The organism is Amycolatopsis sp. NPDC114503, from assembly GCF_055633655.1.
Window position 1 is genome coordinate 127,099 of sequence record NZ_JBVKDT010000004.1, and the last position, 57,671, is coordinate 184,769.

General features: G+C 67.6%; 51 protein-coding genes and 1 pseudogene (1 of these 52 running past the window's edge). 15 read left to right on the top strand and 37 right to left on the bottom strand.

The window, feature by feature from the left end; genetic code table 11:
* Window positions 1–184: 184 nt before the first annotated feature.
* The 6 genes from ACZ7OI_RS17795 to sbnA all read left to right on the top strand — a co-directional run bounded on the left by ACZ7OI_RS17795 (window position 185) and on the right by sbnA (window position 10,457).
* A complete protein-coding gene (locus tag ACZ7OI_RS17795) occupies window positions 185–772 on the top strand; it encodes a nitroreductase family protein (protein WP_470265293.1) in 588 nt (195 codons plus the stop codon).
* A 1,535-nt stretch (window positions 773–2,307) separates the two neighbouring features.
* Window positions 2,308–4,809, top strand: a complete 2,502-nt coding sequence (locus ACZ7OI_RS17800) for a Pls/PosA family non-ribosomal peptide synthetase (protein ID WP_470265294.1) — start codon at window positions 2,308–2,310, stop codon at window positions 4,807–4,809.
* Window positions 4,810–4,841: 32 nt separating this feature from the next.
* Window positions 4,842–7,325 (top strand): non-ribosomal peptide synthetase, encoded by a 2,484-nt coding sequence (locus tag ACZ7OI_RS17805; protein WP_470265295.1) that lies wholly within the window; start codon window positions 4,842–4,844, stop codon window positions 7,323–7,325.
* 35 nt (window positions 7,326–7,360) lie between these two features.
* Entirely contained in the window at window positions 7,361–8,374 is a 1,014-nt protein-coding gene (locus ACZ7OI_RS17810) for a TauD/TfdA family dioxygenase (protein WP_470265296.1), read from the top strand.
* A complete protein-coding gene (gene sbnB, locus ACZ7OI_RS17815) occupies window positions 8,371–9,438 on the top strand; it encodes a 2,3-diaminopropionate biosynthesis protein SbnB (protein ID WP_470265297.1) in 1,068 nt (355 codons plus the stop codon). Before ACZ7OI_RS17810 ends, sbnB begins: the two co-directional genes overlap by 4 nt.
* Before the next feature lie 44 nt (window positions 9,439–9,482).
* Entirely contained in the window at window positions 9,483–10,457 is a 975-nt protein-coding gene (gene sbnA, locus ACZ7OI_RS17820) for a 2,3-diaminopropionate biosynthesis protein SbnA (RefSeq protein WP_470265298.1), read from the top strand.
* A 51-nt stretch (window positions 10,458–10,508) separates the two neighbouring features.
* Here sbnA and ACZ7OI_RS17825 read toward each other — a convergent pair whose 3' ends face one another.
* The 7 genes from ACZ7OI_RS17825 to ACZ7OI_RS17855 form a co-directional block, all read right to left on the bottom strand.
* Window positions 10,509–11,681, bottom strand: coding sequence for a L,D-transpeptidase (locus ACZ7OI_RS17825; RefSeq protein WP_470265299.1), 1,173 nt, complete (start codon window positions 11,679–11,681; stop codon window positions 10,509–10,511).
* A gap of 435 nt (window positions 11,682–12,116) precedes the next feature.
* On the bottom strand, window positions 12,117–12,455 hold the full coding sequence (locus ACZ7OI_RS17830; protein WP_470265300.1) for a hypothetical protein: 339 nt from the start codon (window positions 12,453–12,455) through the stop codon (window positions 12,117–12,119).
* Entirely contained in the window at window positions 12,452–12,799 is a 348-nt protein-coding gene (locus tag ACZ7OI_RS17835) for a BlaI/MecI/CopY family transcriptional regulator (RefSeq protein WP_470265301.1), read from the bottom strand. The genes ACZ7OI_RS17830 and ACZ7OI_RS17835 overlap by 4 nt, the downstream gene beginning before the upstream one ends.
* 86 nt (window positions 12,800–12,885) lie before the next feature.
* The gene (locus ACZ7OI_RS17840) at window positions 12,886–13,833 is read right to left on the bottom strand and encodes a cation diffusion facilitator family transporter (RefSeq protein ID WP_470265302.1); all 948 of its coding nucleotides are present in this window, start codon (window positions 13,831–13,833) and stop codon (window positions 12,886–12,888) included.
* A gap of 73 nt (window positions 13,834–13,906) precedes the next feature.
* A complete protein-coding gene (locus ACZ7OI_RS17845; RefSeq protein ID WP_470265303.1) occupies window positions 13,907–14,398 on the bottom strand; it encodes a M23 family metallopeptidase in 492 nt (163 codons plus the stop codon).
* A gap of 39 nt (window positions 14,399–14,437) precedes the next feature.
* A complete protein-coding gene (locus ACZ7OI_RS17850) occupies window positions 14,438–15,178 on the bottom strand; it encodes an SDR family NAD(P)-dependent oxidoreductase (RefSeq protein ID WP_470265304.1) in 741 nt (246 codons plus the stop codon).
* A gap of 26 nt (window positions 15,179–15,204) precedes the next feature.
* Window positions 15,205–15,948, bottom strand: a complete 744-nt coding sequence (locus tag ACZ7OI_RS17855) for an SDR family NAD(P)-dependent oxidoreductase (protein WP_470265305.1) — start codon at window positions 15,946–15,948, stop codon at window positions 15,205–15,207.
* Between the two features lie 78 nt (window positions 15,949–16,026).
* Here ACZ7OI_RS17855 and ACZ7OI_RS17860 point away from each other — a divergent pair, with 78 nt between their 5' ends.
* Window positions 16,027–16,839, top strand: a complete 813-nt coding sequence (locus ACZ7OI_RS17860; protein ID WP_470265306.1) for a helix-turn-helix transcriptional regulator — start codon at window positions 16,027–16,029, stop codon at window positions 16,837–16,839.
* A gap of 1 nt (window position 16,840) precedes the next feature.
* Here the strand turns inward: ACZ7OI_RS17860 and ACZ7OI_RS17865 are convergent, their stop codons facing one another.
* From ACZ7OI_RS17865 to ACZ7OI_RS17895, 7 genes and pseudogenes are all read right to left on the bottom strand, one after another.
* Window positions 16,841–17,170 (bottom strand): hypothetical protein, encoded by a 330-nt coding sequence (locus tag ACZ7OI_RS17865; RefSeq protein ID WP_470265307.1) that lies wholly within the window; start codon window positions 17,168–17,170, stop codon window positions 16,841–16,843.
* 822 nt (window positions 17,171–17,992) lie between these two features.
* Window positions 17,993–18,397, bottom strand: a complete 405-nt coding sequence (locus tag ACZ7OI_RS17870; RefSeq protein ID WP_470265308.1) for an enediyne antibiotic chromoprotein — start codon at window positions 18,395–18,397, stop codon at window positions 17,993–17,995.
* Between the two features lie 278 nt (window positions 18,398–18,675).
* Complete coding sequence (locus ACZ7OI_RS17875; protein ID WP_470265309.1) at window positions 18,676–19,716, bottom strand: winged helix-turn-helix transcriptional regulator; 1,041 nt, start codon at window positions 19,714–19,716, stop codon at window positions 18,676–18,678.
* Between the two features lie 707 nt (window positions 19,717–20,423).
* The gene (locus ACZ7OI_RS17880; protein WP_470265310.1) at window positions 20,424–20,684 is read right to left on the bottom strand and encodes a hypothetical protein; all 261 of its coding nucleotides are present in this window, start codon (window positions 20,682–20,684) and stop codon (window positions 20,424–20,426) included.
* A gap of 1,355 nt (window positions 20,685–22,039) precedes the next feature.
* Window positions 22,040–22,921: pseudogene (locus ACZ7OI_RS17885) on the bottom strand (IS5 family transposase).
* A 504-nt stretch (window positions 22,922–23,425) separates the two neighbouring features.
* A complete protein-coding gene (locus tag ACZ7OI_RS17890) occupies window positions 23,426–24,076 on the bottom strand; it encodes a response regulator transcription factor (RefSeq protein ID WP_470265973.1) in 651 nt (216 codons plus the stop codon).
* Window positions 24,077–24,081: 5 nt separating this feature from the next.
* Window positions 24,082–25,320: a sensor histidine kinase gene (locus ACZ7OI_RS17895; RefSeq protein WP_470265311.1), complete on the bottom strand. Its 1,239-nt coding sequence runs from the start codon at window positions 25,318–25,320 to the stop codon at window positions 24,082–24,084.
* A 125-nt stretch (window positions 25,321–25,445) separates the two neighbouring features.
* Between ACZ7OI_RS17895 and ACZ7OI_RS17900 the strand changes: the two genes are divergently transcribed.
* Window positions 25,446–26,207, top strand: coding sequence for an ABC transporter ATP-binding protein (locus ACZ7OI_RS17900; protein ID WP_470265312.1), 762 nt, complete (start codon window positions 25,446–25,448; stop codon window positions 26,205–26,207).
* Window position 26,208: 1 nt separating this feature from the next.
* Window positions 26,209–28,098 (top strand): FtsX-like permease family protein, encoded by a 1,890-nt coding sequence (locus tag ACZ7OI_RS17905; protein WP_470265313.1) that lies wholly within the window; start codon window positions 26,209–26,211, stop codon window positions 28,096–28,098.
* Here ACZ7OI_RS17905 and ACZ7OI_RS17910 read toward each other — a convergent pair.
* The 9 genes from ACZ7OI_RS17910 to ACZ7OI_RS17950 form a co-directional block, all read right to left on the bottom strand.
* Window positions 28,084–29,205: an aminotransferase class I/II-fold pyridoxal phosphate-dependent enzyme gene (locus ACZ7OI_RS17910; protein WP_470265314.1), complete on the bottom strand. Its 1,122-nt coding sequence runs from the start codon at window positions 29,203–29,205 to the stop codon at window positions 28,084–28,086. The two genes, ACZ7OI_RS17905 and ACZ7OI_RS17910, sit on opposite strands and share 15 nt — an antisense overlap.
* Window positions 29,206–29,243: 38 nt before the next feature.
* Window positions 29,244–29,822, bottom strand: a complete 579-nt coding sequence (locus ACZ7OI_RS17915; protein WP_470265315.1) for a hypothetical protein — start codon at window positions 29,820–29,822, stop codon at window positions 29,244–29,246.
* Window positions 29,823–29,925: 103 nt separating this feature from the next.
* Window positions 29,926–30,588, bottom strand: a complete 663-nt coding sequence (locus tag ACZ7OI_RS17920; protein WP_470265316.1) for a response regulator — start codon at window positions 30,586–30,588, stop codon at window positions 29,926–29,928.
* The gene (locus ACZ7OI_RS17925) at window positions 30,585–31,733 is read right to left on the bottom strand and encodes a sensor histidine kinase (protein ID WP_470265317.1); all 1,149 of its coding nucleotides are present in this window, start codon (window positions 31,731–31,733) and stop codon (window positions 30,585–30,587) included. Before ACZ7OI_RS17925 ends, ACZ7OI_RS17920 begins: the two co-directional genes overlap by 4 nt.
* A gap of 27 nt (window positions 31,734–31,760) precedes the next feature.
* The gene (locus tag ACZ7OI_RS17930; protein ID WP_470265318.1) at window positions 31,761–32,423 is read right to left on the bottom strand and encodes a class I SAM-dependent methyltransferase; all 663 of its coding nucleotides are present in this window, start codon (window positions 32,421–32,423) and stop codon (window positions 31,761–31,763) included.
* Window positions 32,424–32,468: 45 nt separating this feature from the next.
* Entirely contained in the window at window positions 32,469–33,611 is a 1,143-nt protein-coding gene (locus ACZ7OI_RS17935) for an aminotransferase class I/II-fold pyridoxal phosphate-dependent enzyme (protein WP_470265319.1), read from the bottom strand.
* 37 nt (window positions 33,612–33,648) lie between these two features.
* Window positions 33,649–35,502, bottom strand: coding sequence for an asparagine synthase (glutamine-hydrolyzing) (gene asnB, locus ACZ7OI_RS17940; protein ID WP_470265320.1), 1,854 nt, complete (start codon window positions 35,500–35,502; stop codon window positions 33,649–33,651).
* A gap of 169 nt (window positions 35,503–35,671) precedes the next feature.
* A complete protein-coding gene (locus tag ACZ7OI_RS17945; protein ID WP_470265321.1) occupies window positions 35,672–36,145 on the bottom strand; it encodes a hypothetical protein in 474 nt (157 codons plus the stop codon).
* A 32-nt stretch (window positions 36,146–36,177) separates the two neighbouring features.
* The gene (locus tag ACZ7OI_RS17950) at window positions 36,178–36,966 is read right to left on the bottom strand and encodes an AfsR/SARP family transcriptional regulator (protein WP_470265322.1); all 789 of its coding nucleotides are present in this window, start codon (window positions 36,964–36,966) and stop codon (window positions 36,178–36,180) included.
* A 1,003-nt stretch (window positions 36,967–37,969) separates the two neighbouring features.
* Between ACZ7OI_RS17950 and ACZ7OI_RS17955 the strand changes: the two genes are divergently transcribed.
* Window positions 37,970–38,686, top strand: a complete 717-nt coding sequence (locus tag ACZ7OI_RS17955) for a LuxR C-terminal-related transcriptional regulator (protein WP_470265323.1) — start codon at window positions 37,970–37,972, stop codon at window positions 38,684–38,686.
* Between the two features lie 62 nt (window positions 38,687–38,748).
* Here the strand turns inward: ACZ7OI_RS17955 and ACZ7OI_RS17960 are convergent, their stop codons facing one another.
* From ACZ7OI_RS17960 to ACZ7OI_RS18015, 12 genes are read right to left on the bottom strand one after another with little or no spacing between them, the layout of a single operon-like run.
* A complete protein-coding gene (locus ACZ7OI_RS17960) occupies window positions 38,749–39,057 on the bottom strand; it encodes an antibiotic biosynthesis monooxygenase family protein (RefSeq protein ID WP_470265324.1) in 309 nt (102 codons plus the stop codon).
* The gene (locus tag ACZ7OI_RS17965) at window positions 39,054–39,365 is read right to left on the bottom strand and encodes an antibiotic biosynthesis monooxygenase family protein (protein WP_470265325.1); all 312 of its coding nucleotides are present in this window, start codon (window positions 39,363–39,365) and stop codon (window positions 39,054–39,056) included. Before ACZ7OI_RS17965 ends, ACZ7OI_RS17960 begins: the two co-directional genes overlap by 4 nt.
* A gap of 10 nt (window positions 39,366–39,375) precedes the next feature.
* Window positions 39,376–40,113 carry an SDR family NAD(P)-dependent oxidoreductase gene (locus ACZ7OI_RS17970; RefSeq protein ID WP_470265326.1) on the bottom strand — a complete coding sequence of 246 codons (738 nt, stop codon included), beginning with the start codon at window positions 40,111–40,113 and terminating at the stop codon, window positions 39,376–39,378.
* A gap of 37 nt (window positions 40,114–40,150) precedes the next feature.
* On the bottom strand, window positions 40,151–40,612 hold the full coding sequence (locus tag ACZ7OI_RS17975; protein ID WP_470265327.1) for an anthrone oxygenase family protein: 462 nt from the start codon (window positions 40,610–40,612) through the stop codon (window positions 40,151–40,153).
* A gap of 5 nt (window positions 40,613–40,617) precedes the next feature.
* Window positions 40,618–41,088, bottom strand: a complete 471-nt coding sequence (locus ACZ7OI_RS17980) for an SRPBCC family protein (RefSeq protein ID WP_470265328.1) — start codon at window positions 41,086–41,088, stop codon at window positions 40,618–40,620.
* 1 nt (window position 41,089) lies between these two features.
* Window positions 41,090–41,347: a phosphopantetheine-binding protein gene (locus ACZ7OI_RS17985; RefSeq protein WP_470265329.1), complete on the bottom strand. Its 258-nt coding sequence runs from the start codon at window positions 41,345–41,347 to the stop codon at window positions 41,090–41,092.
* 15 nt (window positions 41,348–41,362) lie between these two features.
* Entirely contained in the window at window positions 41,363–42,571 is a 1,209-nt protein-coding gene (locus ACZ7OI_RS17990) for a ketosynthase chain-length factor (protein ID WP_470265330.1), read from the bottom strand.
* Window positions 42,568–43,836, bottom strand: a complete 1,269-nt coding sequence (locus ACZ7OI_RS17995) for a beta-ketoacyl-[acyl-carrier-protein] synthase family protein (RefSeq protein ID WP_470265331.1) — start codon at window positions 43,834–43,836, stop codon at window positions 42,568–42,570. Before ACZ7OI_RS17995 ends, ACZ7OI_RS17990 begins: the two co-directional genes overlap by 4 nt.
* A complete protein-coding gene (locus tag ACZ7OI_RS18000) occupies window positions 43,833–44,264 on the bottom strand; it encodes a cupin domain-containing protein (protein ID WP_470265332.1) in 432 nt (143 codons plus the stop codon). Before ACZ7OI_RS18000 ends, ACZ7OI_RS17995 begins: the two co-directional genes overlap by 4 nt.
* A 17-nt stretch (window positions 44,265–44,281) precedes the next feature.
* Window positions 44,282–44,602, bottom strand: coding sequence for a TcmI family type II polyketide cyclase (locus tag ACZ7OI_RS18005; RefSeq protein WP_470265333.1), 321 nt, complete (start codon window positions 44,600–44,602; stop codon window positions 44,282–44,284).
* Window positions 44,603–44,646: 44 nt separating this feature from the next.
* On the bottom strand, window positions 44,647–45,678 hold the full coding sequence (locus tag ACZ7OI_RS18010; protein ID WP_470265334.1) for a methyltransferase: 1,032 nt from the start codon (window positions 45,676–45,678) through the stop codon (window positions 44,647–44,649).
* Window positions 45,679–45,706: 28 nt separating this feature from the next.
* Window positions 45,707–47,158, bottom strand: a complete 1,452-nt coding sequence (locus ACZ7OI_RS18015) for a peptide MFS transporter (protein ID WP_470265335.1) — start codon at window positions 47,156–47,158, stop codon at window positions 45,707–45,709.
* A 374-nt stretch (window positions 47,159–47,532) separates the two neighbouring features.
* Here ACZ7OI_RS18015 and ACZ7OI_RS18020 point away from each other — a divergent pair, with 374 nt between their 5' ends.
* Both ACZ7OI_RS18020 and ACZ7OI_RS18025 read left to right on the top strand, forming a co-directional pair.
* Window positions 47,533–48,591 carry a cytochrome P450 gene (locus tag ACZ7OI_RS18020; RefSeq protein WP_470265336.1) on the top strand — a complete coding sequence of 353 codons (1,059 nt, stop codon included), beginning with the start codon at window positions 47,533–47,535 and terminating at the stop codon, window positions 48,589–48,591.
* Between the two features lie 10 nt (window positions 48,592–48,601).
* The gene (locus tag ACZ7OI_RS18025; protein WP_470265337.1) at window positions 48,602–49,411 is read left to right on the top strand and encodes an acetoacetate decarboxylase family protein; all 810 of its coding nucleotides are present in this window, start codon (window positions 48,602–48,604) and stop codon (window positions 49,409–49,411) included.
* Window positions 49,412–50,098: 687 nt separating this feature from the next.
* Here the strand turns inward: ACZ7OI_RS18025 and ACZ7OI_RS18030 are convergent.
* Together ACZ7OI_RS18030 and ACZ7OI_RS18035 are read right to left on the bottom strand one after the other, a co-directional pair.
* Window positions 50,099–50,284: a hypothetical protein gene (locus ACZ7OI_RS18030; RefSeq protein WP_470265338.1), complete on the bottom strand. Its 186-nt coding sequence runs from the start codon at window positions 50,282–50,284 to the stop codon at window positions 50,099–50,101.
* Between the two features lie 228 nt (window positions 50,285–50,512).
* On the bottom strand, window positions 50,513–51,190 hold the full coding sequence (locus ACZ7OI_RS18035; protein ID WP_470265339.1) for a LysM peptidoglycan-binding domain-containing protein: 678 nt from the start codon (window positions 51,188–51,190) through the stop codon (window positions 50,513–50,515).
* A gap of 1,131 nt (window positions 51,191–52,321) precedes the next feature.
* Between ACZ7OI_RS18035 and ACZ7OI_RS18040 the strand changes: the two genes are divergently transcribed.
* From ACZ7OI_RS18040 to ACZ7OI_RS18050, 3 genes are all read left to right on the top strand, one after another.
* Entirely contained in the window at window positions 52,322–52,615 is a 294-nt protein-coding gene (locus tag ACZ7OI_RS18040; RefSeq protein WP_470265340.1) for a hypothetical protein, read from the top strand.
* The gene (locus tag ACZ7OI_RS18045; protein ID WP_470265341.1) at window positions 52,612–53,985 is read left to right on the top strand and encodes an aspartate aminotransferase family protein; all 1,374 of its coding nucleotides are present in this window, start codon (window positions 52,612–52,614) and stop codon (window positions 53,983–53,985) included. The genes ACZ7OI_RS18040 and ACZ7OI_RS18045 overlap by 4 nt, the downstream gene beginning before the upstream one ends.
* A 1,331-nt stretch (window positions 53,986–55,316) precedes the next feature.
* Window positions 55,317–57,671, top strand: the 5' portion of a protein-coding gene (locus ACZ7OI_RS18050) for a hypothetical protein (RefSeq protein WP_470265342.1). It continues 423 nt past the right edge of the window; only the first 2,355 of its 2,778 coding nucleotides appear in the window; the start codon lies at window positions 55,317–55,319; its stop codon lies off the right edge, out of view.

Consider the following 57,671-nt stretch of genomic DNA (forward strand, 5'->3'; position numbering starts at 1 on the left):
GGGGGTACCACTCCCCCCCCCCCTCCGGGCCGGGCCTTCCCCCCCCCCCCCACGCCGACTTAAAGGCGATCCCGCCCGCGACGGCGAAGCCGGCGCCATCAAACACAGTCCTGCCGCACCACCAACCCAAACCCGAGAGAAACCCGCTACAGTAACCCCCCCAAACTTCCTCCAGGGGGCAGCGATGGAGTTTCAGGAAGTCGTGCGGCGCAGGCGGATGGTGCGCAAGTTCACCGACGAGCCGGTGTCCGAGGACAGCCTCCGGCGAATCATGCGCAACGCGCTGCGCGGACCCTCCGCCGGGTTCTCGCAGGGACAGGCATTCCTGGTCCTGCAGGGCGACGACGTGCGGCGGTTCGCCGGCATCCTCGAGTCCTGGACGCTGGACGAGAGCCTCAAGGCCGCGCCGGTGATCGTGATCCCGTTTTCGGTGAAGGACGTCTACCTCGACCGTTACGCCCAGCCGGACAAGGGCTGGACCGACCGCAGCGAGGACCACTGGCCGGTGCCGTTCTGGTATATCGACACCGGCATGGCCGTCCTGCTGATCCTGCAGACCGTGGTGGACGAGGGGCTCGGCGCGGTGTACTTCGGCATCGGCGCGGAGGATTTCGCCAAGGTGCGCACCGAATTCGGCGTGCCCGAGAGCCACGAACCGGTCGGCGCGATCGCCATCGGCCACGACGCCGACGCCAAGATTTCCGCAGGCGCCTCCCCGGCCTCTCGCAGGCGGAAGCCGGAAAGCGAGACGGTCCACTTCGGACAGTGGTAGCGCGGCGCGCGGCATCCGCCGGTTCCTCGAGCCACACCAAGCCGGGTTCGTCGACCGAGCCGCAGTCGCCGGTCAGACAAGCTCGCTGGGGCGCGAGTTCCCGGACGGCAGCGATGCGTTCCGACGCGTAACGGCAGCCAAGGGCCAGGCCGTCGCCGGTGAGCGCGATTTCTCCGCGCTCACCGGCCGGTACCGTTCTGGTGCCGTCCCACACCGCGACGCTGGTGCCCGCGACCGCGCGGCCCAGCGGGATGCTGCGTCCACGACAGCGGCGAACAGTTCCAGGCCGAAGACAGTCCCGACGTCACCACGGCACAGAGAGTGACAGCAGCCGGACCCAGCGGACGCATCCGCCCGCCGCGACCAGCCGAGTGGCTGCCCGGTGCGGCGAGGCCACCGCCGTCGAGTCCGAAGTCCAGAACACTGTCGCCGGATCGGCCGGTCGCAAGGCGCGAGTCCGTCGCCGGGCTCCCGGAGGCGTTCTACCGGCACGTGGCCGATCGATGCCGCGGCCAGGGCGCGTCGCCGGTGACGGCTGTCCGGACACCAAGGCGGCGAGCCGGGTTTCGGAGGCGTGCACGTCCAAACGGTAATCGTTTTCGTAAATGCAACATCAAACATTGCCGCATCACCCGAATCCCAGGGCGGACGGGACAGCCAACTCCCCCTTTCCTCCTGGCGCGATCCAGGAAATCCGGACAACACGAAAATGTTTCAATACAGCCGGAAACCCAGAAGAAGCGACATAATCACCACTACCGGACCGACGCCTCGCCCCACCTGCCGCCGGACGCGGAAATACCGCTCTCGGCCGTTTCCTCCCGGGAAGCGCCCCGCGGGCCTTCCGGCAGGCACCGCCCCAGCCGAAGCACCTGCGACGAATCCCCGGCAGAGCAGTCCGACACCCCCCGAACAGCGCAACGAAATCATCCGTTTGCCGCGCACATCACCTCGATGGCACAAACCCACGACGCGAGACGACAATTCCCTCGAAAGTGCCATCAATCCCGCGAAGCAGCACTTGCATATTCCGGTCCGGCGCGGAATGTCACCGAATTCGAGGACCAAGGAAACTTGACGGGCGCCCTCAGCGAGCACGACGAGCCCCGCCCGCCGCGCCGGACCCCCTCCGCACAGCGACTTCGCGCCACTCGTCGTGCCACGGATTTCACCCCAGCGGAGCAGTCCCACCTCCACCAACCGGGGAATTCCGCCCCCGAAAGCGGGGAAATCCTGGTAACATCGCCCGTGCGGAGGATCGGTTTGCGGTAAATGCACGACGACGATCAGGCTTCCCCGGAACCCTTCGCCGGACCGTCCCGGATCCGTCGACAACCGCCACTGGCTGTTGAAAAATAAAGGGTATTCACGGCATAGGTCCCCTTTGCCAGATTAATGGTTCTTTACGTGGTCTAGACCTCAATCCCGGCTCGTGCCGCATTTGTCAACCGGGACTCGCATCGAACAGGTCACGAAATTGTCAACTCCGACGTCCGTAGGTTACGTCGGCGTTACATCCACCGATCATTAGGCATATGGATCTCACCGAGTACCCGACCGCCCGCCCCGGTCCGGCACCCGACACCGAAGAAGCATTTGCTCAGGTGATGGCCGATGTCACCGGGCAGGAAAAAGTGTCGGTCGACAGCAACTTCTTCGCCGATCTCGGGGCCAACTCGCTCGTGATGGCACAGTTCTGCGCGCGAGTGCGCAAGCGTGCCGATCTTCCCGCCGTCTCCATCAAGGACATTTACCGGAATCCGACCATCGCCAGTCTCGTCTCCGCTTTGGCCGAAACCGAAGAGATCCCGGCCGAGGCGCCGGCGCCTGCTCCCGCCGAGCCGCCGAAGAGGGCGAGCCGGCTCGAATACTTCGGCTGCGGGACGCTGCAGCTGCTGATCTTCTTCGCCTATTCCTATCTCGTGGCCCAGGTGCTCGGCGTCGGCACCGGCTGGATTCTGGCCGGCACCGGCGTGCTCGACTACTACCTGCGCTCGGTGGCCTTCGGGGCCGTGGTGCTGGCGGTGCTGTGCACCCTTCCGATCGCGCTCAAATGGATCCTCGTCGGCCGCTGGAAGGCGGGAGAGATCCGCACGTGGAGCCTCGGCTACGTCCGGTTCTGGGTGGTCAAGACGCTCGTCCAGCGGAACCCGCTGGTCCCGCTGTTCGTCGGCTCCCCGCTCTACTCGCTGTACCTGCGCGCGCTGGGCGCGAAGATCGGCAAGGGAGTCACGATCTTCTCGCGCTTCGTCCCGGTGTGCACCGATCTGCTCGCCATCGGGGAAGGCACGGTGATCTGCAAGGACACCTACTTCACCACCTACCGCGCACACGACGGCGTGATCCGGACCGGCCCGGTCGCGATCGGCGCGCACTCCTACGTCGGCGAGATGTCCGTCATCGACATCGAAACCCGGCTCGGCGCCAACGCCCAGCTCGGGCACGCCTCGTCCCTGCACGCCGGGCAGACGGTCCCGGACGGGCAGAGCTGGCACGGAGTCCCCGCCGTCCCCGCCGACGTGCACTACCGGCGCGTCGAACCGCGGGCCTGCGGCAGCGTCCGGCGGGCGCTGTTCGCCGTGCGCCAGGCCCTGACCGCGTTCCTCCTGCTGGCCCCGGCCGTCCTCGGCCTGGTCGGCTTCGTGCTGAACACGCTGCCGAACCTCAGCCCGGCGATGGGGCTCGGCACGGCCGTCCTGGACTTCAGCAACCCGAAGTTCTACTGGAAGGCCCTCGTCGTCTCCTTCATCCTGTACTTCGGCCTGCGGCTGACCGGCTTCCTGATCGTCACGTTCGTGCCGCGGCTGCTGAACCTCGCGCTCAAACCCGGCGAGGTCTACCCCCTCTACACTTTCCGCTACACCGCGCACCGCGCCATCCGCGTGCTCACCAACCTGCGGTTCTTCAAAACGCTTTTCGGCGACAGCTCCGCGATCGTGCACTACCTGCGCGCGGTGGGCTGCAAGGTGTCCAAGAAAGAACAGACCGGGTCCAACTTCGGCCTCGACGAGAAATACGAGAACCCGTACCTCTTCTCCTCCGGCTCGGGCACGATGGTCGCCGACGGCCTGTCGGTGATCAACGCCGAGTACACCAACACCTCGTTCCGGCTGTCGCGGGTGCACGTCGGGGCGCAGAACTTCCTCGGCAACCACGTCGCCTACCCCGCCGGAGCGAAGACCGGCGACAACTGCCTGCTGGCCACCAAGGTCCTGGTGCCGCTCGACGGCCCGGTGCGCGAGGGCGTCGGCCTGCTCGGCTCCCCCAGCTTCGAAATCCCGCGCTCGGTGGAGCGCGACAGCCAGTTCGACCACCCGAAAACCCCGGAGGAATTCCGGCGCAGGCTGGCCGCCAAGACCCGGCACAACGCCGGGGGCATGCTGCTGTACGCCCTGTCCCACTGGCTGTTCTTCTACGGGCTGCTGCTGCTCACCTGGGCCTCGGACGTCTACTACGACCTGATCGGCCCGCCGCTGTTCGCGATCGACACGGCCGCGATGCTCCTCTACGGCATGCTCTATTTCATCGCCGTGGAACGGATCACGGTGTTCGTCCGGCCGATGCGTCCGGTGTCGTGCTCGATCTACGACCGGCGGTTCTGGCGGCAGGAACGGTTCTGGAAGGCGGCCGCGGCGGGCGCGATCTTCCGCGCGCTCGACGGGACCCCGTTCAAGCGCGTGATGTGGCGGCTGCTGGGCGTCAAGGTCGGCAAGCGGCTGTTCGACGACGGCGCGATGATCATCGAGAAGACGCTGGTGCGCATGGGAGACGACGTCACCCTCAACATCGGGTCCGTCGTCCAGTGCCATTCGCAGGAGGACGGCGGTTACAAGATGGACCGCATCTCCATCGGCAGCGGCTGCGTCGTCGGCACCGGCGCGCTGGTGCATTACGGCGTGACGATGGGCGACGGCTCGACGCTCGCCCCCCATTCCTTCCTCATGAAGGGCACTGAGGTCCCGGACCGCGCGCACTGGGGCGGGAACCCCGCGCACGAGATCCGGGCCCGCCGCCGTCAGCTGGCGGGGAAATCGTGACGGAGCAACGACAACCACGGGAAGGACGACCCATGAGAACCGGACTGGGAGCGGGCCGCGAGCACTGGCGCGAGGTACTCACCGCCGGCGGCCGCACCAGCGTCCCGCGCTGGACGCTGGACCCCGGCTCCGCGATCGGCGACCACGAGACGCCGATCCCCCGGGGGATCGCGGCCGGGCTGCGGCTGCTGGCCGAACAATTGCGCGTGCCGCTGAGTTCGGTGCTGCTCGCCGCGCACGCCAAGGTGCTCGCCGCGCTGTCGGGCGAGCCGCAGGTGTGCACCGGCTACGTCGCCGGGCCCGGCGGGGCGCCGCTGCCCTGCCGGCTGAGCACCGAACCCGGCACCTGGCGCGAGCTGATCGAGCACACCGCGGAGATCGACGCGCAGACGTGTGCGCTGCGGGACTTCCCGGTCGACGAACTGCGCGCCGAACTCGGCATCGCCGCGCCGCCGTTCGAAACGGTCTTCGACCCGACCGGCACCGCGGGGGACCTCGCCGGGGACACCGTGCTGCAGCTGGACGTCTCGCCGGATCTGGAGACGCTGCGGCTGCGCTTCCGCACCGAGGTGCTGGATTCCGAAAGCGCCGAACGCATTCTCGGCTATCACCTGAGCGCGCTCGCGCTGATCCGCACCGATGTCAGGGCGTCGCACCGCGAAACGACCCTGCTGTCGTCCGCGGAACTCAAGCTGCAGCTGGAAGGCCTCGCCGGGCCGCACGTCGAGGTCCCGGATCTGCGCTGCCACGAGCTGTTCCAGCGCAGCGTCGCCAGCCGCCCGGACGCGATCGCGGCGGTGCACGGCGACCGGAAGTGGACGTACCGGGAGCTCAACGGGCGCGCCAACCGCCTGGCGAGGGCGCTGGTGGCACGCGGGCTGCGCCGCGAGGGCGTCGTCGCGGTGGTGACCGAACGCAATCTGGACTGGATGGCCGCCGTGCTCGCGGTGTTCAAGGCGGGCGGCGTCTACCTGCCCATCGAGCCGCATTTCCCCACCGACCGCATCGCGACCACACTGCGCCGGGCCGACTGCGAGCTGGTGCTGACCGAACAGGGCAGCACGACCACGCTGCGCAAGGCCGTCGAATCCCTGCCCGGCGTGCGGACCGTGTTCGTGGACGCCGCGTACGAGGAGGACCACTCCGAAGAAGACCTCGGCATCGCCGTCGATTCCGGACAGCTCGCCTACATCTACTTCACCTCGGGCTCAACAGGCGAGCCGAAGGGCGCGATGTGCGAGCACGCCGGGATGGTCAACCATCTCTACGCCAAGATCAACGACCTGGGCATCACCGAGGACTCGGTGGTGGCGCAGGTCGCGCCGCAGTGCTTCGACATCTCGCTGTGGCAGCTGGTCTCCGCGCTGCTGGTCGGCGGGCGGACGCTGCTGATCGAACAGGACGTGATCCTGGACGCCGACCGGTTCGTCGACCGGCTCGGCAGCGGCGGTGTTTCGGTGCTGCAGATCGTGCCCTCCTACCTCGAGGTCGTCCTGTCCGCGGTGGACAAGAACCCGGTCGCGCTGCCCGACCTGCGCTGCGTGTCGGTGACCGGCGAGGCGCTCAAGACCGAACTGGCGCAGCGCTGGTTCGCGACGATGCCGGACATCAAGCTCGTCAACGCTTACGGCCTCACCGAAACCTCGGACGACACCAACCACGAGGTGATGGACCGCGCGCCGGTGCGGGAGCGCGTGCCGCTCGGGCCGCCGGTGCAGAACGTGCGCGTGTACATCGTCGACGAGAAGCTCGACCCGGTCCCGCTCGGCGCGCCCGGCGAGATCGTGTTCTCCGGGGTGTGCGTCGGCCGCGGCTACATCAACGATCCGGAACGCACCGCGCGGGCGTTCACCACCGACCCGCACCGGCCCGACGCCCGGCTCTACCGCAGCGGCGACCACGGCCGCTGGCTGCCCGAGGGCAAGGTGGAATTCCTCGGCAGGCGCGATTCGCAGGTCAAAATCCGCGGTTTCCGGATCGAGATCGGCGAAATCGAGAACACGCTGCTGCGGGTGCCCGGCGTGCGCGACGGCGCGGTGGTCGTGGCCGAACGCGGGCAGAGCAAGCGGCTGGTCGCGTTCTACTCCAGCGGCGAGCAGCTCGACCTCGAACTGCTGCGGGAACAGCTCGGCGCGGCGCTGCCCGAGTACATGCTGCCCTCGGCTTTCCACTGGCGGGAGCAGTTGCCGTTGACCGCCAACGGAAAGATCGACAAGAAGAACCTCGCCGCGCTCGCCGTCGAACTCGACGCGGCGGAAGAGGACTACGACGAGCCGGTCACCGAAACCGAACGGCGGCTCGCCGGAGCCTGGGCGCAGGTGCTCGGCGTCCGGTCCGGTCAGATCGGCCGCCGGGACAGCTTCTTCGGCCGGGGCGGCACGTCGCTGTCCGCGGTGAAACTGGCGATCGCGCTCGACCGCGCGGTCTCGATCAAGGACGTCGCCAAGCACCCGGTGCTCGCCGACCTGGCCGCGCTGATCGACAGCCGGTCCGGCTCCTCGTCCTGCCCCTCCTGACCCGATCCCACGGCGGAAATCGAAAGGATTCCACGATGTCGTTGTCCAAGTTCCTGCCCAAGACGTCCCCGCCCGAGCCGGTTTTCTGTCCCGGGCTGCCCGCGGTGCTGCGGGCCGAGGCAGGCGGCAACCCGGCCGGCTGGGCGAGCACGCACCGGGAGACGGTGCGAAGACTCGTCGCCGAATACGGCGCGGTGCTCGTCCGCGGTCTCGGGCTCGCCGAACAGACCGCGGTCGCGGCCGTGTTCGGGAGGCTGACCGACCTGCTGATGACCGAGCGGGAGGCCTTCGCGCCGCGCGCGGCCTACCCCGGCGGGGTGCACTCCTCGACGGAATGGCCGCCGAACCAGCCGATGTGCATGCACCACGAACTCAGCTACACCCTGGAATTCCCGGGCCTGATGCTCTTCGCCTGCGTCAGCCCGCCGTCCTCGGGCGGCGTCACCGGGGTCAGCGATTCCACCGCCGTGCTGGCCTCGCTGCCCGCGGACCTGCGCGCGCGGTTCGAGCGCGACGGCTGGCTGCTCACCCGCAGCTTCAACGACGAGATCGGGGCGTCGGTCGCCGAAGCCTTCGGCACCGAGGACCGCTCCGCGATCGAGGACTACTGCCGCGCCAACCGGATCGAGTTCGAATGGCAGCCCGACGGCGGGCTGCGCACCCGGCAGCGCCGCAACGCAATCGTCGGGCATCCGGTCACCGGGCAGCCCTGCTGGTTCAACCAGATCGCCTTCCTCAACGAGTGGACGATGGCGCCCGAGGTGCACGAGTACCTGGTCGACATCTACGGAGCGGACGGGCTTCCGTTCAACACCCGCTTCGGCAACGGCGACCCGATCGGCGAGGACGTCGTGCACCTGCTCAACGAGGTGTACGAGGAGCACACCGTCCGCGAACCGTGGCAGGCGGGTGATCTCCTCCTGGTCGACAACGTCCGCACCGCGCACAGCCGGGACGCCTACGAGGGCCCGCGCGAGGTGCTCGTCGGGCTCGCCGACCCGGTACGACTTTCCGACTGCTCGCTCGCTGCCGAGGGGAAAACCCAGTGACCACGCAATCCTTCACCGCCGGATCCGCGTCCGCGGGGCCGGTCGCCGTGCCGCCCTTCGCGGTGATCTCCGGCGCCCAGGTCCAGCAGGCGCTGGCCGGGCGCGAACGGGAGGTCGTCGACCTCGTCGAGACCGCCTACCGGGTGCACGGCTCCGGCGATTCGGTCAACCCGCCCTCGTATTTCCTGCGCTTCCCGGACCGTCCGGCCGACCGGATCATCGCCCTTCCCGCCTCGCTCGGCGGGAAGACGAACGTCGCGGGCCTGAAGTGGATTTCCAGCTTTCCGGGCAACGTCGCCGCCGGGATCCCGAGGGCGTCGGCGGTGCTGATCCTGAACGACCTCGCGACCGGTTATCCTTTCGCCTGCTTGGAAAGCTCCATCATCAGCGCCACCAGGACGGCCGCCTCCGCCGCGCTCGCCGCGGACTGGCTCAGCCGGACGCGGGAACGTCCCCGGCGGGTCGGGTTCTTCGGCGTCGGCCTGATCGCCCGCTACATCCACACCTTCCTCGCCGGGACCGGCTGGGAGTTCGACGAAATCAACGTGCACGACCTGCACGCCGACAGCGCCGCCGGTTTCCGCGGCTACCTGGAGCAGTCCGGGTTCGCCGGCGACATCAGCGTGCACGACACGGCCGAAGGCCTGATCCGCGACAGCGATCTGGTGATCTTCGCGACCATCGCCGGCGAACCGCACGTGCACGATCCCTCGTGGTTCTCGCACAATCCGTTGGTACTGCACGTTTCCTTGCGCGATCTGGCCCCGGAAGTCCTGCTGGCGTCGGCGAACATCGTCGACGACGTGGACCACTGCCTGAAGGCCAACACTTCGCCGCATCTGGTCGAACAGCGCACCGGAAGCCGGGATTTCCTGCTCGGCACCCTGGACGACGTGCTGTCCGGCCGGATCAGCCCGCCCGCCGGCCAGCCGCTGATCTTCTCCCCGTTCGGGCTCGGCGTCCTCGACCTCGCCGTCGGGGCCTTCGTCCACGAGAGAGTGTCCGACGCCGGCGGACTGCACGTCATCGAGGACTTCTTCCACGACCTGCGCCGGTATGGCTGAGCGCCGTCCGCCCCTGAGCTTTTGTTTCTGACGAGGAGAAAACTGTGCCAGTCATCACCGTTCCCGAAGCCTTCAACGAGGAGGCGCTGTACGTCGACCTCCGCTGGAGTTTCGGCTATTCGCTGTTCCTCAAGTGCGAGGGCTTCAATTTCGCCGGCTCCATCAAGCTGAAGGCCGCCACCGAAATGGTCGACGCCGCCGAACGCGACGGCCTGCTGCGGCCGGGCTCGATCATCGTCGAGTCCTCTTCGGGCAACCTCGGCGTCGCGCTGAGCATGATCGCGGCGAGCCGGGGGTACAAGTTCCTGTGCGTCACCGATTCCCGCTGCAACCTCGCGACCCGCCGCGCCATCGAGGCGCTCGGCAACGAGGTGCACATCATCACCGAACCCAGCCCCGAGGGCGGTTTCCTCGGGGCGCGCATCGACCACGTGCGCATGCTGTGCGCGTCGGACGAGCGCTACGTGTGGCTCAACCAGTACACCAACCCGGACAACTGGGGAGCGCATTTCCACCGCACCGGGCCGGAGATCGCCGCCGCGTTCCCCGCCCTCGACGTGCTGTTCGTCGGCGCGGGCACCACGGGCACCCTGATGGGCTGCGCGCGGTTCTTCCGGCAGTGGCACCGTCCGGTGCGGATCGTCGCGATCGACAGCGTCGGCTCGGTGACCTTCGGCGGCCCGGCGGGCAGGCGGATGCTGCCGGGACTGGGCACCAGCGTGCGCCCGGCGATCCTCGACGAGTCCTATGTGGACGACGTGGTCCTCGTCGAGGAGCCGGATTCGGTCCGGGCGTGCCACCGGCTGGCGCGCAACGGATTCCTGTTCGGCGGCTCGACCGGGACGGTCGTCAGCGGGGCCACCAGCTGGCTGTCCGAACACGACGCGCACCACCTGACCGCGGTGGCCGTCGCCCCCGACCTCGGCGAGCGCTACCTCGACACGATCTACCAGACCAACTGGCTGCAGGGCATCTACGGAGAGGACGTGCTTTCGCCGCAGCCCCGCCAATCCGTCTGATCCGCGCGGGCGGCGCACCGGCATCCTCCGGTGCGCCGCGCCCCGGCGGGATCAGACCTTCTTCTGCCATTCCTCCCAGCTGAAGCGCCAGTCGGTCCAGCCGTCGCCGGGTTTGAGGTCCACTCCGGTGTCGGAGACCGTCACGACGTCCCCGCGATGGGAGTTCTCGTAGAACCACTTCGCGTTCTCGACGCTGACGTTGAGACAGCCGTGCGAAGTGTTGGAGTGTCCTTGCTGCCGGACCGACCACGGCGCGGAGTGCAGGAACTGGCCGGAGTTGGTGAGCCGCAGCGCGTATTTGACCGTGGTGCGGTAGCCGCCCGGCGCGTCGGTGGGCACGCCGTACGTGCTGGAGTCCATTGTGTACGGAGACTGCACGGTCATGATCAGCATGGTGCCCGAAACGCTGCGCGCCGACGGCTTGCCGAGACTGACCGGCGAGGTCAGGACGAGCTGGCCGTCCTTGTACGTCCGCATCTGCTTTTCGTTGTCCGACACCTTCGAGATGATCGACGGGCCGGTCTTGAACGTGATCTTGCGGTCGGCCTTGCCGAACACCCCGTTGCCGAGCGCGCGGCCGGCGATCTTGATGTCGAGGACGATCGTGGAATACGCGGGCCAGTATTCCTTGGTCCGGTAGTGCACCTCGTCGTCGCCGAACCAGCGCCACGCCCCGGTGGCGGGCTTGTCGGACGTGACGGTGAGCAACTTCTCCGCGGCGGCCTTGTCCGAGACCGGCGCGGAGAACTTGATCGTGATCGGCATGCCGACGCCGGTGGTCTCGCCGTCGAGCGGGATCACCGACGGATACGCCTGCGCTTTGGCGGTCGCCGTGGTGAAGGTGCTGGTGCGGGTCACCGGATTGCCGTCCGCGCCGACGGAACGGGCGGTCAGCGTGTATTTCGTGCCGTATTCCAGCGGCTTGCTGCTGTTCCAGCGCTGCTTCGCCGGGTCCATCTCGCCCGGAACCGCCGCGCCGTCCGCGGCGGCGACGGTGACGTCGCTGAGCGTGGACCCTCCGGCTACCGCGGTGACGGGCTCACCGGGAGCGACGTCGGTGGCGCCGTCCTTCGGCCCGAGGTCAAGGGTCGCGGGCACCGGGGCGGCGGTGCTCTTCTTGTCGTCGCCGGGGCCACGACCCGGATCCGGCGCGGCCGTGCACCCCGCCGTCAGCACGAGTCCGGCGAGGATCCCCGCGATGATCTGCGTTTTTCGCCCCAGCACCTGATCTGCCCCCGTTCGCGATTACTAACGGACATAGTAGTCATAGCGGTCAGGCGTGGAGCAGAGCGGGAGTCGCCGTCCCAGCTCCGGCGAGACCGTGCTCACCGAGAGTAACGCCGCAGTCGCGAGGGCGAGAATGCTGGTCAGCGCACTCCCATGACCGCGGGCGAGGTGCTCGAGCCGGAGTGCCGTAGCCGCCGAACACACCGGATGCATCCGGTTCCAACGCCGCGCTGACGATCGCCGGTCCATGCCGGCCGCGGCGTCCGCGCTCAATTCCACCGCGAGTTCCGGCTCGGAAAGATCCTTTGCGAGACCTTCGGAAAGCACGACGAGATCAGGCTTTCCGGTGATTCTGCAGGCGAGCTTCTCCTCCGACGGCAGCCACCACACTCCCGCCCTGGCCCGGTACACCGTCGACAATGCCGCGAAATGTCACCGAAGCTGATGCCGGTACCGGCGGATCGATGCCAGCGCAAACGCTCCCGCCGCGAACAGCGCGCCGGACACGCCGAGCACCTCGTCCAGATGCAGAACTTCGTGGCGGCGCAAGGTGTCGAGCCGCAGCCACGCGACAAACCGCCGCGCCGACTCGTGCCCTGGTCCGAACGCCGCCGCACCGGCTCCAGCGGCGATCATACTGCCCAGCAACAGGATCCACACGACAAACCGCATCGGTGCGCGCATCCGCGCCCGCAACATCCGGCGCAGCAGTGCCGGTCCGCAGAATCCCACCATCGCCGCAGCCACGACGAGCGCCGCGGAGACGATCACGAGCGCTTCCGCAACCCGCGCCGCAACGCCTCCCGCTCGCCCTCGGACGCCGACTGCGCGAAATGCAGCAGCACCCCTTCGGGATCGCCGACGTCGGCAAGCAGATTCCGCATCGCCCGAGCCGCGGCTTCCTCGCGCGAGAGTGCCGGCGTATAGCAGTAAGCGCGACTGCGCTTTTCGCGTTCCGCCCAGCCCTTGCCGTGCAAATGATCGAGCACGGTGAGGACAGTCGTGTAAGCCAGGTCCCGGTTCAGCTCCTCCAGCACTTCGCGGACCGTGCGCGCTTCGCCCGCGCGCCACAAGACGTCCATCGCCGCCGATTCCAGCTCGCCGAGTCCCTGCACGCCACGCATCCTAGGGCTCGCTCGTCCCGCGTCGTCGGCGGTTGTTTCCGCGAGTGGGTTGCATGCGGTTCCTTGCGTTCGCGAGTTCAGCTCCGCCCGGTGAACCGGTAAGTCGGCCCGTGCGACCCTTCGCAGTGCTCGGCACGGGCCTCATCGACGTGATCCACCTGCAGCGTCGTGTGGTCCAGCCGATGCCGGGACCGCATGATCTCCTCGATCCCCGCCCGCACCGCGTGGCAATCCGCCGCGGGCCGCACCAGCACGTGCGCGGACAGCGCGGGCTCGCCCGAAGTGATCTGCCAGATGTGCAAATCGTGCACCTGCACCACATCCGGCACCGACGCCACCTGCTCGCCCACCACCTCCGGATCGATTCCGGCGGGCGCCGCCTCCAAGAAAATCCGGCCGGACTCCCGGACCAGCCCCCACCCCGCCTTCGCCATCAGCGCGGCGACCACCAGCGCCGCGATCGCGTCGGCACGAGCGAACCCGGTCAGCCACACCACGGCACCGGCCACCGCGGTCGCGATAAACGCGTACAGGTCGTTGAGGATGTGCTGGAACGCGCCCTCGACGTTCAGGCTCGACCGGTTCGCCCGGCTGATGCACCAGCTCGCCGCGACGTTGACGACGATCCCGGCCAGCGCCGTCACGAGCACCAGCGCGCCCTGGACTTCCGGCGGATCGATCAGCCGGGTCGCCGCCTCGTAGAGGAACCACGCGGTCAGCAGCAGCAGGGTGATCCCGTTGGCCTGCGCGGACAGGATTTCCGCGCGCTTGAGCCCGTAGGTGAACCCGCCCTTCGCCGGACGAGCCGCCAGCCGGATCGCGACCAGCGCGAGCACGATCGACGCGGCGTCGGTCAGCATGTGGCCCGCGTCGGTGATCAGCGCGAGCGACCCGGCGATCAGGCCGACGACCAGCTCGACTGCCATGAACCCGACGATCAGCACCAGCGCCCGCACCAGCCACTTGCGGTCCGCGCCCGCCGCCACCCCGTGCCCGTGGCCGTGCCCCGTCTTGTGCTCGCTCACACCGCACCGCCCCTGACATATAGTGAAACGTGCATGTATTGTCGCGCACGCCCCGTCGGACGTCCACCGAGGGTCACCCGCCCGGTTCGATCCGCACGCCGAGGCCCCGCAGCCAGCGCAGCGGATCGGTCTTGCGCTCCCCCGCCGCCTGGACCTCGAAGTGCAGATGCGGACCCGCCGACTGCCCGCGATCGCCCACCTCGGCGATCACCTGCCCGGCCGAAACCGAGTAACGGTTGATGTGCCCGTACACCGTGACGGTCCTGTCCTCATGCCGGACGCGCACCCACAGCCCGAACCCGCTCGCCGGACCAGCCTCGACAACCGTCCCGGCGAGCGGAGTCCGGACCGGAGTGCCGATGGCGTTCGCGACGTCCAAGCCGTAGTGGGTCGTTCCCCTGCGACCGCCGTAGTTCGAGGTGATCGTGCCGGTCACCGGCGCGTACGCACGGGGCTGCTCGGCTTTCTCGCGCTCTCGCCCTTCTCGCTCGCCACGCGTCCTGGCCGCGAACCCGGCCAGGACGAGACCCGCGCCCAGCCCTCCGCGAGCCTTCCTGCGAGCCATGGCGCTCTCGATCTACTATGGAATATAGTAGATGAGGCTTCAGTACGCCGTGAGCCCGCCGTCCACGACCAGTTCGGTTCCGGTGACGAACGAGGATTCGTCGCTGGCCAGGAAAAGCATCGCGCACGCGACCTCGGCCGGGCTGCCCGCGCGGCGCATCGGCGTGCGGACGATGTCGGGCTGCTGATCGCCCTGGTCGTCGAGCAGGTCCTGGATCATCGGGGTGGCGATGACGCCCGGATGCACCGAATTGACCCGGACCCCGCGCGTCGCGTACTCGACGGCGGCGGTCTTGGTCAGCAGCCGCACCGCCCCTTTGGACGCCTGGTACGCGGCAGCCGCGCCGCTGCCGACCAGGCCCAGCACCGAAGAAGTGTTGACGACCGACCCGTTGCCGGAGGCGCGCAGCAGCGGCATCGCGGTCTTCATCCCGAGCCAGGTCCCGGTCTGGTTGACCGCGATCACCCGGTCCCAGGCATCCGGCGCTGTTTCCTCGATCCCGGGCCAGTCCACGATCCCCGCGATATTGACCAGGACGTCAAGGCGGCCGAAGCGCTCTTGAGTCCGCTCGACAGTCTCGCGCCAGTTCTCCGGCGAGGACACGTCCAGCACCTCGGCCAGCACGTCCGTCTCCAGCCGCGCCGCGAGCTTCTCCAGGGCCGCCCGGTCGACATCGGTGACGACCAGGCTGGCCCCCTCTCGCGCGAACAATTCCGCGGTGGCTTGTCCGATCCCGCCGGTCGCTCCGGTGAGCAACGCGACCTTGCCGCTGAGCCGCATGGTGTTTTCCTTTCGCAGGAGGGAAATCAAGCCGCGGTGTAGCCGCCGTCGGCAGCCACGACCGCGCCGGTGACAAACGCGGACCGCGGCGAGGCCAGGAACCCGATCACCTCGGCGATCTCTTCCGGCTGCGCGACCCGGCCGAGAGGATGGGCGTCGCCGAAGGACCGCAGATACGCCCGGCTGTCGGCGCGGAAGGTGTCGAGCAAATCGGTCTCGATCACGCCCGGGGCAACAACATTCGCGCGAATTCCGTGCGGAGCGCCTTCCAACGCGAGCACCTTCGTCAACTGCGCCAGCGCGCCTTTGGACGCGCTGTAGGCTGCCGCTTCGGCCAGCCCCACCGTGCAAGCGAACGAGCCGACAGTGACGATCGCTCCCCCGCCGTTGTCGCGCATCACCCGAAACGCCTCGCGCGCATGCAAAAACGCTCCGCGGGCGTTGACGGACATCACTTCGTCCCAATCGGCCGCAGTCGTCTCGGTGACCGGTTTGTTCACCGAACGACCAGCGTTGGCGACCAGAATGTCGAGCCCGCCGAACCGCTCGAGCGCCACGGCCGCCGACCGCACCGCGACGTCCTCTTCGGACACATCGCCGACCAGCACAGCCACCCCGTCGAACCGATCGGCGAGCTCCCGCACCGCAGGCCGGACGTCGGTCGCCAGCACCCGTGCTCCGTGCTCGTGCAGCCACGCGACCGTCGCCGCGCCCACCCCGCGCGCCGCACCCGTGACCAGGGCAGTCTTTCCCGCCAGTTCTTTCGTCATGCCGACCAGTCTCAGCGGCGACGGATCTCGTTGGCAGGACGTGCCACACCCACCCAGCCGCCGCCTACCCTGATGGGCATGGGCAGTACGGAACTGGGCGACTTCCTGCGGGCGCGCCGCGCACAACGCTCCCCGGAGGACGCCGACGTGCGCTACTCCGGCCGACGCAAAGTCCCGGGCCTGCGCCGCGAGGAAGTCGCCGTGCTCGCCGGAGTGAACGTCGACTACTACACCCGCCTGGAACAGGGCCGCGAAACCCGCCCGTCACCCCAGGTGCTCGACGCCCTCAGCCGCGCCTTGGACCTGGACCCCGACGCCCGCGAACACCTGTACCGCCTCGCCGGCACCGCCCCGCCCGATCTGCCGTCCCCAGCGCCCCAGACCGTGAGCCCCGAACTGCGGCAGCTCATGGACAGCCATCCGCACGCGCCCGCGTTCGTGCTCAACCGCGTCCTGGACATCCTGGCCGCGAACACCCTCGCCGACGCCCTGTTCTCCCCGTTCACCGCAGCCGACAACCTGGCGAGAATGACGTTCCTAGACCCAGCGGGACGGCAGTTTTACGCCCGCTGGGACTGGACCGCCCAGGCCACCGTGGCGAACCTGCGCACAGCAGCGGGAGACCCCGCCCTGCCGGGGTTGGCAGCGGAACTCAGCGCAGGCAGCGAACAGTTCCGGACGCTGTGGGAAACCCATCCCGTACGCGGAAAAACCCGCGAGCCCAAGCATCTCGTGCATCCGGCGGTCGGGCCGCTGACGCTGACATATCAGGCGTTCGACGTGCGCAGCGCACCCGGCCAGCAGTTGATCGTCTATCAGGCCGAGCCCGGCAGTTCCAGTGCGGACGCACTCTCGTTGTTGCGGAGTGTTCCGTTACCGGCGCGCCGATAGATCACAGAACGAGCTCCGCCTGCTTGCCAGCTAAAACGCGCTTCGCCCAGCGGAGCGCGAAGTGGCCTGCGACAGCGAGTACAACCCCGCTCGCCACGACCAGCCAGACCGGCGCGCCCGCGTTCAGCACAGCGATCACCACGAACGCATCCAGCAGAGCGACCAGGGTGAATCCGACGTGCTCCACATATGCAGGAGACAGCGGACCGACCGATCGCAGCCTCCTGGCGAGGATGCCTCGGGCCACCAACACCGCCGCCAGCAGCACGAACGCGGCGAACAGTACGCGAGCGCCCGGGATCAGCGCGGTCCACTCGGCCGCTACCGCCACATTGACAGGCAGATAACGCCAACGATGCCACAACGTCTGCAATTGAAGCTTTCAAGGCCAGCTTTATGACGTTCTCAAACCTAAACCGGAAGGTGAGCCCGACGAGCAGCCTTATCGCGATCGCGACAAACCGATTAAGTTTCTGCGAACTGGCGCTCATGCCAGGATCCGACCTTGGCCCAGAGGGGCCTCAGCTTGCTTCGACTACGAACGCTCCGATGAAGAATCCCAATTCAGAAGCGTTGCCGTCCTTCGGTGACGCTACCCGCTAGTGAACCTGCGCCGCACGGGACAAGCATCAGCGCCCTCGCCTTGCCGACACCAGACGATCCCGACAACGGCAGAAATCCTTGACTCACGACGAGCGTGAGTTTCCCGGACGCCGTACTACCCGCACCGCGGGTCCAAAATCACATTTGACTACGGCTTTCCATCGGGTCCAGTAAGAGGCGTATCGTTCAATTCGGTGTCGAGCACCACATACACGGTGATGAGCATCGCGTACACCAGCTCGCCCCGGCGGATTGCGTCCGCAACGAACGAGGCGAATTCCTTGCTACCAAATTATGCGCGTCACGACTCGACGAAACGAAGCCGAAAGCTCAGCCGACGCCAGCGCAAATCGGGCTATCGGGCAGAACGACGGAGATCATTGCAGCCAAACACTGACAGCGCGGTCAACTTCAGAACAGTCTGACGGCAGCGGACGCACGCGACACCGATGATCACGCGCACGTGGATCGCCCAACCGCCCGCCCAACGGGAGAAACGGCGCTGCCCCAGCCGATGGACTGGAGCAGCGCAGTCAAGCAGCTTCTCGGGTCAGTTGAACGAGATCGTCGCGGCCGCGTGCTCGCTTAACGAATCATTGGTGACACCGACTCCGCACACCAAAACGGAACAGTCCACCGAGCCGTACGGACTTCCGTCGATCTTCACCCCCTGAAAGGTCTTCGTCACGACCAGATTGCCGGACAGGCCACCGTTCGCGTCAGTGGTCGCGTGCTGCGATGTAGCTTGCGCGCACACGACGTCACTGCCTATATCCGCACACTCGCCGACCCGCACCTGCTCGTTGCCGGTGAACCCGGACGCCGCATAAGAGACGGTGTCGCCGCTGTTGAGACCGGTGGACGGTGTCACCGTGACAGCCTGCGGACCGGCCAGCGGCTCGGCCGCAGCAACGGACTGCCCGAGCGCGACCAGCCCGAACGAGAAAGCAAACACGGAAGCCCCAAGAGCGCATCGACGACCAGTTGAATTCATTTTTACCCCATTCCAGGAATAACTAAATAGACACTTACCATGAATTTCCACTGCACCAGATTGGCAGATCTCATCTTAGCCAGGAAATCATGCAAAGTCCACCCAGCACTACTCGGTTTCTAATCAACAAAACAGTGAGGCGAAATAATCAGAAAGAATTCATTTCCGGTCACACCCGAAACGACCGGCCCAAACGACGAAACGGGCGCGCACGCCCGCCGGGCAGCGAACTCGCTGGGTCATCCGGCCGTCCCGTCCGCCCTTTCGACCGCCAGCCGTTCCGAGAACTTCTGCCACATCTCCGCGCAGCCCTCGGCTAGCCCCAGCACCGTTTCCTTGCAGTGGTCAGGCACGTTGTCGATGATCCGCTCCCACTCCTGCTCGGTGACCGCATTGACGTCCAGCAAGCGCAGCAGCATCCGGCCCACCCCGCTCAACCGCAGGGACGGATCCCCGCGCAGGCCGCGAAGGACCAGCGCCCGCTCTTGGGCGAAGATCCGGTCCGTTGATCCGTCGCCGTCAGCCGGCCGGCGACCGCGGCCGGACTGATCGGTCGCGCGGCGCAACCGTTGCGGCACCGGATCGTCCCCGCGGCGAATCCTGGCCAGAACGTCGCGGACCGTCCCCGGGGAGAGACCCGCGGCGCGGGCGATGTCACGCAGCGAAGCGTCCGGATTCTCCGCGATCAGGCGAGCAGCCAACTCCCTGCCGCCCGCACTGTTGATCGGCCGCACACGACCGTCACGGCCAACCCTGCTGTGCGTCTGAGCGTCATGCCCGGTTGCACGCTGCCGGAGCCCGCCGACAGTGTGCGGCGACAGCCCGGCAGCGGCGGCGATCACCCGATCCGACCAGTTCGGATAGGAGGCGATGATGCGAGCCGCCGCCGCCGTCCGGTCCGCGAGCGAAAGGGGCAAACCATGACTGATGTTCTCGCGCACCCCGAGAATATAAGCCGCGGTTTCGTCCCCGTCGAAAAAAAGAACTTCAATATCCACAGCACCGCGCAACACCTGAGCCCGCAGCCGGTGCATTCCGTCAATCACCCTCATTGTGCCCTGCTGCACAATAATCGGCGGAAATTCAGCACCCGATTCAGCCAGAGTTCGAACGTGATCGTCGTTCTCACCTTTTATCCTCGGCGAGTCAGCGGGCAGAAGTTCTCTTATCGGCACTCGAACCGGTGCCCGGCGGCGAACTTCTTCCGCCACGGAAGGCACTGTTTTAACTTCGTCGTCGACCAGAATAGTTTTATGAAATACAATCGAAGACTCGGCCACACTCCCCCCTCCTCGTGCATCAACAACATAGTTATACGCACAAACGCAATACAAACTATCAACTCGTCTCGGCTTCTCGATTCCTCCACATGAGCATGCCTCGCACGTCCGAATGGCCTAACAGAAACATTCGAGCCGGTTTTTCGCCATGCAACTCCATATTCGACATGGTGATCCCTTCAAGTCAATCGGTCAAGCAGGTCGGAATCGCAGTGTCAAGACTGCCGATCTGGTACGAATTCTGCTGTTTTGCCAGCGCAAAAGATCTCGGACAGCAGCGACAGACAGGGGCGATCGGCGTTCCTGACCGGCCAACTCCTGAAGTTCCTGCAGTAAGCTGATCACGTTCCCCAGTTCGACAAAGGTGAAGGCAGTGATGCGAGCTGCGCTCGGTGAAGATCTGATGCCGCCGCAGGACGGGTTGACCCACCTGCTCAAAGCGCCTGGGCGCACCGGCGTCGTCACGGTCGGCAACGGACCCGGACCAGAGAGCCGATCCGGCCACAACCGAATATCTCCACACTAGACTTTTGGACGCCGCCCGCCATGACCGAGGACAGTGATCGCCGCCCGGCGCGCGCATCCCAGGCTGTCAGCGCACGCCCTGTCCAGTGCATCAAGCCACTGCATGTCCGAGCGCTGCTGTCTACCCGGCTGGGCACGGTTGGCTATCTGCTCAGGGGAAAGAGTTTTCGGCCTCAGCCAGTTCATCGACGCGGTGCGCCAGGCCGCCGCGGCGGCACCGCCGTGAACCCGAGGTTGTCACCGAACTGCTCGTTCACGCTCGCGGGAGGCGCAGTATCGGCATTCTCAACCCGCGCGAACTGGATATTTTGAAACTGATAGACGAAGGCCGATCCAACGGCACCATCGCCACCTGCCTGTTCGTCACCGAGAAAGCGATGGCCAAGCACATACGACAGTATCTCGTCTTCGGAAAACGCTGCTCGCAGGTCATCGAAGACCACACTCGCAGCGTTCTCGCCCGGTGGCCTACTTGAACAGTTGACCAGACAGCTGACGGACCTCCATTCGCGCAGCCAGCGAAACCGGCCGCAGCTCGGTCCAGTTCGCTCCACATAGTCTAGGCAGGCCCCGGCGCGACGACGTCCCTGCACCGACATCCAAACCTCGGGAACGTCGAGAGGATACGGCTAAAGCCTGCGCTAATTATCCTCGCTTGCCAGCATCAGATTCACTATTTCCATCCTCAAACAAATTGCTCAGTTTAATTTCCTTCAGAAAACTCGCTGGCCGGGCGCCCGACAGTCCGCGAACGGAACCGAACAATGGACCGAAAGTATGGATACGTGCACGAAGAACGGGCACGCACCTCCTGTACTCTCAAGAGCACCTCGCAAACGAGAAATAGAATGCCAGTGAGGGAATCAGACACTCGCCATATACGAGTAATTGTTCGTTCTTCTGACGCACCCAACCGCCATTGCGACCATTCTTAAATTAGCGGTGAGCTGCGGCAGACTACCTACCCGTTACCAGCAGCAATCGAACATCGTATGACGGTCGGCTCCGTAACCGTCTGCCGGACGGCGCACCCCGCGCGCAGCAATGGCTTCGTGGGCGGATTCAAGACGCAGGCACCGGCTTCCGCTCCAGGATCGTTCGTTCGAGCCACCACTTCCCACTGCGATCCAAGGGGTCATGGCCGACCTCATGGGCGACCACTACGTGAACCGCGCTCTGCGCACACCGTTCCGAGGCGATCAACCGGCGGGGTTCCCCGCGTGCTCCAGCACCGCCGCACACGCTCAGGCATCGTTGGAGTCGGTTCCCCTCCTCCCCGAGCACCGAACGCACTGCTTCCCTCAAACCGAGTTTGAACGTCATGTCAAGCTCTCGAAATATGCTTGTGGTGCTTGCCCCTGGCGGTACCTGCGATCTGGCCTCGCCCGCTTCCGAACCCCGGCCGAGGTCAGGCACCCGCTCGCTCACGCCGCAGTTGCGCAGCCAACCGGCCTCCCTGGAGGGACGCACTGCGGACCTGGACGATCATACGCCAGGCATGATGAGGGAACGTGCGAATCAGGCAGGTAACTGGCAGCGTGTGAATAACATGCGACTCGCCGCTGGAACCAAACTGGTGAGATTTCTCCAAAGCGCTCAGCAGCCGATCACCCAGCACAAGGATGGTCGGCTTTCCTCGTCGAGTCCTGCCCCCGAGGCAGCCCTCCCCCGGCCTCTCGAACCGCTGGTTCCGCCAATAGCGCAGCCACCTCCCACCTGCCCCTCCCCCACATCGGCACGGCAGTCCTGCTGGGCGCGGGCCAATGCAGCCTGAGAGGGTGTTGCGAAACCTGGGTGGTCAGTCGTTGAGGTCTTGCGCTAAGCGGCGTGCGGCCTCGGTTTCGATCGGGCCGTGGGGTTCGATGTGTTCGTCGGCGAGGCGGGCGGCCATCAGCCGGATCATGGCGAACTGGATCATGGCCTCGGCGTGGGCGGTTGTGCGTTCGTAGTCGCGGGTCAAGCGCCTGCACCTCGTCAGCCAGCCGAAGGTTCGTTCCACCACCTATCTTCGGGGCAGCACCTGGAAGCCTCGCACATCCGCGTTCCGGGGCACCGCCACGATCTCCACGTTCGCCTGTCGGCGGGCCCAGTCCACCAGCGTCGTGTCTTTGGAGTTGACGTACCCGCCGTCGACCCACACCAGCTCCAGTCGCGGGTACCGTGCCCGGAGCCCGGCCAGCATGCGCCGGGCCCCGGCCCGGTCCTGCACCGAGGCGGAGTGCACGATCACGCTCAGCAGCAGCCTGATCGTGTCGACCAGCAGGTGCCGTTTGCGGCCCCGCACGCGTTTCCCCGCGTCGTATCCGACCTGCTCCCCGCCCTCGCTGGTTTTCACCGACTGCGAGTCCAGCACCGCGGCCGAGGGCTGCGGGTCCCGGCCCTCGCGGGTGCGGACTTCGTCGCGCAGCGCGTCGTGGATCCGGGCCCAGGTGCCGTCGGCGGTCCAGTCCGCGAACACCCGGTACGCCGTGTGCCACGGCGCGAGATCATGCGGCGCCAGCCGCCACGCGCACCCGCTGACCAGCACATAACTGATCGTGTCCACGACCAGCCGACGGGAGTGGACCCGCGGCCGCCCGCCCAGGCCCGGATGCGTCCGCGGCAGCAGCGGCTCGACCACCGCCCACTGCGCATCCGTCAACGACGAGCCATAAACCGGCTTACACGAACAAACACACACCCCACCCGATGATCACCACGCCACGCCGCTACCACCACCGACACACCGAGCGAACAACCAGGTTTCACAACACCCTCTGAGGTATGCGGCGCATCGACGAACCCACTCCGTCAGAGATCGAACAGATCGCTGATCTGTGTCGCAGGCGAAGGCTCTTGTACGGAGCCATTCCGGCAGTGCGGACCACACCATGGAGAGCTTCCTCGCACAGCCGCTGTCTTTACCGGCACGCCGTCCACGACGACGAACGCCTACCCGCTCCTCCAGACCTATCCGCTTAAAGTCGCTAAACCCGCCGCCTGCCCTCACCCTAGCGCGCACTCATTCCCGGCGAACTCGCCGAGATCAACACCTGCAGGTCCCCGAGCCCGAGGACGATCAGGCAGAGCCGACGCAGGGCCAGGGCCGGCGAGCGTGCCTTGTCTGTCACGCGTCCGTTGCCGCAGGTCGAGCATGTGGACCGACTTGAGGAACCCCGCGGACCGGACCCGATCCACAGGTGCGTCAGGGTACTTGGCGCAGGTAGGTGAGGACTGCCAGGACTCGTCGGTGAGTGTCGGGGGCGACGGGCAACTCCAGCTTGGCGAAGATGTTGCCGATGTGTTTGGCCACCGCCGCTTCGGTAACAGAGAGCTGGTCGGCTATCGCGGCATTGCTCGCGCCTTGGGCCATGTGGTCCAGCACTTCGCGTTCGCGGACTGTCAGACGGGAAAGGGCGGGGCTTTCCCGGTTCCTGGCGAGCAGCTGGCGGACCACCTGAGGATCTATGACCGTTCCGCCGGCGGCGACCCTGCGGATCGCGTCGGTGAGAACTTCGATGTCGCCAAGGCGGTCCTTCAGCAAGTAACCGATTCCCGCGGAGTCGGAGCTCAGGAGTTCGGCCGCGTAGGTCTGCTCCACGTATTGGCTCAGCACGAGCACTGGCAGCGTCGGCTGGGTGGTCCTCAGCCGCAGGGCCGCGCGCAGTCCTTCGTCGGTGTTTCCCGGGGGCATCCGCACGTCGGTGATCACCAGGTCGCATTCCGTCCGGCCGAGTGCGGCAAGGAGCTCCGGGGCCGTGCCCGCCTGGACGACCACTCGGTGGCCGTGGAACTCCAGGATTCGCACCAGTCCTTCCCGCAGCAGAACCGAATCCTCGGCCACCGCGATCCGCAGCCCGGTCACGGCAGGGGCTCGCTGAGGATGCGCACGCGCACCACCGTGGGGCCGCCGGGAGGACTCGACAGCGCCACCGTTCCGCCGACCACCGCCGCGCGGTCGGCCAGCCCGGTCAGGCCGCCGTCCGCGTGCTGGTCGGCGCCGCCCCGGCCGTTGTCCCGGATCTCCACCAGCAACACGCCTTCCTGGTATCGCGCGACGACCTCGGCCCAATCCGCGCCGCTGTGTTTGACGACGTTGGTCAGGGCTTCGCTCACGGCGTAGTAGGCGGCGCTCTCCGCCAAATCCGGCAGTCTCGTACCGACCGCGGCGTCCAGCCGCACCGGCAGGGCGCACCGGTCCGCCAAGTCGCCGAGGGCCGCGTCCAGCCCCCGGTCGGAGAGGATCTTGGGATGGATGCCGCGGATCAGGTCTCCGAGTTCCGCCAACGCGAGCTTCGCCTCCGTGTGGGCGCGGTCGACCAGCACGCCGGGGCCGCTTCCGGCGTCCAGTTGGGTACGGGCCAGGCCCAGCATCATCGCGAGCGAGGTCAGCCGCTGCTGGGCGCCGTCGTGCAGGTCGCGCTCGATCCGGCGGCGCTCAGCCTCGTGCTGGTCCACCATCCGGGCACGCGAGCGCCGCACTTCCAGCAGTTCGAACTCGTCGCCGCGTGCCGGCTCCAACATCACCCGGGTGACCCTGGCTCGCGCACCTGCCGCCGCAGGCAGCACGAACACGGCGACCGCCAGTGCGATCGCTCCGAGCGGCACAATTACCCAAGCGAGGCCGCTTTGCACCATCGCGGCCCCGGAGGGCACCCATTCGGCGGGAGACAACGCCACCACCAACGGTGCCAGGATCATCGCGCCGGGCAGCACCACGCCCACCAGCACGACAAGCAGGTCGAACACCCACAGGAGGGTGGCGAGGAAGGCGGTGTAACCCAGCTCCTGCCAGGTGACCCGTTCCCGCAACCTGGCTTTCGACCGGTGCCACCAGCCGCCCGCACCCGACGAGCGGAGGGCGACCGGCACCGGCACGGGGCTGACCCACCGCAGTCTGCGCCGCTCCAGCCGGGCGACCGGAATTCCCAGCTGGCACAGCAGGAGCAATGCACCCGCCCCGATCGCCACCGGTGCCAACGCCACTCCCACGCCAGCCGTCGTCACGATGACCAGCAGGCAGCCAACGCCCACTGGCACACCGCTCAGCAAGTACACCACCGAACGCACAACGCCGGCTCTCGACCTGTCGCGCACCACCGGCCCCCCTCCCTCGGAACCACCATAGGACGGTCGGCGCAGACCGCGCCGGTATATCCAGCACTACCTCTGAACACCTGCCTGGGCCCGTGTGCCGAGGCTCGAACCAGGATTGGCTTGAGCGCATGGGATCTTCGCCATCGCCCGAGGCCGTTCGTCTGGCGCGCCTGACCAAAGTGCACGGCTCCGCCCCACACGAGGTGGTGGCACTGAATGCGATCGACCTGACATTCCGCCGAGGCACGTTCTCCGCCGTCATGGGTCCGTCCGGTTCCGGCAAGACGACGCTGTTGCAGTGCGCGGCTGGTCTGGACCGGCCCACCGACGGCGCGGTCTTCCTGGGGGACACCGAAATCAGCGCGTTGTCCGAAAGGAAGCTCACCGCGTTGCGCCGGGACCGGATCGGGTTCGTTTTCCAGAGTTTCAACCTGATGGCTGCCCTGACGGCCGTGCAGAACGTGGCGCTGCCGCTGCGCCTGGCCCGACGCAGGGTGGAAGCCGATCGGGCGAGCAGGCTGCTCGAACAGGTCGGGCTGGGCGACCGGACCGGACACCGGCCCGCCTCGTTGTCCGGTGGCCAGCAGCAGCGGGTGGCGATCGCGCGTGCGCTGGCCGGCGACCCCGAGGTGCTGTTCGCCGACGAACCAACCGGCGCCCTGGACAGCCGCAACGGCCGCCAGGTGCTCGAACTGCTGCGGAAACTCGTCGATGACGACGGGCAGACCGTGGTGATGGTGACGCACGACCCGGTGGCAGCGGCGTTCGCCGATCGGGTGACGTTCCTGGCGGACGGCCGGGTCTCCGGTCATCTGGACGATCCCACAGCTCGAGTGGTCGCCGACCTGATGACCGCGCTGGAGGAAACCGCGCCGAAAGAGGTCGGCTGACATGCTGTGGATCGCCTTGCACACCCTGCGCAGCCGGCGCGTGTCGTTCGCGGGAGCGTTCCTCACGCTGGTTTTCGGCGTGGCCATGATTTCCGCGTCCGGCACAGTGATCGCGGTGTCGGGAGGCGAGGCAGGAACAGCCGACCCGGCAGCCCGTACGGCACTGGCCGAGGCGGGCAACCTGCTGGCGCTGTTCGCCGGCATCGGCGGATTCCTGACTATTTTCATCGTGGCAAGCACCTTCTCGTTCACGGTGTCACAGCGTCGCCGTGAGTTGGCGTTGTTGCGGATGGCAGGGGCCGATCCCGGTCAGGTCCGTCGGATGGTGCTGACGGAGACGACGGTCCTCGGCACGGCGGCGGCAGCGGCGGGCGCGTTGCTCGGCATCCCGCTCACGTCTGTTCTCCGCGACGTCCTGGTGTGGAGGCAGGTGCTTCCCGCTGGCCTCGAGCTGTCGTTGACGCCGTCGCGGCTGGTCGCACCCCTGCTGGTGGCGTTCGTGCTCGGCCTGGTGGTCGCGATCCTCGGCGCGTGGCCCGCCGCGCGCCGGGCCGGAGCGATCCGCCCGGTAGAAGCCTTCCGGGAGGCGGTCGTGGACACCCGGCCGATCCCGCGCGGCCGGCAGATACTCGGCGTGCTGGCCCTTGCCGCCGGACTCGGGCTGGTGTTGCTGTTGCCGCGCGTGCCCCCGGACGGCCAGCTTCCGCTCGCCCTGTTCACCGCCCAGCCGATCGTGGTCGGCTTGGCGCTGCTCGCTCCGGCGTTCGTCCCTCGGCTCACCGGGCTCGTGGTCGCGCCTCTGGCGGCCTTCACGGGAGCCAGCGGCCTGCTGGCACGAGAAAACCTGCGCACCGCGATACGCCGGACCGCATCCTGCGCGGCTCCCGTCCTGGTCACGATCGGAATCACCGGCTCCCTGCTCGCCGGCACGGACCTGCTCGGGGCAGCGGGACGGGCGAGCGCGGCGAAGCTGTACACGTCGCAACTGCGGGCCACCGGCAACAACCTCGACACGGCTGTACCGGGTGTCCGCGCCGCGGTGCTGGTCGAGGACACGACAGTAAGCGCGCTGGTACAGCGCACAAGCAGGGAGATGACTGCCGTAGGCGTCACAGGGAAAGGCGTCTCCGACGTACTCGGACTGGGCGCGACCACCGGCGACCCGACTCAGCTCGTCGGCGCTACCGCGATGTTGGGGAGGCGGCAGGCAGCAGGTTTCGGCTTGTCGGTCGGCGACTCCGTGAGCCTTCGAATGCCTGATGGCGCAACGGTTCTGGTCAAAGTGGTGGGACTCTACGACGGTCCGCCTATGGCCACTCCCCTGCTCCTCCCGGAACAGCTCGTGGCCGCGCACCGGCCGCTCGAGGCCCGTCTTCCCGCGCTGCACGTGGCGCTGAACAATCCAGCGGACGCCGCCAGGGTGGAAAACCTGTTGGCAGCAAAGGGTTACCGGGTGACGTCGACAGCAGCATGGCTGGCGACCGCGGCGGGCTTCCGTGAGGACGGCATGCGAATCGGCGCGGAACTGCTGGCGTGGTTCGCCTTGCTGTACACGCTGTTCGCGGTCGCCAACACGGTCACCATGTCGTTCGGCGAGCGCGCGAGCGAGTTCAGCCAGATGCGGTTGCTCGGCGCTCAACGCGCGCAAGTGTTGCGGATGGTCCTGTGGGAGGGCGCGGGAATCGCGCTCACCGGTCTCGTATTGGGAGCGGCGGCGGTTGCGCTGGCGGTGGGCGGACTGTGGCAGGCGGTACGGTCGGCAGGGCTCGACATCCCGCTCGACCTGCCATGGGCTCCGCTGCTGTCGATCGCGGCGGCCTGTGTCGTGGTGCTGCTGACTGTGTCCACAATGGCCACAACGGTGGCTCTGCGCCCGTCAGACGCGCGTTGACGCCCACGCGCTGGCAAGGCGTCGAACGCCTTCGACGAGCCGGTCCGGGCTGTGGAAGCTGTAGGACAACCGGACGGCGGGTGCCTGGCCTCGGCCGAAGCGGGAACCGGGGATGACCGGAGCACCCGCCTCGGCCGCGGCTCGCACGGCGTTTGCTTCCGGGTACCCGTCAGGGAGCGTGAGCCAGAGAAAAAACCCCCCGGCGGGGCAGGCAAATCGGAATTCGGGCGGCAGGTGCTCGCGCACTGCGGAAACGAGCGCATCGCGGCGAAGGCGCAGCTGCTCTCGCAGACGTTGCACATGACCTTGGTAGGCACCGCTGGCCAGCAAGCCCGCGACTGTGACAGCCGCCAAATGATTCAGGCCTCCGCCGCTGCTGAACACCGCGCTTTCGGCCAGTCGGCTCGCCGTACTGGCGTCGGCGGCGAGCCAGCCAAGGCGCAGGCCCGGGGCAAGTGACTTGGAGAACGTCCCAAGCCGCAGGACACCCTCGTATCCGGCAAGGGCCGCGACGGAGGGCGGCGGAGCCGCGCCGAACGCAATGTCCGCATAAGCGTCGTCCTCGACGACCAGCACCCCATGGCGCTTGGCCACATCGATCAGTGCTTCGCGGCGTGTGCTGGGCAGGACAATCCCAGTGGGGTTCTGGAACGTCGGTAGCAGGTACACGAATGTCGCAGAGCATGCTCGCAGCGCTTGGTCCAGTGCCGACGGGACCATGCCCTCGGCGTCCATCCGGACTTGGCAGACTGTCATGCCGCGGCTGGCGAAGATCCGGGTCCCGTAGTCGTAGGACAGTGCGTCCGCCACGACGGTGTCACCGGCGGGCTTGGACCAACGAGCCAATAGATCCAGGGTGGTAGACGTGCCGGCCGTGATCACCAGCTGGGCCGAGTGGCACGACAGGCCGTCCGCGTCGGCGATCCGGTGGGCCAGCGCTTCCCGCAGCGGCAACGGCCCCCGGTTCTCTCCGTAGGTCAAGCCCGCTGGGCCGTACTCGTCGAACGCGGCGGCGTAGGCCGAACGCAGCAAGTCGATCGGGAGCAAATCGGGATCGAGGTGGCCGGGGCCGAGATCCACCACATCGTCCGGCTCGGCAAGCTGCACGATCCCCGGAACCCAACGCGAACCTCTCGAAGCCAAGATCATTCCTCCCGGCGGGAGGAGCCGGCGCGTCGTGCGAGGACGCGGCGGCCTCGCGCCGTGCGTCCCCAGGGTTTCACAATGGACACCACGGTGATCCCGAGCAACAGCAGGGCCATGGCGATCGCGCCGATCTTGATGGGAGCCGTCAGCCCGGAGATGTCCGCGCCGGGGTCTGCTGCCGTGAGCGCGATGACCTCCTGCACCCATTGAGACAGGAAGAACGTGGCGAACACCATGACGACGAGCGTTCCCACAAGTTTGACCAGGACCCAGTAGTGCCTGACCAGTCCCCATTTGGTGCCGAGGGAGACGACCAAGCCGGTCAGCAGGCCCAGCAGGGACAGCGGAATCAGCAGGAAACGGTCGCACATGTGCATGAGCTCGAAGGACGCGTGCCGGACAGCGGGTTCGGTGTGGGCCGAGGACACGCCGAGCACGATCATGGCGCAGGCACCGCCGAACCACCCGACGGAGCTCAGCACGTGCGCTATGAGCACGGTCTTCCGGCTGCGCGGGGACAGCCTCGCACCTGCCTTCGTCCGATCCTTTGGTCGTACGGCCTGCCGCGTGTCAGTCATCCCGGCACCCCCACCTGATCATCGGCCACAGGCTCCACGGTAGAGATCGCCAGTGGTCTCGTCGTCCGTCTGACGTCGCCTCCGCACTACGCGGATCGTGCAGTCACCGGGTTCCGACGACCCCCCACTGATAGGCGAACACCACGAGCTGCACCCGGTCGCGCGCACCGAGCTTGAGCATCGCGCGGCTCACGTGCGTGCGGACCGTCGCCGGGCTGATGGCCAGTTCCCGGCCGATGTCGTCGTTGCCGAGTCCGGCCCCGACCAGGCGCATCACCTCCAGTTCCCGAGCCGTAAGCTGCGCGAGCTCAGGATGGTCCGCCGGGACGGGGGCTGGCGCCCCGCGCAGGAACTCCTTGATCAGGTGGCTGGTCGCCGCCGGTGCCAGCAGTTCCGCGCCCGCCGCGACCAACCGGACGGCGTCGAGCAGCTTCGCCGGGTCGATGTCCTTGAGCAGGAACCCACTGGCTCCGGCCCGCAGGGCGGCGAAGACGTAGCCGTCGAGGTCGAACGTGGTCAGCACGAGCACTCGCACACCGGCCAGGTCGGGATCGGCGGTCAGTCGGCGGGTGACCTCGATCCCGTCGCACCCGGGCATCCGTACGTCCATCAACACCACGTCCGGCTTGGCGACGCACACCCGGTCGACCGCTTCCGGACCGCTGCCGGCCTCGCCGACGACCTCGATGTCGCCCGCACTGGGCAGCAGTGCCGTCAGCCCCGCGCGCACGAGCGGCTGGTCATCCACCACGACCACGCGGATCACGATCGGTCCGCCGGAACCGGCAGCCAGGCGCGTACCCGGAATCCCGCGGGCTGGACGGGCTCAGCAGTCAGCCTGCCGCCAACGGCCAGCACTCGCTCCCGCATCCCCGCGATGCCCCGGCCGGTGCCGGCCGGCGAGGGCGCGCCGGGCCCGGCGTCTGTGACCTCGACCAGCAACGAGTCGTTCTCGTAACTCAACCGCACGGACGCGGACGACGTGCCGGAGTGCTTGATCACGTTGGTCAGCGACTCCTGCACGACCCGGTACGCACAGGTCTCCACCTCATCCGGCACCGGCCGTCGTACGCCGACGACGGCCAACGACACGGCCAAGTCCTCGTGCCGGACGCGGTCCACGAGTTCGGGAAGACGGTCGAGGCGAAAGCGGTCCGTCGCGATGCCCGACGGCCGCCGCAGCGTCTCCAGCACCCGGCGCAGATCCGCCAGCGCGTCGGTGCTGCACTGGCGGATCGTGGTCAGCGCCACCCGGGTCTGTGCGGGGTTGGAGTCCAGCAGGTGCAGCGCGACCCCTGATTGCAGACTGATCAGCGACAGGCTGTGTGCCACGACGTCGTGGACCTCCCGACTGACTGCCAGTCGTTCCTCGACGACCAGCCGTTCCGCTTGTGCCCGTTGTGCCCTGACGTCCTGCCTGCGGCGCTCGTCCTGGTCGGCCCGCGCGGTCTGACGCAGCCGTACCGTGGCCGCGATCCATGCCGGGACCCCCAACCACGCCGTCCAGGCCGGCAACAGCACAACCATGTCACCCAGCCGCGACCGACTGACCTCAAACCCGACTAGTACCGCGACGGCGGCAAGCAGCCCGAGCACCGCCGTACGCACCCTGGCCGTCAGGACCAGCGCGTACGCGGCGACCGCCACCGCAAGGAAAGTCGGGCCATACGGATAGCCGAGGCGGAGATAGGCACCGCTGAGCAAAGCAGTGCCTAGCAGGACCAAGAGCGGACGCGCCCGGCGAGCGACCAGGAGGGCCACGGTGGAGGCCATCAAGACCCATGCGAGCGGGTCGAGCGGCGACCGCGGCGGAACCTGCCGCACGGCGGCCGTCACCGAACCGGCCACGACGACCACACCCAGCGACACCAGCAGCAGAACCTCGCGCAGTGGTTTCCCGAGGCACCGCATCCGCCGATTTTAGCCGGTTGCGCACACTCAGCGCTGAAAACACAGGAGATACGCGCTTCCAGTCTGTCCCGGCGTGTACTCGGTGTCGGCGTAAGCCTGATACGGATGGGTCTCCAGCACGACCCGGTCGAAGAATCTGAGATAGCGCTCAACCATCTCGCCGGCTGACGTCGTGCAGGTGGCCAGGTCCGGAACGGTACCGGCGATCGCGAACATCGGCACGAACCGGCCACCCGGTCGCAATGCCCGGACGAGCTTCGGCATGAAGTCGTCCAGCAGCTCCCGATTCTCGAACAGATCCTTCGGCAGTTCGGGGTCGAAGAACACCCCGTCGAGACTCTTCGCCGCAAGCGTGTCGACGAAGTCGAAGAAGTCGGCGTTGACGACCTCCAACGTCTGCGGCGCATCGGGGTTCTCCGCGGTGAAGAGGTCGATGACCCCTTGGTACTTCTCGACCACGAGGTGGCTGCGTACCCCCGGTCGGCCCGCGATGTGCATGGCCGATATCCCCAGGCCGAGGCCCACCTCGAGGAAGTCGGTCCCTTGCTCGGTCAGCAGGTCCGCCGAGCGGCACATCAGGTCGCGCTCCCAACCCTGCATGGCCTGGACGTCGTCGATGAGCAGCGTCACCTCGCCGGAGTCCCCTCGTACCAGGGAGACGAAGGGATCGGCCGCCTGAACTTCTTGCATGGCAACTCCAAACAGTTCGCGAAACGGGAAATCGGCGCGCGGCCGCTAACGCGAACGCGCCAGCAGGCACGCGCGGATCTGCTCGGCGGCAGCCGCCACCACCGCCCGGTCGCGGGCCAAAGCGACCCGCAGGAATGGCTCGCCCCTATCCGGGTCGGCCCAGTGGAACTGCCGACACGGCAGTACGTACACATTGCGCTCGCGCAACTCCAGCCAGAGCTGTGTGCCGTCCGCTCCGGCCACCTCGATCCGCTCGACGCTGACCCGAGCGTCAGTGTCCGGAAAGGACACTCCAGGCACATCGCGCAGCACGTCCCGCAACAGCGCACGGTTCGCCGCGATACTCCGCCACAGGTGTTCCATGCCGCCGGCCGCCGCGTCGTCGGCGAACCGCTCCACGAGCGCGTGAATGAACGGCGATACTCCCAGCAGGATGTCGGAGTACACCTGGGCCAGCGGAAGATCGACGTTCTCGCTCGACACCAGCAACCCGAGTTTCAGGTCCAAGGTCGGCCAGATCTTGCCAGTGTCCTCGATGACCGCGTAACGGCAGCCTGACGCGTCCAACACGGCGTAGTGGTCGTAGTGCGCGCGCGGATCGAATCCTCGGAACGAGGTGTCCAAAACGAGCACGACATCACGATCGGAGCACAGCCGCGCGAGGATCGCCAATCGTTCGCGCGACAGGACGTGGCCGGTCGGGTTGTTAGGCGTGGTGACGAAGACGCAGCCCGCTTCACGGGGAACGCCCTCCTCGAGGTCGCCATTGTGCAGGACATCCTCCTCCAACGGCACCAGGCTGAGATCGAAGCCGCGCAGGATGTCGGGGATGTTGTCGAACGTCGGATGAACCAGTGCGACCGTGGCAACCTTGCCCGCAAGAGACCGGGCCAGGATCTCCATGGCGACAGAGGAGGCGTAACAGCTCAGCACCCGACCCGGCCCGACCGGGTGTGAGTGCTGGCCGAAGGTGTGCAGGAATGCCCGCACCGCAGCCTGCTCGAGGTCTGCTGCAGATTCGGCAGCCGCACGGGCGAACAGTGCGGGAAAATCGTTGACGATCACCTGCTGTGCGTCACTGAGGCCCTGCCTGGCGTGGCCGTCGGCGAGGTTGAACGAGGCGGTGATGGCGAGGTGTTCCAGTTGGGTCAGGTTGGCGTTCATGGGCTTGGCGGTGTGCACCGTCATCGGTTTTCACTCCGTGGTCGATGGGCTGGAACAGGGTTCAGACGAGCTGTATCCGGTGCCGCGACAGCCAGGAGTTGGTCTGCAGCACCATTTCGGCGTCGGTTCGCGCCCTCCATCCCGACGCAAGCGAGCCTGGATCATCCGCCGCCGCGCGCACTGCGGCGACGTCGAGGAGGGGCAGGACGGGCGCCGTCGAGTCGTCGAGCAGCGTCGCCAGTTCGGCGCGCAGGTAGTCGGCATACCGGGGGTCGTGGGTGACAGGGAACGGGCTCGGACCACGTGCCAGGACCGACGCGGGCAAGAGATCGGCGACGGCCGAACGCAAGAGGCCTTTGCGCTGCCCGCCCGTGCTCTTCATCGCCCACGGAACGTTGAACAAGTACTGCATCAGGCGGTGGTCGCAGTACGGCGACCGCCACTCCATGCCTGCCGCCATGCTCACGCCGTCGTTCATCGCCGTGCCAAGTTCGTACCAAGCGGAAAGATTCACGTGGACGTACCGACGCATCCGGCGATCCTCGGCTGACTCACCAGGCAGTTCGGGTGCCGCGGCCACCGACTCCTGGTAGCGATCGGCGCAGTAACGGGGCAGGTCGAGGCGCTTGAGCAAATCTCCGTCGAAGAAACCGGTGCCGAGACCGGTGGGATGTGTGACGCGCTGGGCGAACCCCACCCATGGCAACGTGGCGCCGTCGACGACGGCGGGCACATCCACGCCCAGATACGAGCCGAACGCATCGTCCGCCCACTCGCCTGTCAGCGCCACCGGTGCCCGGTCCCGGACAGCACGACACGTCAGATACATCGTGGTGAGCCCTTCGGCCACGGGGTAGGGCAGGTCTTGTTGCGAGGCGACCATGCCCCGGCGCACCGCCGGGTCCGACAGATCCGAGGCATTGAGCAGGAAATGGTGGTGATCCGTGCCGAGCCGCTCGGCGACTTCCCGGGCGTAGGGCTCATCGACCGTTCCCCGCTGGGGGTCGACGGCACCGTCGACCTTGTCGACGGTGAAACCGACGGTGAAGGTGGCCAGCCGGTCTCCTCGTGCACGCAGGCGGCGAGCCGCCATCGCGGCTACGGCGCTTGAATCGACCCCGCCTGAAAGCAACATGCCGATCGGAACGTCGGACGCAAGCCTTCGCTCCACCGAGTCCTCCAGCAGGTCACGGACTGTCCTGACGGTGGAGTCCAGGTCCTGCTCGTGCGGTTCGGCCGTCAACGTCCAGTACCGGTGCCGATCCAGACCTCGTCGGGAAAACCGCACGAGTTCACCCGGCAGAAGCCGGCGCATGCCGTGGTAGGCGGTGATTCCCGGGGTGCCGGCGAACCCGAGCGCTTCTCTCAGGCCGTCCTCGTCCACAACCGGGTCGACGAGCGGATGGGCGAGGATCGCCTTCGGCTCGGAACCGATGAGCAATCCGGCATCCACTTCTTGGTAGTACAGGGGTTTGAGCCCCATCCTGTCCCGGACCAGGACGAGTTCCTCCCTCGAATGATCCCAGATCGCGAAGGCGAACATGCCGTCCAGGTGTGAGGGGCACTTCTCCCGCCACTGCAAGTAGGCCCGCAGTACCACTTCGGTGTCACTGCCAGTCCGGAATCGGTGGCCCAGCGCAGCGAGTTCGGCGCGTAAGCCTGCCGCGTTGTACAGCTCTCCGTTGTAAGCGACGGCAGCCTGGATCCGGCCGCCATCGCTGGCGACCATCGGCTGGGCGCCGCCGTCGGCGTCGATCACCTGGAGTCGGCGGTGACCGAGGACCGCTCGCGGCGACGCCCAAACCCCTTCGGCGTCCGGTCCGCGATGGGCGAGCGCGGCGGCCATGGCTCGCACGACTCCTCTCAACGGTGTCAGATCCCGGTGAAAGTCGACCCATCCGGCGATTCCCGCCATAGTCCCTCCCGGTTCGTCCCTGCGCACCGCCCGGCGCGGATCGCGACGCAATCATCGCGATCTGCCGTTGAAAACCCGTTGAGACACAATGGAAAGACTGTCGATCGAGTACAACGCAATAGTCCGCCCATCTGCCGAGGCGAGGTGGGCGGACCTTTGCGAAGCATCATCAGACCGCTATGCCAAACCTCGATCCCATGCCGGTGGACGTGCCCTCGAAATTCTTGTTACCGCCGAGGTCGTACCCGATGGCGACTCCGGTGCACCGCACGTCGTCGCTCGCGTAGACGCAGTCGAGGAGCACGTGGATCGAACCCTCCACCTTGCCCGAGAAGTCAGTCAGCCATTCCCGAAAGCCGACGATGAATCCTGCGGGCGACCGCCGCCAGGTGCCCAGCCCGATCAGTCCGTTGTTGCTGACGTGCACCACGATCCCGTCGCCGGTCAGGGCGTACATCGAATACTCGGGCACCGGACGGTTGCTGATCTGGATCTTGAACTCCCAGGTGCCCGCGGGGTTGCCCCTGCGTTCACCCGTGGAATCCCGGTCGGCGCTCGCGACCCCGGGGACCAGCATCCCGCTGAGCGCCGCGAGGCCGACCGCGCACGCGGGCGCACCGAGGAGAAGTTGTCTTCTGTGCATGGATTGCGTCACCACTGACTCCCGATGTTCGATCAGCCGGCAGAGGCCGGCAGTTCAAGGGGGTAAAACCCTGCTCCAGTAAGGATCTGCTCGTGGATGCGGCATACCTCAGGGGACGGGTCGAGCCCGAGTTCGTCGCGCAGGACAACTCGAAGGTCGTGAAACGCGCGCAGCGCATCGGCCCGCCGGCCCGTCGCATACAGCGAAATGATCAGCTGACCGTGCAGCCACTCGTCCAGCGGATGCTGACGGACCAGCGCCTTCAACTCCAGCAACAGTTCCCGATGCCTGCCGAGTGCACTGTCGACCTGCAGCCGGGACTTCAGGACATCCATCCGCTGCTCGCGCAGCGACTCCGCATAAGCATCCCGTTCCGGTCCGCCGGCGACGTTCGCGAGCGGACTGCCCCGCCACAATGCGAGCGCCTGCCGCAGACGCTGCGCCGCGTCCGCAGGCCGGCCGCCGCAAAACAGCGCCCTGCCCTGGTCGGCGAATCTGACGAACGCATCCACATCGGATTGATCCTGGCGGACCCGCAGCCGGTAGCCGGGCGCGGCCGTGTCGATCTTCACTCCGTCCGCCTCGGCCGACAGCCGCTGAAACTGCCTGCGCAGCTGGCAGATGTAGGTCTGGACGGTATTCACCGAGCTGCGCGGCGGACGCATACCCCACAGTTCCTCGATCATAGCGTCGATCGGCACGACCTGATTGGCCCGGATCAGCAGCAACGCCAACACTTGCCGGGCCTTGGCCGAGGTAGGCGTGCAGGTGCGGTGATCATGCAGAACTTCGAAAGAACCCAGCACCTGGAAGCGAATCATCTGACCCCCCATGTGGATTTCGCACGCGTCGACACCGTCTGCACAGGACAGTACGGAACGGGACACTCCCCAGCCATCCCCGCGGCTCGTTGCCGAACGTATCCAGTCCACGCTCCAGGCCACAAGGAATCGCGCCGAACGACGGCCCGAATCCACGAAAAGGAGTACCTGGACTACAACTTTTGACGCGGTCGCCGACAAAGACCTTGACATTTCATCGTCGCGATTCGGGTAAAGCGCAGCGAGGGCCGGAAAGTTGAACATTATTCATAATCTAGGCGACGACGCTGCGGTTTCGTGCCGCATGGGCAAGCCAGAGTACGTTTTAGGTGGCAACCGGTCGTTGCGAAGCGAGGATTTTGCCTGTGGCGGATCGGTCACAGCGACCGGTCCCCAATCGGGCTGCGGGAATTGGCGCAGCCGTTGATCACGGCATTCGAACCGCCCCTCAGAACGACGATCCCGCGCACCGGGCACCCGCAGCGTCGCCGCGACAGCGTATGTGCCGAGCAGCGGATCCGCGTGGCGGGGTTCGGCGCTGTTGTCCGGGTACCGGACCAGACTGCACACCGCCGCATCGGCCAGCGAACCGAAGCCGGCGGTGGCGGCAGGTGCGCCGTGTGCCTCCGGGATGACTCGGCGGCCAGAGCCGGAACCGCGCGATCGCGACACCGCGGCCTGCAAAGCCATCGAATCCTCAATCAAACCAGGAAAGCACCGATAGACGATCGACCGGTACGCCGCCAGGCCGCTCCCGCCGAGCCGTCCGCTGCCAACGCAAGGCCACGCATCCCCTCGGCCCACGGCCGCTTTGCTCTCCCCGCAAGATTTCAAACTCTCGCCACATGCGACATACTCTTAGTCGGCACCAATGCGGCTTTGTTGTCACTCGCCGCCCACTGCGCATACCCTTGGGGCAGAAGCGCCGGGGAGGGTGCCGAATGCAGGGGGATCAACTGACGCGCGACATCGACCGAATACCAGTCGGTCGACCACCGCACTCGTGACGAAAACGGAAGGCGGTGCGCCGTCCGGCCGGTCGATCGACCAGCCGGGAAAAAATATGCCCGTGGATCCGGTGAGGGTTCTCGTCACCGGATATCCCACACTATTCCTCGACGGACTCCGTGAAATTCTGGCGAAGGCAAGCGGCATTCAGGTGGTGGGCGAGGCAACGACGGCGGGGGCCGCGGCGGCCATGGCGAAGGTGCTGAGACCCGAGGTGGTCCTGCTCGACATCGACATGCCGGACACTCAGCCGGTGGACGCGGTGCACAGCCTGCGATCGCTCGCGCCCGACTCCCGGGTGCTGGTGTTGAGCACGCACGAGGCGTTCTGGCTCGTCCACGACATGTCCAGTCTGGACGTACGCGGTTACCTACTGAAAAGCATGAGTCACCACGAACTCGTGGCAACGGTGCTCAACTCCCGCTCCGACGACGGATACCTCACGCTGTCCATCTCGCGCTCGCGGTTCACCCAGCTCCATCAAGGAACTCCCGAACTGCTATCCAGACGGGAGAAGGACGTGCTCTCGCTCGTCTCGGAGGCGCTGAGCAACGCGCAGATCGCCGGCAGCCTCGACATCACCGAGGGCACCGTGAAACGCCACCTGCGCAATATCTTTGTCAAGCTCGGTGCCGTGTCCCGGATCGACGCGGTGAACAAGGCGATCGCGGCTTCGCTCATCTCCGCGCCGAACGGACGCCGGACGCAGTGAACGGGTGAATGTGCTCGCGAACCGGAAACTGTGAGCACATCCACCCGCCGGGCACGACGTGATCAGCTCACTCGCACCGTCTGGTAGACCTCGAACGGCCGAGGTGCAGTGTCGTCGTGGTAGTCCCGCAGCGGCGCGGTGGTCTCCGGGTGGACGGCGTCGGCCTCCCACTTCTCGAACAGTTCCACGCTCGTCCACTCGCTGAGCACCAGCAGGCACGCCGGGTCGCTGCGGGCGCGCAGCAGTTCGCTGCCGAGGAAACCTGGGGTCCCGGAAAGCACCTCGTCGATGCGCTCGCAAGCAGCCGCGATGACGTTCTCACCTCCTTCGGGAGCCCGATACCACACCAGCACCCGCACGCTGCCTCTCACCGATGTGCACCCTTGTTCATTTCGTGCACCACGCGCATCGTCCACATCTCGCCGCCTATGCGGTACGGATGCAGCTTCGTCCGGTGGGCGACATGGGCGTCGCTGCGTTCGAACTCGCGGAACGACGCCTCGTCCGTCCAGTCGCTGACGATGAAGTAGACACAGCCCTCGCCATCCGCGCGGAACAGCCACTGGCCGAGGTTGGCCGGGTGGCTGGTGATCGCCTGGCCGACCTCCGACCACGTGCGCTCGTAGTCCGCTTCGGCTCCGGGTCTGACGTTCATCCGCAGCATGACCCGGAATGTCATGGCTCCCACGTCAGGCGCCCCCGTCCACATTGATGACCTCGCCGGTGAGGTAACCGGCCGCCTGGCTCGACGCGAAGAGCACGGCGGCTGCTACTTCCGTCACGTCCCCGAGCCGCCCGAGGCTGCTGATCGACTGGTACCGCCGGTACACCTCGGGCGGGAGTTTCGCGGCCTCCTCGGTCTCGATGACGCCGGGTGCCACGACGTTCACCCGGATGCCGCGCGGCCCCAATTCCTTGCACAGCGACCGGCCGAGACCGACCAACCCGGCCTTGGCCGCGGTGTAATGCGCCCGCAGCGGGACACCGACCGCGGCGACCTTCGACCCGACGAACACGATCGACGACCCCTCCGACAGCAGCGGCAAGCTGTGCTGGGCGACGAAGAACGCCCCGGTCAGGTTGGTGTCCAGCACCCGATGCCATTCCCGCGCGGTGAGCTGGTCGAACGGCACGTGACTGATGGCACCGGCATTGTGCACCACGACGTCCAGCCCGCCCAGTTCGTCCTTGCATATCGCCGCCAGCCGCGCGACCTCCTCCTCTGCGCCTATATCCGCCTGTACGACACGATGCACGCCGCCGATTTCCTTGAACGCGATCTCCAGCGCGTCGGCGGCGTCGCGGTCCGCCCGGTAGCAGGCGACGACGCTGCCGCCCTCGCGGGCGAACGCCAGCGCGATAGCCCGGCCGATCCCCCTGGTCCCCCCGGTGAGCAGGATGCGCCTGCCCTCGAACTTTCCGGTCATGTGGTTGTCGTCCTCTCGTCAGGTCACCGGTTGTCTGTCACAGCAGGAGCCCGGCCGCGGCGGCGTTGGCTCCCATCGCAACGACGGCCAGCACGGTCCGGAAAAGGTTCCAGGCGCGCCACGAGCGCCTGGGATCGCGTTCTGCCCAATCGGATGGCAGGTCGTCCGGTCGCAGCGACATGACCCGCCTCTTGATCGGGACCGCCCTCGTGGCCGACACAGCGATAACGGCCAGCGCGCACACGGCGGCCGCACCGCACGCAACCTGTGCCGCACTCGATGCGAGCGTGAACGCCAGCACACCGTCCGCCAGTGCGGTCACTGCAACGCAGATCGGCTGGAACGGTTCAAACCTGTTGCCCCAGAAGCGGTGCGTCCACACGTACTGTTCCGGTGACAACTTCAGCAGCAGCGGCACGCCGCACACCGACGACCACAACAGCACCCCGGCGACGAGCCCGTTGGCCACCAACGCCAACGGCAGCAGGTACGGGTGCACGGGATTCACTCCTCCGCGGCGAGACGTGCCTGGTGCTCGGCCTCCACGACGTCCTTGATCCGCTGTTGCTGAATCACGGTGTTGCGGTTGAGCCGTTGGGTCATCGAAGCGTCGTCCACGGGCGAGTCCGCGCGCATCGCGAAGTCCTGAATCCAGCGCATCTCCACGCCGTTCGCGATCGGACGGTACGACCACAGGATGTCCATGTGGTCGAACCAGCCGGGTTCCAGACGGCGCGCCCGCACGGTGCGCGTCGCGGCATTGGCGGTGCGCTCCGATACCCAGCTCCACGCGTTGCCGTCGGAGTCCGGGTGCATCGTCAGCCGGAAGCGCACGGTATCTCCTTCATGCTCAAGGATTTCGGCGACGCTGTACTCGCTGAACAGCGACGGCCATGAGGGGACGTCGTTCGTCATGTCCCACACCAGGTCCAGGGGTGCGGCCACGACAACGGCGTTGTCGGTGTGTCCGGTCACATCACACCTCCGCGGAAAGCCGGGAATTGATATCGCGAACCGCTGCGCGAGGCGTGGACATGACCGTCAGGTCGTTGTCGTCGAAAGCCACGTCGTACCGACGGCTGACCCTGCCGAGCGCGTCCAGCACTACCAGCGAGTCGTAACCGAGGTCGCCAAGCGGCACGTCCCTGTTGTCCTGCCCCAGAACGACGTCCCCGGTCTCCCCCGCGCTCTCGGTCAGCACGCGATGCAGGTCGTCGTAGGTGAACTTGTCCATCATCGGTTCCTTTCTTCACTGCTCGGTGTCCTTGCGCACCGCCAGCGCGGCGTTGAAGCCGCCGAAGCCGCGCGCTACCACCACGGCGGCCCGCAGCGGCATTTCTCTCGGCCGTCGACCGACGAGGTCGATCCCGTACCCGTCGGCGAGCTTGTCCACGCCTGTGGTCGGCGGGATCACGTTGTCGCGCAACGAAAGCAGCGCGGTAGCCAGATCGAGTGCCGCACCGCCGGCGTACAGCCGCCCGGTCATGGTTTTGGGAGCGGTGACCGGAACGCCATACGGTCCGAACACCTCGGCGATGGCCGCCGCCTCGGCGCGGTCGAGGTCCGCGACCCCCGCCGCGTCGGCGAAAACCACGTCCACGTCGGCTGGTGTCAGGCCGGCGTCGTTGAGCGCGCCCTCGATCGCCGCAACGAGGCGGGACGGCCGGCCTGATCCCGGCGGCGGGTCGAAAGTCGCCGCGTAGCCAGCGATCACGCCATACCGCCGCGCACCCGGTCGAGCCGGTTCCAGCACGAACATGGCACCGCCTTCGCCGGGAACGTAACCGGAAGCGTCCGCCCCGAAAGGCGCGTAGGCCCTCTCCGCGTCTCTGCTGGTGGACAGCCGCCCGTTCGAGATCTGCGCCACGAGCCCGTACGGACACAGCGAGGCGTCGGTTCCACCGGTCACCACCAGTCGCGCGCCCGATCGGAGGACCCGGCGGGCCTGGCCGATCGCATCCAGCCCGCCTGCCTGCTCCGTGGCGATCGCGCCGCAGGCGGCCCGCATCCCGTGCCGGATGGACACCTGGCCGGTGGTGGCCGCGTAGAACCAGGCGATCGACTGGTACGCGCCGACCCCGGTCGGTCCGTTGCGCCACAACGACTGGATCTCCCGCTGGCCGAATTCCGTGCCCCCGGACGAACTGGCCGTCACCACGGCCATCTCGTACTCCGGCACCTCGGCGGGCACCACCCTCGCATCGGAGAGAGCCTGGTCCACGGCCGCCAGGCCGAGGTGCGTCCAGCGGTCGGTCTGCGGGACGAGCCGGGCAGGCACGGCCCGCTCGGTGACGAACCCGGCGACCTCGCCCGCCAGCGCGACCGGATAGCCGGACGCGTCGAACCGTTGGATAGGCGCGATCGCGCTCCGGCCCGCCAGCACCTGCGTCCAGTGCTCCTCCAACCCGGTCCCGGTCGGCGCCACCACGCCGATCCCGGTAACAGCCGCCGCGATCACCGGTGACCGCCGGGCGAAGTCACGACCATGGCCGACTGGAATCCGCCGAAGCCGCTGCCAACGCTGAGCACGCCGTCCACCCGCCGATCACGCGCGTGCAGCGGCGTGTAGTCCAGATCGCACTCCGGATCGGGCGTGTGGAGATTGGCGGTGGGCGGCACGACGTTGTGTTTGATCGCCAGCACGCATGCCGCCGCCTCGATCGAGCCGATCGCTCCCAGCGAGTGGCCGATCATGGATTTGATCGAGCTCACGGGCACCCGGTAGGCATGATCACCCAGGCTCGTCTTGAAAGCCGCCGTCTCGTGACGGTCGTTCTGGCGGGTTCCCGAGCCGTGGGCGTTGACGTAATCGACGGCGGTCGGGTCAAGGCACGCCTGGTCGAGCGCGGCCGTGATCGCCTCAGCCATCTCCCTGCCGTCCGGCTTGAGCCCGGTCATGTGGAAGGCGTTGCTGCGCGCAGCAAAGCCGGCGATCTCCGCATATACGGGAGCGCCTCGTCGGCGAGCAAGCTCGGCCTCCTCGAGCACCAGCACGGCCGCGCCTTCGCCGAGCACGAAACCGGCGCGGTCAAGGTCGAACGGTCTCGATGCGTGTTCGGCGTCGTCGTTGGCGGGCGAGGTTGCCTTGATCGCGTCGAAACAGCCGACCGTGATCGGCGAGACAGGCGCGTCCGTGCCTCCCGCGAGCACCACGTCCGCGCTGCCCTCGCGGATCAATTCCGCTCCGTGGCCGATGGAATCCAGCCCTGACGTGCACCCGTTGGAGATCAGAGCGACCGGCCCCTCGGCCCCGACCGCCCAGGCCACTTCGACCGCGAGCGAACTGGGCACCATGTAGTCGTAGAGCTGGGGAACCGCGTACTTGTGGTCGACCAGCCAGTCGCGACCGCCGTTGCTCAGCACAAGGTATTCCGCTTCCAGGCCCATGGTGCAGCCGACCGCGCTGCCGAGGCTCACGGCGGTCCGGTGCGCCGGCAGCACGTCGGAGGCCAAGCCGCTGTCCGCCAACGCTTCCCGGGCTGACACCACTGCGAACTGCGCTGCCCGGTCCATCCGCCGGATCTCCTGGCGGCTCAGCCCCTCCGCCAGCGGGTCGAAGTCGCACTCAGCCGCGATCCTCGACCGGAACCCGGTTGCGTCGAACAGCGAAATAGCTCTGGTGGCAGTCCGGCCCGCGGTGAGCTGGTCCCAGAACGACTTCACCCCGACACCGCCCGGCGCGACCACGCCGATCCCGGTCACCGCCACCCGCCGGGCGCTCATCGCGCGCCGCCCGCGAACGGGTCCGGGGCCTGTGGATCGGCCAGCTCTTCGGTGTCCACGTGGCCCAGTTCCGGGCGAGGCGCCAACGGACTCAGGTGGAACACCGCCTGTGCGGTGCTGGCCCCCCGGTTCTCGGCGCGATGCGGGACACCGATCGGAACCATCAGGGCGTCGCCCGCGTCCAGGCGTACGCAATCGTCGCCAGCCCGCAGGTGGATGGTTCCGCGGGTGACGTAAAGGAACTCTTCGGAGTACGGGTGCAGGTGCTCGGTGACCGACTCGCCGGGAGCCAGGACAAGGGCACCCATGAACCCCGACGTCGCGGCGACGGTGCGCGGGCTCAGCAGCACTCGGACATCGCCGCCTCGGCGACGGTTGCTCGGGGTCTCCGACCACGAGACACGGGCTGGTCGGTCGTCTGCGGACACTGCGTTTCCCCTATCGACTAGTGGCTCTGCCACGTGTAGAACGGCTTGGCCATGGCGTCCTTCGGCTCTTTCCAGTTCGGGTCATACGGTGTGATGAACTGGCCCAGTTCGCTGTTGAGTCCCTGGTAAAGCGAGTGGCTGCGGGCGCGGTAAAGCCGGTCGCTGATGTCGTCGTCGGCCTGCACTAGGTGGAAATACAGGTCGTGGAACGCGAACAGCACCCGACGATGCACGCCGATCAGCCGGGGCAGTTCGGAAGCGTCCGATCGGCCGAACGCCTCGGCGACGGCGGGAGCGTCGCCCGGGTCCATCCGGGCGACAATGAGCGTTTGGTGCACGGGTTCCTCCTTGAAAGAATTGCTCGGTCCGGAGGCAGTCCTGGTCAGTCCTCGAGCGGCTTTCGCGCGGTGACCAGCGAGTCGTGGTCATCGAGGGCCACCACGCGCAGCTCGGCGAAACCCGCGCCGGACAACCACTCGAAGCACTCGGCGGCGGTGTACTCGCTGCCCCCGGGGGTGGCCAGGAGCATGTTGAGGCTGACGAGCAGGCTGGACGCGCGATGCGACCGGTCGTCGTCGATCATCGGGTCGTAGATCAGCACGTGGCCGCCAGGCGGCAGCGCGCGGAACGCCGCCTCGACCAGTTGCCTCCGCTCGGCTTCCCCCCAGTCGTGCAGCACGTGGCCGAACACCAGCGCGTCGACCGCCGGCAGGTCGTCGCTGAAGAAGTTTCCGCCGTGGAACGAGATCCGATCGCCCAGACCGGCCCCGGCTATGTGTTCGTCGAACACCGGGCGGACGGGCGGCAGGTCGAACACGCCGCCGTGCAGATGCGGGTGTGCGGCGGCAATGGCCGCGGCCACAGTTCCGCGACCGCCGCCGAGGTCGACGAACGAGCGGACCTGTGACCAGTCGAACGCATCCGCGAGCTTCGCAGACAGCGGCGCGGTGAGGTAGTCCATCCCCACCATGTACGAGCGCCAGGTCGCTGTGTCATCGCGGTACTGCTCGGTGAACATGGCGCTCGTATCGCGGGTCCCGTTCTGCGGCTCGCCAGTGCGCAGCCCTTCGACCAGCCTGGCCCATCTGGTGTCGGCCATCCGCAGGAACCGACCGAGGTAAGAAGGCTTGCGCTGGTCCAGGAACTGGCTCGCCGTCGGCGTCGCCCGGTAGCGACCGTCCACACGGGACAAGGTGTCGAGCGCGACGAGAGCGTCGAGGAAGTCGGCCATACCACGGGGATGCAGGTCGAGCCGAGCGCGGATCTCCTCCGCTGTCAGAGCTTCGTCGTCGCAGAGGCCGAAGAGGCCCAGTTCGGCCGCGGCGAGAACGGTGTGGCGGGCGAAGTTCGAGATGCCCAGCCGCCAGATGTCGGCGGGTCCGGCGGCGGTCGGTTGGGACATGGTTACGGTCATGGACACTCCTCGGTCGGAAACTGACGGGTCATACCGCGAGCAAGCGCTCCAGTCGGGCGCGCAGGACGATCAGCGCCGCGGCGACGCCGATCGGCACCAGGCCGAACAGTCCGAAGTAGCCGGCCGCGCCCAGCGTGCCGAACAGTCCGGCGCTCTGCCCGCCGACAGCCGCGCCCAGTGCGGCCGAGAGCCACCACACGCCCATCATCTGGCTGCTGAAGGCAGCCGGGGCAATGGTGACTGTCAGAGCCAGGCCGATCGGCGCGAGAGCGAGTTCACCCAAGGACTGGAGCAGATAGGTGGCGACGAGCCAACCGGGCGCGACCGGCCCGTTGGCGGTGAGCACCGCGATGGCCATCACAAGATAGGCCGCGCCGGCCAGCGCCAGGCCCGCAGCGAACTTCGACGAAACCCTGGCCCTGGGACCGATCCGTGACCACAGCGCGGCCGCGATCGGAGCTCCTGCCAGTACGAAGAGCGGATGCAGGGCCTGGAACCAGCCGACGGGCACCACCGCACCGAAGGCCGTGCGGTCGGTGCGGAGTTGCACGAACATGGTGAGCACGGTGGCGGACTGGCTGGACAATGCCCAGAACACCGCCGAGCAGCCGAAGATCCAGCGGTAGCCGCGAACCCGGACCCGTTCGGCGTCGGAAGTGGACGGGTGGCGCCGGATCGCCCGGAAGGCCAGCACGGGCGCCACCAGAACAGCCAGGCCCACCAACGCGATGACGTGCTGGGGATGGAAGGTGCCGAGGAGGACGTCCAACGCGATAAGCACGCACGCTGCTGCCACGACGGCCGCCGCCCGGCGTCCGGCCAGGGTCCGGACCCGCGCCCCGGCCGGATCGGCCGGCACAGCGCCGATGTCCCCGAACCTCTTGATGCCGCACAGGAAGCAGAGAATGCCGATCAGCATTCCGGCCGCCGCCGCGCCGAATCCCAGGTGCCAGTCGATCCGCTCGCCGAGGAATCCGATGACGATCGGCGCGAGCAACGCGCTGATCTGGATGCTCATGTAAAACACCGAGAATCCGGATTCCCGTTGTCCCTGCTCGTGTTTCGGATAGCAGGAACCGAGAAGGGCTGTCATATTCGGTTTGAGCAGGCCGGTGCCGGCGGCGATCAACAGCAAGCCGAGGTAGAACGACGCGGTGGTTGGCAAGGTTAGGCACAGGTGCCCGGCAGCGATGCCCACCGCGCCCCAGAACGAGGCTCGCCGGGTGCCCAGAATCCGGTCTCCGAGCCACGACCCTGGCACCGCGGCGACGAAAGCGCCCGCGATGTACGTCGCGACGAGCGCGCCAGCGGTGCTCGCGGTCAGGCCGAGCCCGCCGTGGCCGGGTGAGTCCACCGCGAACAGGTAGAGGATCGCAACCATGCCGAAGAAGCTGAAGCGCTCCCACATGTCCAGCATGAACAGCGACACGAACCACGAGCGCCGCACAGCGGGCGGAGCGGAATCGGCCGTTCGCGTCATCGCCCCTCCAAGATCGGATTCCGGTCTGCCTCCCATCGTGCCGATCAGGGTTGAAAGCGGGCTGGAACTGAGCTGGAGGGATCAGCGTCGCCAGGTCCGTGCCGAGCCGGCGCATCACCGCCCGGGGTTTGCTCCGCAGCGCGTTGGCCACGGCACAAGCCGCCTTCAAACGCGATGCTGCACCATCGGCCACGACACAGATCCGCCACGAGAGGACTAGTGCCGTGGAAACCACACCGTCCGCATCGGACGAACTGCTCGCGTTTCCTTTTTCCGCAACGACTCCCTGGGAACCAGCGGAGGAATTCTCCCGGCTGCGGGCCGAGCGGCCGGTGGCCAGGGTACGTTTGCCGTCGGGTGATCAGGCATGGCTGGTGACTGGCTACGCAGAGAACAAACAGGTGCTGGGCGACCCGCGGTTCAGCCGGGCGACCGCGACCGCACCGGGCGCGCCCAGACTGCAGCCGGTGCCCCCCGATCCGAACTCGCTGCTATCGATGGATCCACCGGAACACGGCCGACTGCGCAGGCTCGTGTCCCGCGCGTTCTCGGCGCGTCGCATGGCCTTGCTGAGGCCGAAAATTGACAGCACCGCCGCAGACCTCGTCGACGCCCTCAAATCGGCGGGCCCGACAGCCGACCTCGTGTCCGCACTGGCCATGCCGCTTCCGATCGGCGTCATCTGCGACTTGCTCGGCGTACCGACAGGCGGACGGTCCCGCTTCCAGCGTTTGGCGGACACAGTGCTGTCGTTGACTGCGCACCCAACAGAAGAAGTCCGGGCGGCCCGGGAAGAACTCAACGACTACTTCCTGCACTTGGTCGCGGTCAAGGGCCGGGAACCGGGCGATGACCTGATCAGCGAACTGGTCTGCGCGCGGCGGGAGTCCGAGAGCCTGAGCGTCGACGAACTGGTTGCGCTGTGCCGCACCCTCCTCACGGCGGGGTTCCACACCACGGCGAACCAGATCGCCCTCGCCTCGCTGTTCCTGCTCCGCCACCCGGATCGGCTGCGCGACCTGGCGGCGTCGCCCGCGCTGGTCGAGCCGATGGTCGAGGAACTGCTCCGGCTCAACCCGTTGACCGTGGGCGGCGGACTGATCCGGATCGCGACCGCCGACATCGAAGTCGGCGAGGTCCTCGTGCACGCCGGCGAGGCAGTCCTCCCAGCAATAGGTTCGGCGAACATGGACGACCTGGTGTTCGCTGACCCCGACGAATTCCGCCCCGCTCGTCCGCAGGCGCACATCGCGTTCGGTCACGGCGCGCACTATTGCCTGGGAGCGGTGCTGGCTCGGATGGAACTGCGCGCCGCGCTCGCCGCTTTGGCCCGCTCGCTGCCGGAGATGCGGTTGGCCGTGCCGCTGGAGGAGCTGCGCTTCACCACCGGCCGTCTGTTCCGCGGCCTCGCCGAGCTGCCCGTCGCCTGGTAACGGAGGACCGATGATCAACCACAACACCCGAGCCGCGCCGCACGGCTACACTCTTCCGCTGTCGCCGTCCGGACGGGCATCCCTCGTCGCACCGCCGCCCTGGCACTTCTCGGGCGAGTTCGTCTGGATCGACTACCGCGTCGATCCGGACCGCGCGGCCGCTTTTCTCCCTCCGGACCTCGCTCTTGGCCCGGACGCCGGTGCGGCAGCGGCGGCGTTCTCCCGCTGGCAGTGGTGCACGGACGGCGAAGCCGAACTGGATGATCCAGCCCGCTGCCAGTTCAGCGAATTCATGCTCCTGCTGTCGGTCGTGCACCGCGACCGGCCCATGGCCCGCTGCCCGTACGCCTGGGTGGACCGCTCAGTGCCGCTCGTCCGCGGCTGGGTGCAGGGGATGCCCAAGCAACTGGGCTCAGTCCGGATGACCGAAACGGTCCGGGCGGGCCGGGCCGGGCCCCGTACGACCGCGGGCGCCGCTTACCGAGCCTCGTTGGCCGCGAACGACAGGCGGATCGTCAACGGCCGGGTAGTCCTGACCGGTGAAGCTTCTGCCCCGCCCGTGCTGAACACCCTGCCGCTTGCCCACACCAGGACCTTCCCCGCCTGGGCGCCGAGCGGCACCGAAGTCGACGAACTGGTGTCCAGCAGGGTCACCGACATCGAGTACTCGGCAGTGTGGGCGGGCAGTGCGGATCTGGAGTTCGCCCCGGATGTGCTCGCGGCCGACCCGGACCTGGCCGCACTCCATCCGGTCGAGGTGAGCGACGGCTACGTGTTCGCCTACGGTGAAACCCTGCTGGGAGGGAAGGCCCTCGGCTGATCGGTCGTACTGGCTAGGCGTGCGGTGCCCTAACGTTGAAGCTTCGGCGAGGAGCAGAACCGCTCCCACCGGGCCAGTTTGGCGGCTGGTGGCACAGAACCGCACCCGTTCCCCTTTTCCTAGTTCCTGGTCAAGAAGCTGTGGTCTCCAGCTCCGGTAGGGTCCCCACAGTCACCCGCATGGCCCGGATCGCTCAGCGATTGATGGCCGAGGCGCGGTCACGTTTCCCGATCACCTGCGTCGAGGATCCCTACACCGCTGTGAGAGCTACGTCTCCGACCGCCCTGTCTGAACGCTGAACGATCCATCACGGAATCCGGCGTTCTCCAGGCCGCGGCCATCCGCGCAGCAGTCACGCCTGCGCGTCATCGTAAATCCCCTGCGTTCGGACATCGCGGCACACATCTGGTCGAGGCGACCTCTGCACCGACCAGCTGGTACGGGAAACCGGGCTGACCGACCCGAAGCACTTCTTCCGTTCGTCCACCGTCAAAGAATTAGGCCCCACGTTGCCGCCAGCTCGAGAAACCGTTGTCCGCGCCCACGAGATGGGCATCAACAAACGCTACACCGACATCATCGCCACCAGCTGCAAAACCACCGAAATCCCGCGTCAACGACTCCATCCGCCGCACAAACAAGGCACGGTCGCACTCGGTTCCGCTGCGGAGGAGACGAGGTCCTCACTCACGTCACCAGCATCAACCGATACGTGACTTCGACGAGGTGTTCGGACACCAGGACGTCTCCTCGGTCAGCCCCGACCGCACCCGCGCCGAGCAGCTGCGCAACATCCGCAAGCTTCCCTCGCCCGAGAGCCTCAGCATCAACGACCGGGCGTTCGAGAATCTCCGCGAAACCGCCGACCTTCATCGCAGCGACTCGCGATCGCCGAACCGCGGATGGCGTTGCCGCCAAGGCGTGCGGCGCAGACAGGCCCGTGTTCCCACAAAGCAGACCCGTCCGCTCCGCACGCCGGCCGCCGGGGCGCGCGGCGGTGCCCGAGCGCACTTGTCGCGCGCGCGTGCACCGGCGGCCTCCGGCCGGGGTCGCGCCGCCCGGGGGAAAGCGGCGCGAGCCCGGCCGGGGCCTCGGCGAGGGTTACTTCGTGACGATCTTCTGGCCGACCAGGATCAGGTCGGCGTCCGGGATGTGCTTCTGGTTCAGCTGCTGCAGGTGCTGCCAGCCGCCGTCCACGTTCAGGTTCTTCGCGATGCCGGAGAGAGTGTCGCCGGCGGCGACGGTGTAGCTGCCGTCCGGGTTCGAGGTCGGCGCGGCGTGCTTCGGCGCGGACTTGACCTTCGCCTCGGCCTTGACCTGGACCTTCGGCTTCGCGGCCACGGCCTCGACCTCGGCGGAGCCGCCGGAGGTGTCGCCGCCGAAGTTCGCGTAGCCCGCCGGGCCCGAGCCGCCGCGGCACTGCCACGGGGCCGATCCCTGCTTCGCGTAGATCCGGTCCGCGACGATCTGCTGCTGCGCGGGCGTGGCCTTGTCGGCCGTCGGGGCGAACTGGCCGCCGCCGTTCGCGAGCCAGGTCTTCGTGACGATCTGGAACAGGCCGGCGGGGCGGCCCGCGCGCTGGCCGGCGGCGGTGTTGTTGACCGCGGTCGGGTTGCCGCTGCTCTCGCACTTGACGATGCCGGCCTGCCCCGGGAAGGCGTTGGCCGTGCCCGCACCGGCGAGGCCGATGCCGCCGAGGGTGGCGCCCGCGAGAGCCGCGGTCGCACCGGTGCGCTGGAGGACTGTCTTCGTCTTGCTGGGTTTGCTGTGCCGTCCCACGGTGGGTGGGCTCCTTCGCTGTCACACCGCACAACCGTCCTCGCGCCTGGCTCAGGCAACGAGCAGCGACGGTTCGCGGCGGCTTCGGGTCGCTGATCCTCGGGGTAGATCGCAGGTCACCGCAAAAGCTCGAGAAGATTACGAAACGGAAACGGCAGGTGTACAGAGGCAGTGGGATCGGCCACAGATCGCCTCAGCGCGTAGCAGTCAGGCGACGGTGCGTCACACCCCTAGTGCTCTACTTGGTAAATAAATAACAGCTCAACAGCAACATTTAACCATTGAATCCACTACTACCAGCGGCCTCAAACAGCGACGTTGGCAAGTTTCACACATCATCTGACGTTCGGCAGTTACCGTCGATTCAGCTGTTACGTCCGAGATAAACGCGGGGGTCGCCGCCCCCGTTCACTCCCCGCTACGACACCCGCCCGCCCGGCACGCGTCCCGCCGGACCAGGCCCGCTCCCCCGGACGCGCTCCGCCTTCCGCCCGGTCGTTATGGTCTGAACCAGTACCCACCGGTCCAGACCACTACCCTGGTCTGGACCACCACGTCCGCAGCTCGCCCGAGCCCGCCGCCGAAAACGCAGCCCGCCGCCCGTCCTCCGGCGGAAAACAGCACCCGCAACCGGACCCGGCGGCGAAAACGTCAGAAACAACCCGGCGAACTCGATATTTCTCCCACCCGACATATCCCCGAAGGCCTTCGGCAACCGTCCCGAAAACATCCCACGATGCGGTCCGCAGCCCTCGATTCACATGCCGGAAACGGAGCGTGAATATTCACGTTCCGTTTCGCGGGATCGCGAACACCGTTGCCGTTTCAGTCGTTCAGCCCAGCGCGGCGAACTCCGCGAAATCACCGTATTCACTCTCCTGGCGCATTGCCTTGCCTAATATCCGCCGTTTCTTTTCTTTCCGCAGCCGTTCCCGGCGCGCCCGCGCCCGACGCGCCGCTGCGGCGGAACCGGCTGCGCTAGGCTGTGCCCCGCGGTATTCCAGTGAGGTCAACGGAGGGAGGGCTGCGCCCAGCGCGGCCCTCCCTCGCCTCTGCCCGCGAAAAACCGTTTCCTTCCTCGCCGGCCGTTTTCGGCGGTCCGCGAATCCCTGCGAAAAAGAGGAGGAGTGCATGACGAACTCGACGCCGGACACGCCGCGCGACGTCGACCGTACGCATCCGCGGACCGGCACCGAGGAGGGCTGTCCCGAGGAAGGCGCCGCAATACCGCACAACCCGAGAGAACGGCTGCTCCGTTTATTCGAGGAGAACTTCCCGCGGCGACTCTCCGCGAGCGCCCGGCAAGAACGGTTCGCCCCGAATGTCTTTGTCCATTGCGGAGCAAAAGACACCGGCCAGGCCGCCGTGCACCGAGGCGGGCCCGGCCGCGCCACCACCACTGTCAGGGGAGAACAGGCCAGATGACCACCCTCGAGCACCCCGCGCCGCTCACCGGCCCCGCCGTCTACTGCGATCTGCCCGGCCCGCGTTCGGCCGAGTACCTCGCCCGGCAGGACCGCCGCGAGCCGATCCCCCGCGGCGGCCCGAGGCGGCTGCCGATCGCGATCACCGAGGGTTCGGGCAGTTTCGTGCGCGACGCCGACGGCAACGTCTTCATCGACTTCCTCGCCGGGGCGGGCGTGCTCTCCCTCGGGCACAACCATCCCGAGCTGGTCGCGGCGATGACCGCGCAGCTGAGCAAGCTGACCCACGCGCTCGACTTCGCGACCCCGGTCAAGGACGAGTTCTCCGAGGCCCAGCTCGCGATGCTGCCCGAGGCGCTGCGCTCGCGGATGAAACTGCACTTCTGCGGTCCGGCCGGGACCAACGCCGTCGAAGCCGCGCTGAAGCTCTGCAAAACCGCGACCGGACGCGGCGGCGTCGTGTCGTTCCAGGGCCGGTTCCACGGCAGCGCGCACGCGGCGCTGGGCCTGACCGGGCCGGCCGGCCAGCAGCGATCGGTCGCGAATCCCCTGCCCGGCACGCAGTACCTCCCGTACTCCTCGTGCCCGCGCTGCCCGGCCGGGCACGATCCGGCCGCCTGCCCAGCGGACTGCCCGGACCAGCTCGAACGATCGCTGCACGACCCCGACGGCGGACACCCGCTGCCCGCGGCGGTGGTGCTCGAACTGGTGCAGGGCGAGAGCGGCGTGGTCCCGGCGCGGGCGGATTTCGTGCACCGGGTGCGCGAGCTGACCCGGGAGCTGGGCATCCCGCTGATCGTCGACGAACTGCAGACCGGCTGCGGCCGGACCGGGACCTGGTTCGCCTTCGAGCGCTACGGCATCGAACCCGACGTGATCGTCGCGTCGAAGGCGCTCAGCGGAATCGGCTCGCCGGTCTCGCTGATCATCTACGACGAGCGCCTCGACAACTGGGCCCCGCGCACGCACACCGGCGCGTTCCGCGGCAATCAGCTCGCCTTCGCCGCGGGCGCCAGGGCGATCGAGGTCGTCAACCGCGACAGCGTGCTGAACAACGTCGTCGAGCGCGGATACCAATTCGAAGAGCTGTTGTCCCCGCTGGCCAGCCACCCGTGGGTGACCGACGTGCGCGGCACCGGGCTGATGTGGGGCCTCGAACTGACCGACCCGCGCACCGGAAGGCCGGCGTCGGAACTCGCGCTGGCCGTGCAGAACCACGCGTTGCGCCGCGGGCTCATCCTCGAACTGGGCGGACGCGGCGACAGCGTCGTGCGGTTGCTGCCGCCGCTCAACGTCACCGCGGACGTCGTGCGCACGGCCGCCGGAATCCTGCTGGCCGCGCTCGACACCGCGACCCGGGAGGCGCGCTAACCCGCCGGCTGCGCCACCGCCCGGTACCTGCGGTGGCGCAGTCGCCACGTTCTACTGTTAGTACGGATTTCCGGCGGGCGGCGGGCAAAGTCGTCTTCTGGGTAGGTTTTCGATCACCGGACCGACTGAGCCACCCGGAATTCCCCTTTCCGGAAACCCGGCAATACTACGGAAAGTAGCTCCGCAATTCGCGCTGCGCGGGGTGGGGAAATACGGCTTCTGCACAGTGCGCGGAGAGTGACCTCCCCCAGCAAGGGGAGCCGACGATCTTGCTGCGCCAACCCCTCGGAATGCGGTGCCCACCAGCACACCGGCACCGGGGCGAGCGACGAAGATCACCGGCTGTCATTCACTCGAACGGGGATGAGGGAAATCACGGCCTAGTGCTCGTTGTCACCTTTTGCCAGACTGTGAACAACGCACCGTTTCGCCGGTGATGAATCGCCGATCGCGAACGTACGCACCGTTTCCAGGAGGCCTCGTCATGAGGTGTGGCGGCACGACCGAAAAGCACGCGAGCCGGACGGCTTGCTGGGTCGTGCGTGTCCTGCTCCTGGCGGGGACGGTCGCGGGCGGACTGCTTCTGACCTGGCTGATCTCGACCTCCTCCGCCGCAGCGGAGCCGATGCCGCCGACGCCGGAGGTGCCTTCCCTGCTCTCGGACACCGGCGTTCAGCACATTGTGGACGGTGTTCCGCATCCTGACGTGGCAGCGGTCGGCAAAAAAATCGTTGGCACGGTGGAGAAAACCGTCTCCCGTCTGGTGCGGACCACGACGCCGGAACCCGCGCCGGTCGTTGCCCAGCCGCCCCGATCCGTCGTCCAGCCGAAGAGATTCGCCACCATCGAACGACCGGAGAAATCGACGACGCGCGCAGGGGAAAAGGCCAAAGCACCGACGACTTCCGTCCAGTGGCGACTTCCCGTAACGAATGCCGCCCGGCCAGCCGCTCCGGTCACATCGCCAGTCCGACACGCGATACACCAGGCATCCGGACCCGGACACCTCGCCCCCGCACCGAAACCAAAGCACGCACACACGCCGACGATTCCGGCGTCGCCGGGCGTATTCGTCTGGCAAAACGGTTCGACACAGGGCGGAGTGCAGCAGCAGACGCGACTGCCCGAACCGGCGCCGGTGGCGATTCCGGCTCGTCCTGGCGACACATCCTGCCCGGCGAACACGAACGCCCGGCCCGGATACGACCCGGACTAGCCCGGCTCTCTCCCCCGTTTTCTCACCGCTTCGCGGCAGCACACCCCCATTCTTCACGGGCTTTGAAGTCGTGCCCGAAATCTTCGTCCATCACCTGAGAACAAAGGAATTCGTCATGCACATTTGGGTCAAGCGCGGCATGCAGACGGCACTCGTCTCGGGCGGCCTGTTCGCCCTCGGCACCGGGGTCGCCTCGGCCGCCGACAGCCCGGACGCTCCGGCCAATCCGATCGACGCCGGGGTCACCGTGCCGATCGACATCGGCGACAACGTCCTCGGCACCCCGGCCGGGCAGACGAAACTGCCCGGGTACCAGGGCGAAATCTCCACGAAAACGCTCACCAATCCGCTCCAGCAAGCCTTGAAGCCGAAGACGAGCAGTGCGGCGAAGCCAGCAGCCGCGAAGCCAGCGCAAAAGACGGCGCAAAACACGGCGGCCAAGGCGGCGCCGAGCAAGGCCGCTCCCCCGAGCGATCCCCTGCGCGGCAACCGGGCGAACGCCGATCTGGCGGTCCCGGTCCAGATCGCCGGCAACGCCTTCGCGGCGGGCGGCCCCGCTGAGGTCGACGGATCGAACCACCACCAGACCTACCAGGACAACCACGACATCACCACCAGCGGCGCGGGCGCCCCGCTGGGCGGAAACGTAGTCGACGCGCGCTGGGCGGTCCCGGTGCAATTCGCGAACAACGCGATCTCCTGGGCCGGCGCCGCGCGCACGAAGGGCGGCCGAGCCGAGCAAACCACCTCGACGACGGGGAGCGACACCACCGACGGCCGCGGCGGCACCGGTTCCGGCAACGTCCTGGCCGGGCAGTGGGCGACGCCGCTGCAGGTCACCGGCAACGCGGCGTCCTGGGGAGGCTCGGCCCAGACCACCGACTCGCAGGCGCACAACACCACCGCCTCAGGCGGCCCGATCTCCAGCGCCGGGAAGGACGGCACGCTCGCGGGCAACGTCGGCGCGGCACCGCTGGCGTTCCCCTTGGAATTCAACGGAAACGCCCCGACCTGGGGCGGAGTGTCCACAGTAGACTCTTCGAACACGACCGACACGGTCACCGCGGGCGGCACCAAGGAAGGGATCAACCACATCCCGTCCTACGTGCAGACCGACGGCGACCGCGGGACCGGCTCCGGCAACATCGTGCAGCCGCAAGGTGCGGGCATCGCGAACGTGGCCAGCGTCGCCGCTGCCTGGGCAGGCAAGTCCAGCACCGGCGGCGTCCACGGCAGCCCGCTGGCGGACCCGCTTCCGCTGCCCGGCTACCCGTTCCCGACCGGCAACCCGCTCACCGGCGGGATCGACCCGTCCGCGCCGACGCCGACCGGTCAGCCGACCCGTCCGGACGGCTCGCCGCTCTGGCCGGTCCCGATCCCGAGCCCGCAGCCGGTGTCGCCGACGCAGGCGCCGAAGTCGGCGTCCAGTTCGAAATCGACCGTCACGTCCGGCGGGTTCTCGTCCACGTCCGCGAAGGACGGCACCGGTTCGGGCAACATCGCCGACGCGCCGCTGGCGGTCCCGGCCGAGGTGTTCGGCGTCGCCGGGAACTGGGGCCTGGAGTCGTACGCCGGGCACGACAACACGTCCGACGTGAAGTCGGGCAGCGGCACCTACTCGAACGGCAACGGCGGAAAGCTGTCCGGCAACCTCGCGTCCGCGCCGGTCGCGGCCAGCCCGGACGTCTTCGGGTCAGGCGCCTCGTGGATCGGCAATAGCTACGGCCAGGCCACCAACACGAAGAACGTGCAGGCAGGCGGCTACGACGGCACCCAGGGCAACAACTCGGAGGCGTCCGGCAACATCATCACCGCCCCGGCCGCGCTGCCCGCCGAAGTGTTCGGCGTCGGAGGTTCCTGGATCGGCCAGGGCGTCGGAGTCGCCGACGAGCACAAGAAGGTCACCGCGGGCGGTGACGGAAACACCAACGACGACAACGGAAAACTGTCCTCGAACGTCATCGCCGCCCCGCTTTCCGCGCCGACTCAGGTCTTCGGCGTCGGCGCCGCGTGGATCGGCCGGGGCGTGGGCGAAGCGGGCAACCACACCGATTCGAAAGCAGGCGGCGACTACCACGGCACCGGCGCGCTCGGCACGGCAGCCGGAAACATCGCGCAGGCCCCGATTTCGCAGGTCACCCAGGTCGACGGAACCGGTGCGGAGTGGGGCGGCTACGGACAGGGCGTCTCCGACAACACCACCAATTCCCGTGCAGGAGGCAAGAACCTCGCCGACGGCACCGGCGGCACCCTGGCCGGCAACGTCGTCAACGCGCCGTCCGCCGGCACCGCAGGAGTCTTCGGGCTCGCCCCGGCCTGGATCGGCCGAGTGACCGGCGACGCGACGAACAACGTCACCTCCACCGCGGGCGGCGACACCCGCACCGCGGGCGACCGCGGCCAATTGGCCGGTGACGTCGTGTCGGCCGAGGCCCTGCCGATCGCCCAGGTCTTCGGCGACTCGGCGGCC

Excerpts from the sequence above, each read along its gene's own strand:
- ACZ7OI_RS17795 (WP_470265293.1), top strand. The coding sequence starts at position 185 with ATGGAGTTTCAGGAAGTCGTGCGGCGCAGGCGGATGGTGCGCAAGTTC.
- ACZ7OI_RS17800 (WP_470265294.1), top strand. The coding sequence starts at position 2,308 with ATGGATCTCACCGAGTACCCGACCGCCCGCCCCGGTCCGGCACCCGAC.
- ACZ7OI_RS17805 (WP_470265295.1), top strand. The coding sequence starts at position 4,842 with ATGAGAACCGGACTGGGAGCGGGCCGCGAGCACTGGCGCGAGGTACTC.
- ACZ7OI_RS17810 (WP_470265296.1), top strand. The coding sequence starts at position 7,361 with ATGTCGTTGTCCAAGTTCCTGCCCAAGACGTCCCCGCCCGAGCCGGTT.
- ACZ7OI_RS17845 (WP_470265303.1), bottom strand. The coding sequence starts at position 14,398 with ATGGCTCGCAGGAAGGCTCGCGGAGGGCTGGGCGCGGGTCTCGTCCTG.
- ACZ7OI_RS17850 (WP_470265304.1), bottom strand. The coding sequence starts at position 15,178 with ATGCGGCTCAGCGGCAAGGTCGCGTTGCTCACCGGAGCGACCGGCGGG.
- ACZ7OI_RS17855 (WP_470265305.1), bottom strand. The coding sequence starts at position 15,948 with ATGACGAAAGAACTGGCGGGAAAGACTGCCCTGGTCACGGGTGCGGCG.
- ACZ7OI_RS17860 (WP_470265306.1), top strand. The coding sequence starts at position 16,027 with ATGGGCAGTACGGAACTGGGCGACTTCCTGCGGGCGCGCCGCGCACAA.
- ACZ7OI_RS17900 (WP_470265312.1), top strand. The coding sequence starts at position 25,446 with ATGGGATCTTCGCCATCGCCCGAGGCCGTTCGTCTGGCGCGCCTGACC.
- ACZ7OI_RS17905 (WP_470265313.1), top strand. The coding sequence starts at position 26,209 with ATGCTGTGGATCGCCTTGCACACCCTGCGCAGCCGGCGCGTGTCGTTC.
- ACZ7OI_RS17915 (WP_470265315.1), bottom strand. The coding sequence starts at position 29,822 with ATGACTGACACGCGGCAGGCCGTACGACCAAAGGATCGGACGAAGGCA.
- ACZ7OI_RS17925 (WP_470265317.1), bottom strand. The coding sequence starts at position 31,733 with ATGCGGTGCCTCGGGAAACCACTGCGCGAGGTTCTGCTGCTGGTGTCG.
- ACZ7OI_RS17930 (WP_470265318.1), bottom strand. The coding sequence starts at position 32,423 with ATGCAAGAAGTTCAGGCGGCCGATCCCTTCGTCTCCCTGGTACGAGGG.
- ACZ7OI_RS17935 (WP_470265319.1), bottom strand. The coding sequence starts at position 33,611 with ATGACGGTGCACACCGCCAAGCCCATGAACGCCAACCTGACCCAACTG.
- asnB (WP_470265320.1), bottom strand. The coding sequence starts at position 35,502 with ATGGCGGGAATCGCCGGATGGGTCGACTTTCACCGGGATCTGACACCG.
- ACZ7OI_RS17945 (WP_470265321.1), bottom strand. The coding sequence starts at position 36,145 with ATGCACAGAAGACAACTTCTCCTCGGTGCGCCCGCGTGCGCGGTCGGC.
- ACZ7OI_RS17950 (WP_470265322.1), bottom strand. The coding sequence starts at position 36,966 with ATGATTCGCTTCCAGGTGCTGGGTTCTTTCGAAGTTCTGCATGATCAC.
- ACZ7OI_RS17965 (WP_470265325.1), bottom strand. The coding sequence starts at position 39,365 with ATGACATTCCGGGTCATGCTGCGGATGAACGTCAGACCCGGAGCCGAA.
- ACZ7OI_RS17970 (WP_470265326.1), bottom strand. The coding sequence starts at position 40,113 with ATGACCGGAAAGTTCGAGGGCAGGCGCATCCTGCTCACCGGGGGGACC.
- ACZ7OI_RS17985 (WP_470265329.1), bottom strand. The coding sequence starts at position 41,347 with ATGGACAAGTTCACCTACGACGACCTGCATCGCGTGCTGACCGAGAGC.
- ACZ7OI_RS17995 (WP_470265331.1), bottom strand. The coding sequence starts at position 43,836 with ATGAGCGCCCGGCGGGTGGCGGTGACCGGGATCGGCGTGGTCGCGCCG.
- ACZ7OI_RS18010 (WP_470265334.1), bottom strand. The coding sequence starts at position 45,678 with ATGACCGTAACCATGTCCCAACCGACCGCCGCCGGACCCGCCGACATC.
- ACZ7OI_RS18015 (WP_470265335.1), bottom strand. The coding sequence starts at position 47,158 with ATGACGCGAACGGCCGATTCCGCTCCGCCCGCTGTGCGGCGCTCGTGG.
- ACZ7OI_RS18025 (WP_470265337.1), top strand. The coding sequence starts at position 48,602 with ATGATCAACCACAACACCCGAGCCGCGCCGCACGGCTACACTCTTCCG.
- ACZ7OI_RS18030 (WP_470265338.1), bottom strand. The coding sequence starts at position 50,284 with ATGAAGGTCGGCGGTTTCGCGGAGATTCTCGAACGCCCGGTCGTTGAT.
- ACZ7OI_RS18040 (WP_470265340.1), top strand. The coding sequence starts at position 52,322 with ATGACGAACTCGACGCCGGACACGCCGCGCGACGTCGACCGTACGCAT.
- ACZ7OI_RS18045 (WP_470265341.1), top strand. The coding sequence starts at position 52,612 with ATGACCACCCTCGAGCACCCCGCGCCGCTCACCGGCCCCGCCGTCTAC.